At 64.7% G+C, this 54878-nt stretch carries 57 protein-coding genes (2 of these 57 running past the window's edge); 27 read left to right on the forward strand and 30 right to left on the reverse strand.

Translation table 11 applies throughout. The annotated features are described in order from the left end of the window. Positions 1–789, reverse strand: partial view of a cytochrome c oxidase subunit II gene (coxB, locus tag ACTJI5_RS15895; protein WP_440860990.1) — the 5' portion only. 324 nt of this gene lie to the left of the window's left edge; only the first 789 of its 1113 coding nucleotides appear in the window; the start codon lies at positions 787–789; its stop codon lies beyond the left edge, outside the window. A gap of 232 nt (positions 790–1021) precedes the next feature. Here coxB and pyrE point away from each other — a divergent pair, with 232 nt between their 5' ends. The 5 genes from pyrE to ACTJI5_RS15920 all read left to right on the forward strand — a co-directional run bounded on the left by pyrE (position 1022) and on the right by ACTJI5_RS15920 (position 4856). After that, positions 1022–1609: an orotate phosphoribosyltransferase gene (gene pyrE / locus ACTJI5_RS15900; RefSeq protein ID WP_310252974.1), complete on the forward strand. Its 588-nt coding sequence runs from the start codon at positions 1022–1024 to the stop codon at positions 1607–1609. Then, positions 1606–2349: a pyridoxine 5'-phosphate synthase gene (locus ACTJI5_RS15905; RefSeq protein WP_058538177.1), complete on the forward strand. Its 744-nt coding sequence runs from the start codon at positions 1606–1608 to the stop codon at positions 2347–2349. Before pyrE ends, ACTJI5_RS15905 begins: the two co-directional genes overlap by 4 nt. A gap of 121 nt (positions 2350–2470) precedes the next feature. Next, entirely contained in the window at positions 2471–2872 is a 402-nt protein-coding gene (gene acpS / locus ACTJI5_RS15910) for a holo-ACP synthase (protein ID WP_058538178.1), read from the forward strand. A gap of 7 nt (positions 2873–2879) precedes the next feature. Continuing rightward, entirely contained in the window at positions 2880–3716 is an 837-nt protein-coding gene (lepB, locus tag ACTJI5_RS15915; RefSeq protein ID WP_440860991.1) for a signal peptidase I, read from the forward strand. A gap of 18 nt (positions 3717–3734) precedes the next feature. Then, complete coding sequence (locus ACTJI5_RS15920) at positions 3735–4856, forward strand: AI-2E family transporter (protein ID WP_440860992.1); 1122 nt, start codon at positions 3735–3737, stop codon at positions 4854–4856. 38 nt (positions 4857–4894) lie between these two features. Here the strand turns inward: ACTJI5_RS15920 and ACTJI5_RS15925 are convergent, their stop codons facing one another. Then, the gene (locus ACTJI5_RS15925) at positions 4895–5449 is read right to left on the reverse strand and encodes an FKBP-type peptidyl-prolyl cis-trans isomerase (RefSeq protein ID WP_440860993.1); all 555 of its coding nucleotides are present in this window, start codon (positions 5447–5449) and stop codon (positions 4895–4897) included. Positions 5450–5816: 367 nt separating this feature from the next. Further along, positions 5817–6023 (reverse strand): 30S ribosomal protein S21, encoded by a 207-nt coding sequence (rpsU, locus tag ACTJI5_RS15930; RefSeq protein ID WP_037510267.1) that lies wholly within the window; start codon positions 6021–6023, stop codon positions 5817–5819. Positions 6024–6301: 278 nt separating this feature from the next. Between rpsU and ACTJI5_RS15935 the strand changes: the two genes are divergently transcribed. The 4 genes from ACTJI5_RS15935 (at position 6302) to ACTJI5_RS15950 (ending at position 10188) form a co-directional block, all read left to right on the forward strand. Then, positions 6302–7066 (forward strand): class II aldolase/adducin family protein, encoded by a 765-nt coding sequence (locus tag ACTJI5_RS15935; protein ID WP_440860994.1) that lies wholly within the window; start codon positions 6302–6304, stop codon positions 7064–7066. A gap of 27 nt (positions 7067–7093) precedes the next feature. Further along, positions 7094–7639 (forward strand): (2Fe-2S)-binding protein, encoded by a 546-nt coding sequence (locus tag ACTJI5_RS15940; protein ID WP_440860995.1) that lies wholly within the window; start codon positions 7094–7096, stop codon positions 7637–7639. 133 nt (positions 7640–7772) lie between these two features. Continuing rightward, positions 7773–8798 carry an RcnB family protein gene (locus ACTJI5_RS15945; protein ID WP_440860996.1) on the forward strand — a complete coding sequence of 342 codons (1026 nt, stop codon included), beginning with the start codon at positions 7773–7775 and terminating at the stop codon, positions 8796–8798. Positions 8799–8916: 118 nt separating this feature from the next. Next, a complete protein-coding gene (locus tag ACTJI5_RS15950; protein WP_440860997.1) occupies positions 8917–10188 on the forward strand; it encodes an amidohydrolase family protein in 1272 nt (423 codons plus the stop codon). A gap of 9 nt (positions 10189–10197) precedes the next feature. Here ACTJI5_RS15950 and ACTJI5_RS15955 read toward each other — a convergent pair whose 3' ends face one another. After that, the gene (locus ACTJI5_RS15955; RefSeq protein ID WP_440860998.1) at positions 10198–12795 is read right to left on the reverse strand and encodes an EAL domain-containing protein; all 2598 of its coding nucleotides are present in this window, start codon (positions 12793–12795) and stop codon (positions 10198–10200) included. A gap of 190 nt (positions 12796–12985) precedes the next feature. Between ACTJI5_RS15955 and ACTJI5_RS15960 the strand changes: the two genes are divergently transcribed. Beyond that, the gene (locus tag ACTJI5_RS15960; protein WP_440860999.1) at positions 12986–14017 is read left to right on the forward strand and encodes a fatty acid desaturase family protein; all 1032 of its coding nucleotides are present in this window, start codon (positions 12986–12988) and stop codon (positions 14015–14017) included. Here ACTJI5_RS15960 and ACTJI5_RS15965 read toward each other — a convergent pair whose 3' ends face one another. The 5 genes from ACTJI5_RS15965 to ACTJI5_RS15985 form a co-directional block, all read right to left on the reverse strand. Next, positions 14018–14509 carry an asparaginase domain-containing protein gene (locus ACTJI5_RS15965; protein ID WP_440861000.1) on the reverse strand — a complete coding sequence of 164 codons (492 nt, stop codon included), beginning with the start codon at positions 14507–14509 and terminating at the stop codon, positions 14018–14020. Next, positions 14506–15000, reverse strand: coding sequence for a DUF3291 domain-containing protein (locus tag ACTJI5_RS15970; RefSeq protein ID WP_440861001.1), 495 nt, complete (start codon positions 14998–15000; stop codon positions 14506–14508). The genes ACTJI5_RS15965 and ACTJI5_RS15970 overlap by 4 nt, the downstream gene beginning before the upstream one ends. Before the next feature lie 105 nt (positions 15001–15105). Further along, entirely contained in the window at positions 15106–16707 is a 1602-nt protein-coding gene (locus ACTJI5_RS15975; protein WP_440861002.1) for a lysine--tRNA ligase, read from the reverse strand. Between the two features lie 468 nt (positions 16708–17175). Further along, a complete protein-coding gene (locus ACTJI5_RS15980) occupies positions 17176–17712 on the reverse strand; it encodes a DUF4199 domain-containing protein (RefSeq protein WP_440861003.1) in 537 nt (178 codons plus the stop codon). Between the two features lie 99 nt (positions 17713–17811). Next, positions 17812–18222: a helix-turn-helix domain-containing protein gene (locus ACTJI5_RS15985; protein WP_440861004.1), complete on the reverse strand. Its 411-nt coding sequence runs from the start codon at positions 18220–18222 to the stop codon at positions 17812–17814. Positions 18223–18322: 100 nt separating this feature from the next. On the opposite strand from ACTJI5_RS15985, the gene ACTJI5_RS15990 reads away from it, so the two are divergent. From ACTJI5_RS15990 to ACTJI5_RS16000, 3 genes are all read left to right on the forward strand, one after another. Continuing rightward, entirely contained in the window at positions 18323–18691 is a 369-nt protein-coding gene (locus ACTJI5_RS15990; protein WP_058538192.1) for a PilZ domain-containing protein, read from the forward strand. A gap of 143 nt (positions 18692–18834) precedes the next feature. Beyond that, entirely contained in the window at positions 18835–21570 is a 2736-nt protein-coding gene (locus ACTJI5_RS15995) for an ATP-dependent DNA helicase (RefSeq protein WP_440861005.1), read from the forward strand. Positions 21571–21626: 56 nt separating this feature from the next. Further along, positions 21627–22178: a SixA phosphatase family protein gene (locus ACTJI5_RS16000; protein WP_058538194.1), complete on the forward strand. Its 552-nt coding sequence runs from the start codon at positions 21627–21629 to the stop codon at positions 22176–22178. Positions 22179–22181: 3 nt separating this feature from the next. On the opposite strand, the gene ACTJI5_RS16005 is transcribed toward ACTJI5_RS16000, so the two are convergent. The 5 genes from ACTJI5_RS16005 to rpmF all read right to left on the reverse strand — a co-directional run bounded on the left by ACTJI5_RS16005 (position 22182) and on the right by rpmF (position 25239). After that, entirely contained in the window at positions 22182–22565 is a 384-nt protein-coding gene (locus ACTJI5_RS16005; RefSeq protein WP_440861006.1) for a MerR family transcriptional regulator, read from the reverse strand. Between the two features lie 29 nt (positions 22566–22594). After that, complete coding sequence (locus ACTJI5_RS16010; RefSeq protein WP_037516152.1) at positions 22595–22888, reverse strand: integration host factor subunit alpha; 294 nt, start codon at positions 22886–22888, stop codon at positions 22595–22597. A gap of 152 nt (positions 22889–23040) precedes the next feature. Then, entirely contained in the window at positions 23041–24006 is a 966-nt protein-coding gene (locus tag ACTJI5_RS16015; RefSeq protein ID WP_440861007.1) for a beta-ketoacyl-ACP synthase III, read from the reverse strand. Further along, positions 24003–25037 carry a phosphate acyltransferase PlsX gene (plsX, locus tag ACTJI5_RS16020; protein ID WP_440861008.1) on the reverse strand — a complete coding sequence of 345 codons (1035 nt, stop codon included), beginning with the start codon at positions 25035–25037 and terminating at the stop codon, positions 24003–24005. The genes ACTJI5_RS16015 and plsX overlap by 4 nt, the downstream gene beginning before the upstream one ends. Before the next feature lie 22 nt (positions 25038–25059). Continuing rightward, a complete protein-coding gene (gene rpmF / locus ACTJI5_RS16025; RefSeq protein ID WP_011541714.1) occupies positions 25060–25239 on the reverse strand; it encodes a 50S ribosomal protein L32 in 180 nt (59 codons plus the stop codon). Between the two features lie 317 nt (positions 25240–25556). Between rpmF and ACTJI5_RS16030 the strand changes: the two genes are divergently transcribed. Next, positions 25557–25997, forward strand: a complete 441-nt coding sequence (locus tag ACTJI5_RS16030) for an MAPEG family protein (protein WP_197411449.1) — start codon at positions 25557–25559, stop codon at positions 25995–25997. Between the two features lie 102 nt (positions 25998–26099). Here ACTJI5_RS16030 and ACTJI5_RS16035 read toward each other — a convergent pair whose 3' ends face one another. The 4 genes from ACTJI5_RS16035 to ygfZ all read right to left on the reverse strand — a co-directional run bounded on the left by ACTJI5_RS16035 (position 26100) and on the right by ygfZ (position 28941). Beyond that, positions 26100–26771 (reverse strand): MBL fold metallo-hydrolase, encoded by a 672-nt coding sequence (locus ACTJI5_RS16035; protein ID WP_058539974.1) that lies wholly within the window; start codon positions 26769–26771, stop codon positions 26100–26102. A gap of 223 nt (positions 26772–26994) precedes the next feature. After that, positions 26995–27561 (reverse strand): retropepsin-like aspartic protease family protein, encoded by a 567-nt coding sequence (locus tag ACTJI5_RS16040; protein WP_058539973.1) that lies wholly within the window; start codon positions 27559–27561, stop codon positions 26995–26997. A 34-nt stretch (positions 27562–27595) separates the two neighbouring features. Continuing rightward, positions 27596–28183, reverse strand: coding sequence for a hypothetical protein (locus tag ACTJI5_RS16045; protein WP_440861009.1), 588 nt, complete (start codon positions 28181–28183; stop codon positions 27596–27598). 32 nt (positions 28184–28215) lie between these two features. Next, positions 28216–28941: a CAF17-like 4Fe-4S cluster assembly/insertion protein YgfZ gene (gene ygfZ / locus ACTJI5_RS16050; RefSeq protein ID WP_440861010.1), complete on the reverse strand. Its 726-nt coding sequence runs from the start codon at positions 28939–28941 to the stop codon at positions 28216–28218. A 57-nt stretch (positions 28942–28998) separates the two neighbouring features. Between ygfZ and pyrC the strand changes: the two genes are divergently transcribed. Continuing rightward, positions 28999–30024: a dihydroorotase gene (gene pyrC / locus ACTJI5_RS16055; RefSeq protein ID WP_440861011.1), complete on the forward strand. Its 1026-nt coding sequence runs from the start codon at positions 28999–29001 to the stop codon at positions 30022–30024. Here pyrC and rarD read toward each other — a convergent pair. Together rarD and ACTJI5_RS16065 are read right to left on the reverse strand one after the other, a co-directional pair. Then, positions 30021–30938 (reverse strand): EamA family transporter RarD, encoded by a 918-nt coding sequence (rarD, locus tag ACTJI5_RS16060; protein ID WP_058539969.1) that lies wholly within the window; start codon positions 30936–30938, stop codon positions 30021–30023. The genes pyrC and rarD overlap by 4 nt on opposite strands. A gap of 20 nt (positions 30939–30958) precedes the next feature. After that, positions 30959–31180, reverse strand: coding sequence for a membrane protein (locus ACTJI5_RS16065; RefSeq protein ID WP_037516131.1), 222 nt, complete (start codon positions 31178–31180; stop codon positions 30959–30961). A gap of 182 nt (positions 31181–31362) precedes the next feature. Here ACTJI5_RS16065 and ACTJI5_RS16070 point away from each other — a divergent pair, with 182 nt between their 5' ends. The 3 genes from ACTJI5_RS16070 (at position 31363) to ACTJI5_RS16080 (ending at position 33622) form a co-directional block, all read left to right on the forward strand. Further along, positions 31363–31758 (forward strand): glycine zipper 2TM domain-containing protein, encoded by a 396-nt coding sequence (locus ACTJI5_RS16070; protein WP_058539968.1) that lies wholly within the window; start codon positions 31363–31365, stop codon positions 31756–31758. Positions 31759–32184: 426 nt separating this feature from the next. Continuing rightward, on the forward strand, positions 32185–32742 hold the full coding sequence (locus ACTJI5_RS16075; protein ID WP_440861012.1) for a GNAT family N-acetyltransferase: 558 nt from the start codon (positions 32185–32187) through the stop codon (positions 32740–32742). A gap of 130 nt (positions 32743–32872) precedes the next feature. Continuing rightward, positions 32873–33622, forward strand: a complete 750-nt coding sequence (locus tag ACTJI5_RS16080; protein ID WP_440861013.1) for a hypothetical protein — start codon at positions 32873–32875, stop codon at positions 33620–33622. A gap of 207 nt (positions 33623–33829) precedes the next feature. Here ACTJI5_RS16080 and ACTJI5_RS16085 read toward each other — a convergent pair whose 3' ends face one another. After that, positions 33830–34012 carry a CsbD family protein gene (locus ACTJI5_RS16085; RefSeq protein WP_037516121.1) on the reverse strand — a complete coding sequence of 61 codons (183 nt, stop codon included), beginning with the start codon at positions 34010–34012 and terminating at the stop codon, positions 33830–33832. Positions 34013–34211: 199 nt separating this feature from the next. Here ACTJI5_RS16085 and ACTJI5_RS16090 point away from each other — a divergent pair, with 199 nt between their 5' ends. Continuing rightward, complete coding sequence (locus ACTJI5_RS16090) at positions 34212–34949, forward strand: pentapeptide repeat-containing protein (protein WP_440861014.1); 738 nt, start codon at positions 34212–34214, stop codon at positions 34947–34949. 5 nt (positions 34950–34954) lie between these two features. Here the strand turns inward: ACTJI5_RS16090 and ACTJI5_RS16095 are convergent, their stop codons facing one another. Genes ACTJI5_RS16095 through thiS form a run of 3 tightly spaced genes read right to left on the reverse strand, consistent with a single transcriptional unit; the run spans position 34955 to position 36284 of the window. Continuing rightward, positions 34955–35731, reverse strand: a complete 777-nt coding sequence (locus ACTJI5_RS16095; RefSeq protein ID WP_440861015.1) for a thiazole synthase — start codon at positions 35729–35731, stop codon at positions 34955–34957. 2 nt (positions 35732–35733) lie between these two features. Next, positions 35734–36084 (reverse strand): VOC family protein, encoded by a 351-nt coding sequence (locus ACTJI5_RS16100; protein WP_440861016.1) that lies wholly within the window; start codon positions 36082–36084, stop codon positions 35734–35736. Beyond that, entirely contained in the window at positions 36084–36284 is a 201-nt protein-coding gene (gene thiS / locus ACTJI5_RS16105; RefSeq protein ID WP_440861017.1) for a sulfur carrier protein ThiS, read from the reverse strand. Before thiS ends, ACTJI5_RS16100 begins: the two co-directional genes overlap by 1 nt. Positions 36285–36365: 81 nt before the next feature. Between thiS and ACTJI5_RS16110 the strand changes: the two genes are divergently transcribed. The 4 genes from ACTJI5_RS16110 to ACTJI5_RS16125 all read left to right on the forward strand — a co-directional run bounded on the left by ACTJI5_RS16110 (position 36366) and on the right by ACTJI5_RS16125 (position 40175). After that, positions 36366–36818, forward strand: coding sequence for a type II 3-dehydroquinate dehydratase (locus ACTJI5_RS16110; RefSeq protein WP_440861018.1), 453 nt, complete (start codon positions 36366–36368; stop codon positions 36816–36818). 70 nt (positions 36819–36888) lie between these two features. Then, entirely contained in the window at positions 36889–37368 is a 480-nt protein-coding gene (gene accB, locus ACTJI5_RS16115; protein ID WP_056373910.1) for an acetyl-CoA carboxylase biotin carboxyl carrier protein, read from the forward strand. Between the two features lie 8 nt (positions 37369–37376). Further along, complete coding sequence (gene accC / locus ACTJI5_RS16120; protein WP_058539962.1) at positions 37377–38738, forward strand: acetyl-CoA carboxylase biotin carboxylase subunit; 1362 nt, start codon at positions 37377–37379, stop codon at positions 38736–38738. Positions 38739–38810: 72 nt separating this feature from the next. Then, positions 38811–40175 carry a L,D-transpeptidase family protein gene (locus tag ACTJI5_RS16125; RefSeq protein WP_440861019.1) on the forward strand — a complete coding sequence of 455 codons (1365 nt, stop codon included), beginning with the start codon at positions 38811–38813 and terminating at the stop codon, positions 40173–40175. A 32-nt stretch (positions 40176–40207) separates the two neighbouring features. Here ACTJI5_RS16125 and ACTJI5_RS16130 read toward each other — a convergent pair whose 3' ends face one another. Beyond that, positions 40208–40975 (reverse strand): AraC family transcriptional regulator, encoded by a 768-nt coding sequence (locus ACTJI5_RS16130; RefSeq protein ID WP_310252898.1) that lies wholly within the window; start codon positions 40973–40975, stop codon positions 40208–40210. 93 nt (positions 40976–41068) lie between these two features. On the opposite strand from ACTJI5_RS16130, the gene ACTJI5_RS16135 reads away from it, so the two are divergent. Beyond that, on the forward strand, positions 41069–42313 hold the full coding sequence (locus ACTJI5_RS16135) for an MFS transporter (RefSeq protein WP_440861020.1): 1245 nt from the start codon (positions 41069–41071) through the stop codon (positions 42311–42313). Positions 42314–42362: 49 nt separating this feature from the next. Here ACTJI5_RS16135 and ACTJI5_RS16140 read toward each other — a convergent pair whose 3' ends face one another. Further along, a complete protein-coding gene (locus ACTJI5_RS16140; RefSeq protein ID WP_440861021.1) occupies positions 42363–43052 on the reverse strand; it encodes a murein L,D-transpeptidase catalytic domain family protein in 690 nt (229 codons plus the stop codon). Positions 43053–43278: 226 nt separating this feature from the next. On the opposite strand from ACTJI5_RS16140, the gene arsC reads away from it, so the two are divergent. Continuing rightward, positions 43279–43623, forward strand: a complete 345-nt coding sequence (gene arsC / locus ACTJI5_RS16145; protein ID WP_440861022.1) for an arsenate reductase (glutaredoxin) — start codon at positions 43279–43281, stop codon at positions 43621–43623. Positions 43624–43788: 165 nt separating this feature from the next. Here the strand turns inward: arsC and recF are convergent, their stop codons facing one another. After that, a complete protein-coding gene (gene recF, locus ACTJI5_RS16150; protein WP_440861023.1) occupies positions 43789–44898 on the reverse strand; it encodes a DNA replication/repair protein RecF in 1110 nt (369 codons plus the stop codon). A 242-nt stretch (positions 44899–45140) separates the two neighbouring features. Here recF and ACTJI5_RS16155 point away from each other — a divergent pair, with 242 nt between their 5' ends. Both ACTJI5_RS16155 and ACTJI5_RS16160 read left to right on the forward strand, forming a co-directional pair. Further along, positions 45141–45269: a hypothetical protein gene (locus ACTJI5_RS16155; RefSeq protein WP_269433267.1), complete on the forward strand. Its 129-nt coding sequence runs from the start codon at positions 45141–45143 to the stop codon at positions 45267–45269. 57 nt (positions 45270–45326) lie between these two features. Then, a complete protein-coding gene (locus ACTJI5_RS16160; protein WP_039580111.1) occupies positions 45327–45506 on the forward strand; it encodes a PspC domain-containing protein in 180 nt (59 codons plus the stop codon). Positions 45507–45850: 344 nt separating this feature from the next. On the opposite strand, the gene rpoC is transcribed toward ACTJI5_RS16160, so the two are convergent. From rpoC to ACTJI5_RS16175, 3 genes are all read right to left on the reverse strand, one after another. Then, a complete protein-coding gene (gene rpoC, locus ACTJI5_RS16165) occupies positions 45851–50134 on the reverse strand; it encodes a DNA-directed RNA polymerase subunit beta' (RefSeq protein WP_058539958.1) in 4284 nt (1427 codons plus the stop codon). A gap of 55 nt (positions 50135–50189) precedes the next feature. Beyond that, the gene (gene rpoB / locus ACTJI5_RS16170; protein ID WP_440861024.1) at positions 50190–54368 is read right to left on the reverse strand and encodes a DNA-directed RNA polymerase subunit beta; all 4179 of its coding nucleotides are present in this window, start codon (positions 54366–54368) and stop codon (positions 50190–50192) included. 385 nt (positions 54369–54753) lie between these two features. Continuing rightward, positions 54754–54878: the 3' end of a DUF4197 domain-containing protein gene (locus tag ACTJI5_RS16175; RefSeq protein WP_440861025.1), read on the reverse strand. 544 nt of this gene lie beyond the right edge of the window; 125 of the gene's 669 nt are visible here — the last part of the coding sequence; the start codon falls outside the window, past its right edge; it ends in the stop codon at positions 54754–54756.

A 54878-nucleotide genomic window follows, 5' to 3' on the forward strand; every position in this document is an offset into this window, starting at 1 on the left:
GACCGCGTCCATCTTGGTCCAGAAGGCCGGGACCGCGAAGCTGTGGATCACGTCGGCGCCGGTGATGATCAGCTTCACCTGACGGCCGACGGGAACGACCATGCGGTTGTCGACGGCGAGGTGATAGGGCTCGCCCGCGGCCTTCGCCTTGTCTTCGGGCAGGATCTTCGAGACATATTCGCCGATGCCCTGGTCGGGATAGGCATAGCCCCAATACCATTGGTAACCCGTGACCTTGATCGTCAGCGCCTCCTTTTTCGGCGGCTCATATTGCGCCGCGAGCAGGCGGATCGACGGCACCGCGATCACCGCGAGGATCAGCACCGGAATGGCGGTCCAGATGATTTCGATGAAGGTGTTGTGCGTCGTCTTCGACGGCACCGGGTTCGCCTTGGCGCGGAACCGGAACATCACCCAGAGCAGGAGGCCGAGGACGATCAGCGTGATCACCGTGATGACGGGCAGCAGGATCACATGGTTGAACCAGTAAGCCTGTTCGCCGATCGGGCTGACCTGCGGCTGGAAATCGATGCCCGCGTCGACCGGCTGGCCAACCCCGGGGGTCGGCTTCATCGGAACGTAGGTCGCATCGCCAGCCGGAGCCGCGGCGGTCGTCGCGACCGGTGCCGCTGCCGGAGCGGCCGCATCGGTGACGACCGGAGCCGGATTCGCCACAGCCGTTGCGGCGGGTGCTTCGGCCGGAGCCGTCGCGGGTGCCTGCGCATGGCCGGCGCCCACCGCGCCCAGCGACAAAGCTGCCGCAATTACAAGGGTTTTCAAGCTCTTCATAAGGATAGTGCCGCCCGTTGCCTGTTGTTCTTATTGATGCCCCACCCCCTTTGCGGCAGCCGCCGGACACGCGTCGCGGCAGCCGGCAAGGGGCTGAATCTCGCGGGCGCTATAGACCCGCTTGCCGCTTGCCTCAAGCATCTCTAACACTATTTTGCGGCTGGATAATCTTCGCCGCCAAAACCCGGTCGCCCATCATGAGCGACGCACAGGACAAAAGAACAACTCCTCCATGACCGATGATGAAATCCTGGCCGAATTCCGCGCCGCCGACGCCCTGCTCCAGGGCCATTTCCTGCTCTCCTCGGGCCGCCACAGCGAATATTACCTGCAGTGCGCGCGCGTATTGATGGACACCGAACGCGCCGGACGGCTCGCCGTCGCGCTTGCCGCGAAGCTGCCGCGCGACCTGAAACAGGCGATCGATATCGTCGTCTCGCCCGCGATGGGCGGGGTGATCATCGGGCATGAAATGGGCCGCGCGCTTGGCAAGCCCGCGATTTTCGTCGAGCGACCGACGGGCACCTTCGAACTGCGCCGCGGCTTTACGATCGACCCCGGCGCCAAGGTGCTGATGGTCGAGGATGTCGTGACCACCGGCCTGTCGTCGCGCGAGGCAATGGAGGCGGTGCGCGCCGCGGGCGGCGAAGTCATCGCCGAGGCCGCGCTCGTCGACCGCTCGGCGGGCAATGTCGAACTCGGCGTGCCCTTCTACCCGCTCGTCGCGATCAATTTCCCGACCTATGCGGAGGATGAATTGCCCGAAACGCTGGCAGGAACCGAAGCGGTGAAGCCCGGCAGCCGGAGCAAGGCGGCTTGAACGGCGGCGCGCCCTCCCGCCTGCGGCTCGGCGTCAACATCGACCATGTCGCGACGATCCGCAACGCGCGTGGGGGCGAGCATCCCGACCCGGTGCGCGCGGCCGAAATCGTCGCGGCGGTCGGTGGCGACGGGATCACCGCGCATCTGCGCGAAGACCGCCGCCATATCCGCGACGACGACCTCGCGCGCATCCAGGCCGCGACCGACCTGCCGCTGAACCTCGAAATGGCGGCGACCGACGAGATGCTCGAGATCGCGCTGCGCCACATGCCACACGCGGCATGCATCGTTCCCGAAAAGCGCGAGGAGCGCACGACCGAGGGCGGGCTCGACGCGGCGGGGCAGCATAACCACCTCGCGCCAATCGTCTCGCGGCTGAACGATGCGGGCATCCGCGTCAGCCTGTTCATCGAGCCCGACGCGCGGCAGATCGAGGCGGCGATGCGCCTCCGCGCGCCCGTCGTCGAATTCCACACCGGCCGCTACGCGCATGTCGAGGGCGAAGAACGCGCCGTCGAACTCCGCCGCCTCGCAGACGCCGCCGCGCTCGCGTGGAAGAATGGCATCGAGCCGCATGCGGGACACGGCCTTACATACGAGAATGTCGTTCCCGTCGCCGCGATCCCGCAACTCGCCGAGCTCAACATCGGCCATTATCTGATCGGCGAAGCGATCTTTACCGGGCTCGAGGACGCGGTGCGCCGCATGCGCGCGCTGATGGACGAGGCGCGCGGGTGAGCGCGCGCCCTCCCCGTCGCCCCCGCGAAGGCGGGGGCCGCTGTCGGCCTGTCACGGTAGCGCAGCTTAAAACCGACAGCGGCCCCCGCCTTCGCGGGGGTGACGGCCTGCTGGGGCCATCATGATCATCGGCCTCGGTTCCGACCTCTGCAATATAGAGCGCATCCAGAACTCGCTCGACCGCTTTGGCGAGCGCTTCGAAAATCGCGTTTTCACCGAAATCGAGCGCGCCAAGGCGGCGCGGCGCCCCTTCACCCGCGCCGGCACCTATGCCAAGCGCTTCGCCGCGAAGGAGGCTTTTTCGAAAGCCGTCGGCACGGGGTTCAAGCGCGGCGTGTTCATGAAGGACATCGGCGTCGTCAACGCACCCTCGGGCGCCCCGACGCTGGCGCTGACCGGCGGCGCCGCCGAACGGCTCGCGCAGATGATTCCCCCCGGCCACAGCGCGCATATCCATTTGACACTGACCGACGACCATCCGTGGGCGCAGGCTTTCGTCATCATCGAAGCAATCAAGGACTGACATCAATATGGCGAAGGACAAGACGAAGGATGACGGGAGTTGGGGCAAGCTGATCCGCGACGTCGTGGTGATATTGCTGCTCGTGCTCGGCATCCACAGCTGCGTCGCCAAGCCTTTCTATATCCCCTCCGATTCGATGATGCCGGTGCTGCGCAACGGCGACCGGCTGATCGTCAGCAAATATCCTTATGGCTGGTCCTATTCGTCGGTCAGCTTTCACCTTGCGCCCAAAGTCGCGGGCCGGCTGTTCGGCAAGCTGCCCGAGCGCGGCGACATCGTCGTGCTCGAACATCCGGTGACGCGCATCGACTATATCAAACGCGTCATCGGGCTGCCCGGCGACACGATTAAACTCCGCAACGGCGAACTCAGCATCAACGGCAAACCGGTGAAGCGCGAGGTCCAGCCGATGTTGTCGATCCCCGTCGATCCGAACCTGCCCGGCCCCGACAGCAGCCTGTTCCGCTTCGTGAACCGCGATGCGGAAGGCAAGGAAGTGCTCGAACTGCCGATCGTCCGCGAAACGCTGCCCGGCGGCGCGACCTTCGACACGATCGACATGGGTCCCGGCTACACGACCGACGATTATGGCCCGGTCACCGTACCCGCCGATCATGTCTTCCTGATGGGCGACAACCGCGACGGCAGCGCCGACAGCCGCGTCGGCACGAACCAGAAAGGCCTCGGCGGCCCCGTCCCCTTCGACGCGATCGCCGGACGCGCCGAGATCGTCAGCTTTTCGACCGACGGAACCGCCGAGTGGTATAACCCATTGAGCTGGTTTAATGCCTTGCGATCGGGGCGCGCGGGAACCGACTTGCGCCCCGAGCGTCAGGGCAGCTAACAGAACAGGGAACACGAGATGGCGGCGACAAGGAAGACAACCGGAACGCACGCCGCCAGCGCCGCCGCGAAGGCCGACGCGCACAGGGAAGCCCCCGGCCCTACCGAGATCCGCAGCCAGCTCGTCCGCACCGAGCTGTTGAAGGCCGGCGTCTGGATCGGCCTCGCGCTGCTCATCGGTCTATGCATCGTCCTGATCCAGCCGATCCTGCTGATCTTTGCCGGCATCGTGATGGCGTCGATGCTCGACGGCGGAACGCGCCTGCTCGGCCGCGTGCTGCCGATCGCGCGCGGCTGGCGGCTGCTCATCGTCTGCCTCTCGCTCGTCGCCTTCCTTGTCTGGACCATCATGTTTGCGGGCTCGCAGATCGCCGATCAGGCGGCGACATTGCAAACCGTCGTGATGGCGCAGATCGAACGCATCGCCGCCTGGGCGAGCAATCATGGCATGGGCAATTTCCAGCTCGATACCAAGACGATCACCGACAATCTCGCCGGCACCTTCGGCCGCGTCACCGCCGCGGTCGGTACGGTTCTCGGCGGGCTGACCAGCCTGATCATGATCCTCGTGCTCGGCATCTTTATCGCGATCGAGCCGCGGCTTTACGAGCGCGGCGTCGCGTGGATGCTGCCGATGAAGAGCCGCGAGAATTTCTACATCACCACCGCACGCATGGGCTTCACGCTGCGCCGCCTGATGGCAGGGCGCCTGCTCGGCATGCTCGTCGAGGGCATCGGCACCTGGCTCGCCTGCATGGCGGTCGGCATTCCGATGGCGGCCCTGATGGGCCTGCTCACCGGTTTGCTGGCGTTCATCCCCAATATCGGCGCGATCGTGTCGGGCGTGCTGCTCGTCCTCGTCGGCTTCTCGGCGGGCACCGACACCGGCCTGTGGGCGATCGCCATCTATTTCGTCGTCCAGACGGTCGACGGTTATCTGATCGTCCCGATGGTCGCCAAGAAGACCGTCGACCTTGCCCCCGCGCTCGTGCTCGGCGCGCAGATATTGTTCGGCGCGCTGCTCGGCCTGATGGGACTGTTCCTCGCCGACCCGATCATTGCGATGATCAAGGTCGCGCTGGAACGCGAGGCCGAACGCAATGCCGACGGCGCCAAAACGACAACGGCGGCGGGCACCTGAGCCCGCCGCCGTTTCTATTTCGTCGAGACCGTCGCTTGTTACTGCGGCGGCATGCCCGGGGGCGGACCGGCCGGACCGCCGGGAGCGCCACCGGGGCCGCCCTGCATCATCTGTTGCTGCTGCATCATCTGCTGCTGTTGCTGCATCTGCTGCTGCATCGCGCGAACCTCGGCCTCCGAACGGAAGTCGAGCAGCGTGACGGCGAAGTGCAGCGTGCTGCCAGCCGGGATCGGACCGACCGCGCGGTCGCCATAGCCGAGCTGCGCGGGGATGGTGATCTTGTACTCGCCGCCCTTTTTCATGCGCGTCAGCGCCTCCGAAAAGCCGGGAACGACCTGCGCGACCTGCATCGGCGCCTGTTCGTTCGCGTCGAAGACGGTGCCGTCGTCGAGCTTGCCTTCATATTTGACCAGCACGACGTCGGCCTTGGTCGGGCTCGGCCCGGTGCCTTCCTTCACGACCTCGAATCCGATGCGCGGGGTCATGTGCCAGGCAAAGGCCGCGCCGGCGACCAACAGCGCGGCGAGGCCAAACCACATCAGCCACAGGCCGCCCTTGCTCACCGGGCGCAGTGGAACCGTCGTTACGCTCATCTTGCAGTCCTTTACCTGCCCCGTTTTCCGGGGGCGAAATGTCGGGCATGCCTATAGGCGGAGCGGCGCGGAACGGTCCAGAGGCAATTACGCGAGGTCGCGATATACGCCAATGTTGGCTTTGGGATGGAGGCTGCCATCGCTTCACTTTCTTTCGTCACCCCGGACATGATCCGGGATCCCGCTTTTTTCGAGGCACCGGCTGGCTTCGACCTCAAGCTGGCCCCCGGATCAAGTCCGGGGTGACGATGATGGATAGTCACGTCCGGTCGCAAACCAGCAACAGACTCTCCAAACCAACGAAAAAGGGCGCCGCGTTGCCGCGGCGCCCTTTGTTCACGATCAGGATCCCGAACGGGAGACGGTCTTACTTGATACCGTCGCGCTCCATCCGCTTGCGCTCCATCTTGCGGGCGCGGCGGACAGCGGCGGCGTGCTCACGCGCGCGCTTTTCGCTGGGCTTCTCGTAATGACGGCGCAGCTTCATTTCGCGATACACGCCCTCACGCTGCAGCTTCTTCTTGAGCGCGCGAAGGGCCTGGTCGACATTATTGTCGCGAACGATGATCTGCATACGCCGTGTCGTCTCCGGTTCGTCCAACGATCAACGGCTACCGGCCATCCGGTCCGCCATAAATCGCCGATATAAGGGCAATAAAAGAAGCGCCGCGAACCCGCGACGTTCCGATGGCTGGGCCACTAAAAGGATTCGCGGCAAAATGCAAGCCCTTGCGCGGTAAACCGCGGCTGCCCCGCTATCGAACCGCGCTGCCCGCTCGCGGGATTGTGCCGCGCCCCATCCTTATGGCATAGGTAGCAGGACGAAACTAACATCATAATGAGGGACAGGCCATGGCGACCCAGCTCAAGCGCAACAGCAAATATAGCGAAGCCGAATGGACGGCGCGGCAGGAGCTTGCCGCCTGCTATCGCATCTTCGCGATGATGGGCTGGGACGAGATGATCTTCAACCATATCACGGTGAAGGTGCCCGACGAGGAAGGCGCCTTCCTGATCAACCCCTATGGCCTGCATTTCAGCGAAGTGACGGCGTCGAACCTGATCAAGATCGACATCGACGGCAATAAGGTCGACGAGGATAATCCCTGGCACGTCAACAAGGCGGGCTTCGTCCAGCACAGCCTGTTCCACCGCGTCCTGCCCGATGCGCATGCGATCATCCACACGCACACCACCGCGACGGTCGCGGTCTGCGCGCTCGAAGGCGGGCTGCAGCCCGTGAACTTCTACGCCTGCAATTTCGCGGGCCAACTCGCCTATCATGATTTCGAGGGCGTTACGGTCCGCGAGGAAGAGGGCGAGCGCCTCGTCCAGAACCTCGGCGACAAGCGCATCCTGATGCTCAAGAACCACGGCCCCGTCGTGATGGGCAAGACGCTGAGCGAAGCCTTCATCAAATATTGGGCGCTCCAGCGCGCGTGCGAGATCCAGATGGCGACGATGAGCATGGGCCAGCCGATCACCGTTCCGCAGGAGGTGATCGCGGTCCACCAGCGCGACCTGTTCATGGCCTCGATCCCCGGGCAGGCGGGCAAGGCCGAATTCGACGCGATGGTGCGCAAGGTCGACAAGATCGACACGAGCTGGCGTGACTAATCCGGCGGTTGCGCTAACAGGAACCGCATGACGCGATTCTCGGTCAACGACCGCCCGGTCGAATATCGCATGGAACCCGAAACGCCCCTGCTGTGGGCGCTGCGCGACGCGTCGAACCTGACCGGCACCAAATATGGCTGCGGCACCGGCGAGTGCGGTGCCTGCACCGTCGACATCGACGGCGAGGCGATTCGCAGCTGCATGGTCACCATTGCAGAGTGCGAAGGCCGCTTCGTCACGACGATCGAGGGTCTCGCGCGCGACCGCAGCCATGCGGTGCAGCAGGCGTGGGTCGCCGAACAGGTGCCCCAATGCGGTTTCTGCCAGTCGGGGATGATCATGGCGGCCGCCGCGCTGCTGCGATCGAACAGCAATCCGAGCGATGCCGAGATCGACGCGGCGATGACCAATATCTGCCGCTGCGGCACCTATCCGCGCATCCGCACCGCGATCCGCCTCGCGGGACGCGTGATCCGCGGCGAGGAACGCATCGCCGCCGCCCCGCCGCCGGGAATCCGCCCCGAGGACGCGGCGCGCGCCGTTCCCGCGCTGCGCTTCCCGCCGGGCAGCTGAACGGCTTTGTTCATCTAGCTGAACCGCAGGCAACAGCGCGGTCAGCCATCGATCATCTTGCTAAGAGTAAGAATCGATTCATCATCCCGGCTGGCGTCTCCAGCACACGGGACATGAGTTGGAGAATGGCGAGATGAAAAAGATGTTCGGAGGGTTGCTGATCGCTGCAACGATCCTGACGCCCATCGCCCCCGCGGCCGCACAGGCATCGGGCGAGCGGGTGCAGATCGCGCAGCGTGACGACCGTGGACCGCGCGGCCCCGAAGTGCGCCGCGGCAATCGGGGTGGCGAAGCGCGACCCGAGCGCCAGCAGCAGCGTAGCGAAATGCGCCAGCAGTGGCAGCAGCAGCAGCAGCGCGGCAACGATCAGCAGCGACAGGCTCAGCGCGAGCAGTGGCGACAGCAGCGTGGCAACGACCAGCAGCGACAAGCCCAGCGCGAACAGTGGCAGCAGCAGCGCGGTAACGACCAGCAGCGACAGGCTCAGCGCGAGCAGTGGCGGCAGCAGCGTGGCAACGACCAGCAGCGACAAGCTCAGCGCGAGCAGTGGCAGCAGCGTCAGGCAGAACAGCGCCAGCGCGGCATCTATGACCGCAACCGCGACGGCCGCACCGACCGCCAGTGGGACCGCAATCGCGACGGCCAGGTCGACCGTCAGTGGGATCGTAACCGTAATGGCCAGGTCGACCGCCGCTACGACCGCAATCGCAATGGCGATCTCGATCGCCGCTGGGATCGCAACGACAACAACCGCGTCGACCGCCGCTGGGACAATAACCGCAACGGCTATGTCGACCGGCGCTATCGCGACGGCCGCAACGATCGCTGGGACCGGGGCGACCGCAACAATCGGTGGAACCGCGACTGGCGGAGCGACCGCCGCTACGACTGGCGCAGCTATCGCGAGCGGAACCGCAGCTATTACCGCATGCCGCGCTATTACAACCCGTATCGCGGTTATGGCTACACGCGGTTCAGTATCGGTTTCTCGCTGAACTCGCTCTTCTACAGCTCGCGCTACTGGATCAACGATCCGGGCTATTACCGCCTGCCGCCCGCATATGGAGGCACGCGCTGGATCCGCTATTATAATGACGCGCTTCTGGTCGACACCTACTCGGGCGAAGTGATCGACGTGATCTACGATTTCTTCTGGTAATATTCCTTTCGGTTATCAGATGACAAACTGAGGGGTCGGTTCGCCGGCCCCTCTTTTTATGCGCTTGCCCTCCCCCGCCCGCCGCGCCACGGTGGCGCGATCAGACAGGGGAGACTTCATGCGTAAATTGGGAATGGTCGCAGCAGCGACGCTCGCGCTGCTGGGTACGACGGCGTACGCGAAAACCACGATCGTCTATGCGGGACGCGTCATCACCGACGCCGGCAAGCCCGCGCAAGGCCCGTCGACCGTCACCATCACCGACGACCGCATCACGTCGATCGTCCCCGGACGCACCGAAGCCCCGGCCGGCGCCGAAATCGTCGACCTTGGCGACAAGACTTTGCTGCCCGGCCTCGTCGACCTCCACGTCCACCTGACCGGCGATCCGGGCGAGGATTATCGCGCCGCGACGGTCGACCCCGACGAATGGGGCGTCGTCGTCGGCGCCAAAAACGCGGCGATCACGCTCCGCGCGGGCTTCACCACCGTCCGCGAGGCGGGTTCGGCGCAATATACCGCCTATGCGCTCCGCCGCGGCACGACAAACGGCTTTATCGAAGGCCCGCGCATCGTCGCCGCCGGCCCGGCGCTGTCGATCATCGGCGGGCATGGCGACGTCACCGGTTTCCGCGAGGACGTCCACGACGTGCTCGACCAGGGCTACACCTGCACCGGCGCGCTCGAATGCGCCGAAAAGGTCCGCAAGGCATCGCGCGCGGGCGCCGACGTCATCAAGATCACCGCGACCGGCGGCGTGCTGTCGCAGCAGGGGCGCGGGCTCGAAGGCCATTTCACCAGCCCCGAATTGCAGAGCATCGCCGACACCGCGCACTCGCTGGGCCTCAAGGTGATGGCGCATGCGCATGGTGCGGGCGGGATCACCGCCTCGGCCGCGGCGGGCATCGACAGCATCGAGCATGGCACCTTCGCCGACGACGCGACGCTGAAGGTCATGAAGGCCAAGGGCACCTATCTCGTCCCGACGCTGATGGCGTTCGAGGGCATCCGCGAGCGGCTCGGCAAGGGCATCTATACCCCGACCGTCGAGAACAAGGTGCGCATGACGCTGAACGACGTCGGCAAGGCGGTGACGCGTGCGAAGGCGCTCGGCGTCCCGGTCGCCTTCGGCACCGACGCCGGCGTGTTCGAGCATGGCCGCAACGGACAGGAGTTCGCGCTGCTCGTCAAACACGGCCTCACCCCGCGCGAGGCACTGGCGAGCGCAACGACGGTTGCGGCGAAACTGCTGTCGCTCGAAAACGAGATCGGCCGCATCGCGCCGGGCATGTCGGCCGACATGATCGCGGTCAGCGGCGACCCGCTGACCGACGTCACCGTGCTGGAAAAGGTCGATTGGGTGATGGCGCGCGGCCGGATCGCCGATTGATCGCGGCTGTCACGCGGCGCGGCGGATTCGTCCCCGCGCCGGCGTGACCGTCTTCGGACCGGTCAGCCCGTCGATCTCGACAGCCTCGGCAAATTTCACGCCGACGCGGTTGCCCGCCGACCAGCGCGCCTCTGCATCGAAGGTCTGGTCGGCGCCGAATTCGAGCGTCAGCACCGTCCCGGGCGGCACATTCCATAGCCCCTCGATCAGCGCCCCGCGCGACGATATGTTGCGGACAATCCCCTCATAGCGATACCCCCCGCTGCCGACCTGGATCGTGCGAAAGGTCGTCAGCCGCGCCTCGCGCGCGCTCTTATACCCCTTCGCCTCGGCGCGCCCGCCGCCCTCGCGAAGCAGCGCCAGCACCTCGACCAGATCCATCGGACGCCCATAGATATAACCCTGGACATGGCTGCACCCGAGCCCGCGGATCAGCGCGAGGTCGTCGTGCGTCTCGACCCCTTCGGCGGTCGTTTCCATGTCGAGCGCGGTCGCCAGCCCGACGATCGACGAAATGATCGCGGCGTTCATGCTGCTGGGATCGGCGGCGCCTAGCACGAAGCTCTGGTCGATCTTGATCTTGTCGAACGGCGCCTTCTTCAGATAGCCGAGCGCCGAATAGCCGGTGCCGAAATCGTCGAGCGCCAGTCGCACCCCGGTGCGTTTCAATTTCTGGAACATCGCGAGATTCTCGGGACTCTCGTCGAGGAAGACGCCCTCGGTGATCTCGAGTTCGAGTTGTTCGGGACGGATGCCCGCCGCCGACACCGCGCTCATGATCGTCGCCGGCAGCTTTTCATTGGCGAACTGGCGCGGCGAGACATTGACCGCAACGCGGTATTCGGGGCCGAGGTGCGCGATCGTCGCGCAGGCGGTGCGAATGATCCACTCGCCGATCGGCACGATCAGGTTCGATTCTTCGGCGATGGGTATGAATTTCGACGGGCTGATCAGGCCGTCGGTCGCATGATGCCAGCGGATCAGCGCCTCGAACCCGGTGATCCGCTCGCTCTCGACGTCGACGATCGGTTGATAAAGAAGCCTGAGCTCGTCCTTTGCCAGCGCGTCGCGCAGCGCATCTTCGATCGCCTTGCGCTCGCTTGCCTGGTTGTGCATCGCGTCGGCATAGAAACGATAGACGCCGCGCCCCGCATCCTTCGCGGCATAAAGCGCAAGGTCGGCGTTGCGGACGAGCGCCGACGCCGGCACCCCCTGCCCGTCCGATACCGCGATGCCGAGCGACGACCCGATACGCACCTGCTCACCCTCAATCGAAAAGGGCTTGGCGAGGCTGAGGATGATCGCATTGGCGATGCCGGCGAGCTTTTCGGGCTGGCTTAGCTGCGGCACGACGATCTGGAATTCGTCGCCGCCCAGCCGCCCGACCTGCCCCTTGTCGCCGACGATCTGCGTCAGACGCCCCGCGACCTGCTGCAGCAACTGGTCGCCCACGGGATGCCCCAGCGTGTCGTTGACCGCCTTGAAGCGGTCGAGATCCATCAGCAGCAGCGCGCAGGGCTGCGGCTGCCCGCTATGGCTCTTGAGCGCACGTTCGAGGAGGTCGGTGATGTGGCGGCGGTTCGCGAGGCCCGTGAGCGTGTCGTAGCGCGCGAGCTGGTTGATCTCGCGCTCGGACCTCTTCTTGTCGGTCAGGTCGGTGCCGCTGCCGCGGAACCCCTGAAAATTGCCGAGTTCGTTGCTAATCGGCTGGCCCGAAATCGACCACCAGCGCTCCTCGCCCGGCACCGCGGCCTGTACCGTCAGCTCCTTGAACGGGGTGCGCGACGACAGGCTGAACCCCAGCGTCCGCTCTTCGCTCTCGTCGTTGCCGATCCGCTTGCGGATGATGTCGGTAAAGGGATGGCCGAGCAGGTCGGCGAGCGGCCGGTCGAGCCGCGCCGCGACGGTCGGCGAAATATAGACGAGCTGGCCATAGCGATCGGTTTCCCAGAACCAGCCGCGTCCCGCGCGCTCGAAATCACGCATCAGGTTCAGCGCGCGCTGCTGGTCGCTGACGCCCTGCCGCGCGGCGCGCGTCGCGCGGCGCTGATGCCGGACATCCTCGCGCATCATGACGATCAGCAGGCCAAGGAAGATGAAACCTGCGACCGCGAACGGCCACGAGGCGACGCCGATCGCCCCGCCCAGTGCGGTCGCACCCGCGAAAGCGAAAAAGGCGGGACGAACCACCGCGACCGCCGACGCCGCGACGAGCAGCGAGCCGATGTGGATCGCGGTAAAGGCATCGAAATGGCGGCTGCCGTCGGGAACGGCGATCGCATCGAACATCGCGGCGGCGTTGAGCAAGGTGCCAAGCGCGATCAGCGCCATGCACAGCATCGCCATCAGTCGCACGCGGCTGTGTGCGATCGGGCGCGGTTTGCGCATCGCCTGCCCGATCACCGTCAGCGCTACATCGCATGGCAAGCCGGCCGCCATCACCAGCCAGTGCGAAGGGTGATCGAGGAAGCCCGCAAGGCCCGGCAGAAAGGCGAAGGTCAGGAATGCAAGGACGCGGCCGATCAGCACATAATGCCACAGCTTCGCCACGCGCATCAGATGCATGACGAATTCGGGTGAATCGAACAGCGATTCGCCCGCTGGCAAATCGCCGCCTCCCGGCCGGATGATGTTACGCCGAACCCCCAATGTTCCGAACTTCCCCGCTTTTCTGGTCGCCGCGACCAGTGGCCAAAAAGAGGTTTCCAAATCCTTACCGCAAGCTCACGATTTCCGCCGATATTGTGCCAAAACGGAAGGGGTTACGTTTCGGTTCGCAACTTGTTATAGATCGGCCATGCCTGCCGTCCGCCTGTTCCCGCCCGACCGCTTTTTCGACCGCGCCGAATGGTCGGTGGTCACGCGCGCATCGTCATGGCGCGGCATCTGGCTGGTCGCGCACGCGTGGATCGTCAGCATCGCGCTCGTCGGCCTTGCCGCCTGGTCGCAGAACCCGGTGGCGTGGCTGCTGGCGGTCATCTTTGTCGGTGGACGCCAGCTCGGGCTTGCGATCCTGATGCACGACGCGGCGCATGGCGCGCTGCATCCGAACCGGAAAATCAACAATTTCCTTGGCCAATGGTTGACGGGCGCGGCGGTCGGATCGGACCTGATCGCCTATCGCACCTATCATCTGCAGCACCATAAATTCACCCAGCAGCCCGAAGACCCCGACTTGTCGCTGTCAAAGCCATTCCCCACCACGCGCGCGAGCCTTTGGCGCAAGGTGCTGCGCGACCTGACCGGCCAGACCTTCTTCAAGCAGCGTATGGCGCAATTCGGATTCGCCTTCGTCGGCCTGAAAGCGATTCTGCGCGGCGAACAGGGCCAGAAAAGCGGTGCGAGCACCAAGGCCGGGACGCCGTTCAACAAGCAGTCCGACGACGGCATGACGTCACCGACGATCGACGTCGCGGGGGCGATGGCGGTCGCCCGCGCGGTCGGACGTTTCCTGATCGTGCAGGCGGTGCTGCTCGCGGCGTCGCTCGCGCTCTATGGCTGGACGCCGTACCTGCTGTGGCTCGCGGGGTTGGCGACGACGTTCCAGCTGTACCTGCGCGTCCGCAACATCGCCGAACATGCCTGCACGACGACCGGCAGCGACGACCCCTTCACCCATGCGCGCACCACCCGCGCGGGCTGGCTGGCGCGCGCGACGGTTGCTCCATATTGGGTGAATTATCACGCCGAGCATCACCTGTTCATGGGCGTGCCCTGCTATCGACTGCCCGATGTGCATGCCGCGCTCGGCCGCGCGGGACGGCACGAATCGATGACGATCGCGCCGAATTATGCCGCGGTGCTGCGGCAAGTCACCGCCCGCGGCTGATCAGCCTTCCTGAACGAACCTTGCGCCGGCGCGGTCCTTGACGGTCTTTTCGGGGTCGAAGATCATCCCGTTCATCGCGACATAGACCCCGGGCGGCAGCGTCTGCGCCGCCGCGAGCGCGAAGCCGACGTTGAATTCGGCGTCGCTCGCGCGCACCGACGCGGGCTGCATCGCCCCCGTCATCACGATCGTCTTGCCTTCGATCCCTGCGAGCACGCGCCCCGTGACGACCATCGTGTCGGTGCCGTGCGTGACGAGGATGCGCGATGCGTCGCTCGCCGCGACCGCGGCGCGGATCGCCTCGCGGTCGGCATCGTCGAGTTCGAGGCTGTCTTTGCGCATCAACTGCGTGACGCGGTGCGGGACGTGGACGTTGTTTTCGCGCAGCATGTCGGGGATCGCCGCGGGGCCGATCTGGAACTCGCTCAAGGCATCGAAATAGACTTTGTCGATCGTCCCGCCGGTCGTGAAGATATCGATCACGTCGCTCATGCACATTCGTCCTGGATCGGCAGCGCCGGGGTGCCGTCGGGCGCGGCGAAGGGCTGCTTGAAGGTAAAAGCCTCGGCCGTCGGCCCGTTCGCGTCGAGCATCGCGATCCGCGCCATGCCTTCAGCGACCGTCGGGCGATGCCCCACGGGAACCCACCAAAGCGCCTGATAGACCGCCATATGGTCGAACCACTCCTTGCGGCGCTTCATCACCGTCAGATGATCGGGGGTGCGATAGACATAGGCCGCGAGCGCGTCGATGTCGCGCCACACCGACATGTTCGCGATCAGGTGCGGATCGTCGGTCACCGGCACGTCGGTGGCGTTGTTGCCCTCACCGGTGAGCCGCCAGACGAAGCCGTCAGCCGCCTCGGCGACGGCGTTCACATGGTCGAGCGCGTCCATGAAATCGCGGTTCGCGACATGCTCAGGCGGCAGGCGGAAACGGCCGATGTTGATCTGCGCGAGTTGGAAAGCAGGCTCTACAGGCATGAAACCACTCCCTAATTCCCGCTCGTGTCGAGCGAAGTCGAGACACCCCGTCGGCATCGAGCAAGACCAAGAGGCATCTCGACCTCGCTCGATGCGAACGGAATTTTATGCAAGCGCTTCCGCGATCAGCCGCCGCGTGTTGTCGATGCCGAACAGCGCGATGAAGCTGCCCATCCGCGGCCCGGCACTCGACCCGAGCAGCGTCTCGTAAAGCGCTTTGAACCAATCGCGCAGGTTTTCAAAGCCATAGGCCTCGTTCTTGCCGATCTCGTAGACGATGTTCTGGATGTCGTCGGCACCGGCATCGGCCGGCAGCGCCGCGAGCTTGTCGTCGAGTTCCTTCAGCGCCGCGCCCTCTCCGCCCACCGGCTTGCGGCGATTGAGCGTCGGCGCGACATAGTCGCGGTTATACGCCATCGCATTGTCGATCAGCCGGTCGAGCTCGGGATAGGTCGCCGCATTCGCGCCCTCGACATATTGGCCGAGGTAGCACCAGATCTGATCCTTCGACGCGTCGGCGCCCATCACCCCGACGAGGTTGAGGAGCAGGCCGAAGGTCACCGGCAGTTCGGCTGCGGGAATTTGCTCGCCGCGTGCGACATGGACGTGGTGCACCGGATTGCCGAGCCGCTTGTCGGGCTCCTGCGCCGGATAGCTGCCGCGCATCTGCAGATATTCGTCGACCGCCTTCGGGATCACGCCGATGTGGAGCTGCTTTGCCGCCTTGGGCTCGCGATAGGCGAAGAAAGCGAGGCTTTCCTCGCTGCCATAGTCGAGCCACTGCTCGAGGCTGAGGCCATTGCCCTTCGACTTCGAAATCTTCTCGCCCTTTTCGTCGAGGAACATTTCGTAGATCAGCCCCTCGGGCTTGCGCCCGCCGAGCGCCTTGGCGATCTTGCCCGACTGGACGCCGCTGTCGGTCAGGTCCTTGCCGTACATTTCGTAATCGACGCCAAGCGCGACCCAGCGCATCGCCCAGTCGACCTTCCACTGCAGCTTCGCGCCGCCGCCGAGGATCGAGTGGGTGATCGTCTCGCCCTCATCCTCGAACGACACGAGGCCGGCATCGGCATCGACGACGGTCACCGGCACCTGCAGCACGATCCCCGACTTGGGGCTGACCGGCAGGATCGGCGAATAGGTCGCGGCACGCTCGGCGCGCAGCGTCGGCAGCATGATGTCGAGAATGTCCTGATTGTGACGGAGGACATTTCGCAGCGCGTCGTCGAATGCGCCCGACTGGTAGCGCTCGGTCGAGCTCACGAACTCATATTCGAAGCCGAAACGGTCGAGAAACTCGCGCAGCATCGCATTGTTATGATGCGCAAAACTTTCATACTTGCCGAACGGATCGGGGATCGCGGTCAGCGGCTTGCCGAGATATTCGCGCAGCATGTCGCCGTTCGGCACATTGTCGGGAACCTTGCGGAGTCCGTCCAGATCGTCGCTGAACGCGACCAGCCGCGTCGGCGCGCCGCCGGTCAACGCCTCATAGGCCCGGCGGACCATCGTCGTGCGCAGCACTTCGTTGAAGGTGCCGATATGCGGCAGCCCCGAGGGACCATAGCCGGTCTCAAAAAGGATCGCCTCGCCCCCGGGCTTGCCATCGGGATAGCGTTTGACGATCTTGCGCGCTTCCTCGAACGGCCAGGCCTTGGACGTTTGCGCGGGCTCGCGCAGCGACGGGTGAAGGTGCAAGTCAGTCATAGCTGCGCCCCATAGCGACAAGAAGCGCCGATGGAAAGGAGCACGGAAAACTGCGCAACTTCACGCTGGAATCGTTTTTTTCGGACAGGTCGCACCTTTGCTTCGTCACCCCGGACTTGATCCGGGGTCCAGCGACGGCCGACACCCCAATGGAATCCCGGATCAAGTCCGGGGTGACGATGACAGGAGACGGCCACCCTCGCCGAAAGGTCGGAAAACTGCGTAACTTCACTCCGGAATCGCGTTTCGCTCGCGTATCGACATGCCTTAGAGCGACAAAAGATACCGACGAGCGCGGCGCTTTTGTCTCCCCTTCGACTGCCCGCCTGCGGCAAGCGCTCAGGACAGTCTTTGTCGCTTTAAGGAGAGAGGCGGCGGTCGGTAGCATCCGAGAGGATCAAGCATGCCGGTGCAATGTAGGAAAGCCGATATATCGGCCGATACCGCCCGATGCCGCCGCGTCTCAATTCAGCCCCGCGGTTGCAGCGCCGGCATGAAGCTGCTCTTGCGCAGCAGCGCCGCCGACACGAGCGACACGAGGAGCGCAACCGGGAATATCTCGGTCAGCGTCAGCGCCATGCGGAACAGCGGGTTCTTATACTGCTCCGCCATCGCCCCCATCTCGGCCGAAAACGCCGCGATCTCGGCCGCCGGTTTGCCGGCCGCACGCATATCCTCGACGCTCCGGGCGATATAATCGGTCATGAAGGTTCCGCCGGTCTGCCACATGTAAAGCTCCCAGCCGAGAACATAGAACAGCGCCGCAACAAGCCCGATACCGAGACCAACGCCAAGCGCCTTCCAGAAGCCGATCACCCCGCCCAGATTGACGTCGCGATAGCGTTTCACACCGATAAACACGAACAGCAACGCAACCAGCATCGACAGATAGCCGGCGACCATGCCCATCGTGCCATGGTCGGCGACGAAGGTGATGCTGATAAACATGCCGATGATGACGATGACGCCCGCGATGGCGCCGTAAACCGCAATGATCCTGCCCATGATCCTGTCTCCCCATCTGATGAATGCCATGCGCGATGGACCGGAACAACGGGTGAAATCTATCGCCCAAATGGGTGATTTGGCAGCATTAGGCCGATTTTACGGCAGGATGTCGAGCGTCCGCGCTTTCTGCACCGCCTGCGTGCGGCTGGCGACCGCCAGCTTTTCATAAACGCGCGCAACATGTGTCTTCACCGTGTTGGGCGAGATATCGAGCTGGCGCGCGATCACCTTGTTGGCGTGCCCCGCCGCCAGCATTTCCAGCACCTCGCATTCGCGCACGCTGAGCCCCAGCGCCGCGATCGCCGCATCGTTACGCACAAAAGCCTGCCGCGGCCGCGCCGTCAGCCGGTTGCCGGCCCATATGCCGAGCGCAATGCAAAGGACGGCGATGATCGCGATATAAAATTCGGTCGACCAGCGATGTACGACATGTTTGTAGTTCAGCCATTCGAGCAGGAATGCCGCGGCGGCGAGACCGATGCCATAAAGGATGATCGGACGGACCATGATCCGCGTAGACCATTGTCGGCGATCGCTTGCAACATTGTCCCGGCACGAGCCAACATCGTTACCGGAAAATTTACCATGCGGGCGTAGCGTCCCGGACATGGACAATTTTCGCACCCCCGCCGCCCGCGGCCACAAGCGCACCGCCGTTTCGATAGACGTCACCGTCAATGGCGTGCTCAACTTCGTCGACGGCCGGATCACCGACCTGTCCGAAGGCGGCGCGCGCATCGACGGGGCGAGCATGCCCGCGCGCTCGCGCTGCGAAATTCACTATGGCGGACAGGTGACCTATGCGGTCGTCATGTGGTCCGAGCATGACCGCATGGGCGTGCGCTTCCCCTACGAACTGACGCACGGGCCGCTCTACAACGCGCTGAAGCTCGCCCGAAACGCGGCGATGGTCGAGCCCGCGCAGATTTTCCACAGCAATCGGCCGGCCGTGTTCGGGCGTCGCGGACTGAGCTGAGCGTTCCTCCCTTTTCGTCATCCCCGCGAAGGCGGGGATCCCGCTGACCGCGCACCGAAAAAAAGCGGGATTCCCGCCTTCGCGGGAATGACGAAGAAGAAGTCGACCTTGCCGCGTTCGCCTTTTGTCCCTAGCGTGGGGCGATGGCTCCCGACCCGCTTTCCCTGCCCGCGATCCATGCGAGCCATATCGGCATCTGGATCGCCGATACGCACGGCCGCGTCCAGCGCGTCGGGCGCGGCGAAGCGATCGCCGCGGTCGCGGCCACCCCGCACCTGCTGCTCAATGCGACGCTGACCGGCGACCGGCTGGGCTATCCCGAATTGTCCGGCCTCGACCTGCTCGAACTCTTCGCTTTCCTCTATCCCGCGCGCTTCGCCGTGCCGACCCCGGCGGGGATCTCCGCCGCGATCGGCCTGACGCCGCCGAAAGGCGAAGAGGATATCGCGGCTTTCCTGCCGAAAGCGGCCGCGGCGATGCTCGGCAGCATCGAGAATCCCGACTGGCCCGAGCGCGAAGGCGCGTGGCACGGCGTCCAGGCCTTGTCACGCCAGCGCTGGTCGTGGTCGCCGCTCGTCCAGCCGCGCCTGTCGCAGCCCGACGCGAACGAACGCTGGCTGTTCGCGCGCCTGCCCGAATGGGAGGAGCAGCCGCCGCGCGGCGCGCCGCGACAGGTGACGATCAACGAAGACGATGTGTCGGCGCGGCTCGACCGGCTGACCGGCGACGGCGCCGAGCGACGGCCGGGGCAGCAGGATTATGCGCGCGCAACGGCGTCGATCTTTGCCCCGCGCGAACGCAAGGATGCGCCGCAGATGCTCGTTGCCGAGGCCGGAACGGGCATCGGCAAGACATTGGGCTATCTCGCCCCCGCGAAACAATGGATCGACCAGTCGGCGGGCGCCGTCTGCATCTCGACCTTCACCAAGGCGCTGCAACGCCAATTGTCGCGCGAGACCGAACGCCTCTACCCCGACGCCGCGACGCACCGCGAAAAAGTCGTGGTGCGCAAGGGGCGCGAAAATTACCTTTGTCTGCTCAATCTCGAGGACGCGTTGCAGGGCGGTTTTTCGGGGCGCGCCGCGATCCTCGCGCAGCTTGTCGCGCGCTGGGCCGCCTATACGCGCGACGGCGACATGGTCGGCGGCGACCTGCCCGGCTGGCTCCCCGCCCTGTTCCGCCGCAACGGCACGACCGCGCTCACCGACCGGCGCGGCGAGTGCATCTATGCGGGCTGTCCGCATTTCCGCAAATGCTTCATCGAACATTCGGCGCGCGCGGCGACGCAGGCCGAGATCGTCATCGCCAACCATGCGCTGACGATGGTGCAGGCGGCGCGCCCGCGCGACGGCGGCGCCCCCGCGACGCGGCTGATCTTCGACGAGGGGCATCATCTGTGGGACGCCGCCGATTCGATGTTCGCCGCGGCGCTGACGGGACAGGAAGCGGTCGAGATCCGCCGCTGGGTGCTGGGTCCCGAGGGCAAGTCGCGTGGGCGGCGGCGCGGGCTCGCCGCACGCCTCGCGGATGTTGCAAGCTATGACGAGGCGGGCGACCGCGCGATCCAGGCGGCGATCGCCGCCGCCGCCGAACTGCCTGGCGACGGCTGGCTCGGCCGCTTGTCCGAGAATGACCCGTGGGGCGCGATCGAGCGGCTGCTCGTCGCGGTGCGCGGACAGGTTTATGCGCGCGCGGTCGACACGCGCACCGCCGACGCGGGCTACGGCCTCGAAACCGAGCTCGCCGATCCCGATTCCGACCTGGTGAGCGCAGCCGCGAGCGCCAGCGACGCAATCGAGGCGCTGCTGCGCCCGCTGATGGCGCTCGGCAAAAGGCTGGAGGTGTTGATCGAGGATCCGCCCGACTGGCTCGACGGACAAGCCCGGGCAAGGATCGATGGCGCGCGCCACAGCCTTGGTACGCGGATCGACACGTTAGGCGGCTGGCTTTCGTTGCTCGGGCGCGTCGGTGGGCCCGCCGATCCCGATTTCGTCGACTGGCTCGCGGTCGACCGCTACGATGGGCGCGAGTTCGACTGCGGGCTGCACCGCCACTGGCTCGACCCTGCAAAACCCATCGCCGACGTCGTGTACCGCCCGGCGCAGGGCGTGCTCGTCACCTCGGCGACGCTGCGCAACGGTGGCCACGGGCGCGGCGGCTGGACCGATGCCGATATCCGCACCGGCGCGCGCCATATGGACGGCGGGGTCCAGCATTTCGCGGTCCCCAGCCCGTTCGATTATGCGCGCCAGTCGGAGGTGCTGATCGTCACCGACATCGCGCGCGGAGATCTTCCCGCGCTCGCGGGCGCGTACAGCCGGCTGATCGAGGCGGCGGGCGGCGGCGCTTTGGGGCTGTTCAGCGCGATCCGGCGGCTGCGTATCGTCCATTCGCGCATCGCCGACCGGCTGGCGCGCGCCGGGCTGCCGCTGTTCGCGCAGCACGTCGATCCGCTCGACACCGGGACGCTCGTCGACATCTTCCGCGCCGATCCGCATGCATCGCTGCTCGGCACCGATGCCCTGCGCGACGGGGTCGACGTTCCCGGCGATTCGCTGCGGCTCGTCGTGATGGAGGGGGTGCCGTGGCCGCGTCCGACGATCCTCCACGCGGCAAGGCGCGCGGCGCAGGGCGGCAGCGCCTATGACGACATGGTCATCCGCGCGCGCATCGGGCAGGCGTTCGGGCGGCTGATCCGCCGCGCCGACGATTTCGGGCAGTTCGTGATGCTCTCACCCAGCTTTCCCTCGCGCCTGCTCAGCGCCTTTCCCGAGGGCACCCCGATCCGCCGCCTGCCGCTCGACGAAGCGGTCAACCATGTCGCCGCGGCGAATGTGGAAAGGCGAAAAAGCGCCTTTCCAGCCTTTTCACCGTCATAAGTTTCCGGCACAAGGCCCGCGAACGAGGGCATGGCGCAACGGCGCGGGGAGCGATTTTGAAGACTTTGACTATCCTGCGCCATGCCAAATCGGGTTGGGACGTGCAGGTCGAGCGCGATTTCGACCGCCCGATCAACAAACGCGGGGCGCGCGGCGCCGAACTGATCGGCCAGTGGCTCAAGCGCCAGAAGCTGCCCATCGACCGCATCATCGCCTCGCCCGCGGTGCGCGTGACCGAAACGCTCGACATCTTCCAGCCCGCCGCCGACCTCGACGGGCTTGAGCCGCATTGGGACCGGCGCATCTATCTCGCGTCGGCCGCGACGCTGATCGACGTGATCCGCGACACCGGCAAGGATTCGGAGCATCTGCTGATTTCGGGGCATAACCCGGGGCTAGAAGACCTGATCCTGATGCTCGTTCCCGAATCGGCGGGCGACGAATTGCGCGCGAAGGTCGAGGAAAAGCTGCCGACCTCGGCGCTCGCGCGGCTCGAACTCGACATCGGCAACTGGCACGATCTCGATACGAACAGCGCGCGGTTTGTGGGCTTCATTCGCCCGCGCGATCTCGACCCGGCGCTCGCGCCGGCGATGGATAACGACTAAGGCTTAGCCGAGCGCCGCGGCGAGCCGCTGGCGGAGCGCGACCAGCGCCTCGACCGGAATTCCCTTCACCACGCGCATCGGCGCGGTGCTGTCGAGCACCTCGCGGGTCAATGGCGCACGCGCCGTGGGCGCTGCGCCCGGCTCGGACAGCGCCTTGCGCGCGCCCTCGACGGTGAAGCCCTGGACATGCAGCAGATGATGGATGCGCTCGGCGAGCGCGACGTCCTCGGCGCGGTAGTAGCGGCGGCGGCCCGACCGCTGGAGCGGTTTGAGCTGCGGGAAACGCGTTTCCCAATAACGCAGGACATGCGTCGGAACGCCGATGCGCACCGCCAGTTCGCCGATGGCGAGCATGGCGCCGGTCGCCTTGCCGCCATCGTCGGTCATCTCAAAACCCGACATGGGTCAGGTGCGGTCTATTTGCCGGCAACGCGGGCTCGCATCGTCTGGCTGGCGCGAAAGGTCATCACGCGCCGTGGCAGGATCGGCACTTCGATGCCGGTCTTGGGATTGCGGCCGATCCGCTGCGCCTTGTCGCGCAGGACGAAGGTGCCGAAACCCGAGATTTTCACATTCTGACCGACCGCGAGCGCATCGGACATATGATCGAGAATCGATTCGACGATTGCGGCCGATTCATTGCGCGACAGCCCGATCTGCTGGTTGATCCGCGTCGCAATGTCGGCCCGCGTAAGAGTCCCTGCGGTCATGTTGATCCCTTCCCCCTCTGAAGCGAAAATGCACGATGGGTTCCCTGACAGCCCCCACCGTCACGAGTCCCTGTTCGCATATGTAACAAATGCGAATTAATCCGCCAAACTGAAACGGATGGAGCGAGAAGTTGACGCGCCGGAGCGAAGCGTCAGACGCGCAAAACCGCAGCGCCCCAGGTGAAGCCGCCGCCCATCGCCTCGAGCACCACCAGGTCGCCGCGCTTGATGCGTCCGTCGCGCACCGCGAGGTCGAGCGCGAGCGGCACCGACGCTGCCGATGTATTGGCGTGCTGGTCGACGGTCAGCACGACGCGTTCGGGCGGCAAACCCAGCTTTTTCGCGGTTGCGTCGATGATCCGCTTGTTCGCCTGATGCGGCACGACCCAGTCGATCGACGTGGCCGACAGGCCAACATCGGCCATCACTTCGCCCAGCACCGAGGCGAGATTGGTGACGGCGTGGCGAAAGACTTCGCGGCCCTGCATCCGGACGTGGCCGACGGTGCCCGTCGTCGACGGACCGCCGTCGACATAGAGCATATCTGCGTATTTTCCCTCGGCGTGGAGGCGCGTCGCGAGGATGCCCTGATCGTCGTCGACGTCCTTCGCCGACAGCACGACGGCGCCCGCGCCGTCGCCAAAGAGGACGCACGTCGTGCGATCTTCCCAGTCGAGGATGCGGCTGAAGGTTTCCGAACCGATCACCAGCGCATGCTTCGCCGCGCCGGTGCGCAGCATCGAGTCGGCGACCGACACGGCATAAAGGAAGCCCGAGCAGACCGCCGCGACGTCGAAGGCGATGCAATCGGGGATGCCGAGCAGCGCCTGCACCTTGGTGGCGCTGGCGGGGAATGTATTGTCGGGGGTCGCGGTGGCGACGATGATCAGGCCGATGTCGGCGGGCTCGAGCCCCGCAGCCGCCAGCGCCTGCTTCGCCGCATCGGCGCCGAGCGTTGCCGTCGTCTCGTCGGGTTCGGCGATGTGGCGGAAACGGATGCCGGTGCGTTCGACGATCCATTCGTCGCTGGTGTCGACGCGCGCCGCAAGCTCGGCGTTCGAGACCCGCGTGCGCGGCAAGGCCGAGCCGGTGCCGGCCAATATGGCGCGGAGCGTCATGCTGCGGCTCCGCTACGGAAATTCGCGAGATCCTCGGTCACCTGACGCGTGATATCCTTCTCGATCAGCTCGGCGCAGAGGTGGACGCAGTTCGCCACCCCCTTCGCATCGGCGCTGCCATGGCTTTTGAGCACCACGCCGTTGAGGCCCAAAAACACCGCGCCATTGTGGTTGTTGGGATCGAGATGATGCTTGAGCAGCTCGGTCGCCGGGCGCGAGATCAGGAAGCCGATCTTCGAGCGCGTCGAGCTGGTGAAGGCGCGGCGCAGCAGGTCGGTCACGAAACGCGCCGTCCCCTCGATCGTTTTCAGCGCGATATTCCCCGAAAAACCGTCATGCACGATCACATCGACATCGCCGCGCGACAATTTGTCGCCCTCGATAAAGCCCGCGAACTCCATCGGCAGCCCTTTGGCAGCGCGGAGCATCGCGGCAGCATCGCGAATCTCGTCGGTGCCCTTCAGCTCCTCGGTGCCGATGTTCAAAAGCGCGACGCGCGGGCGCTCGAGCCCCATGGCAGTGCGCGCATAGGCAGCGCCCATGACCGCGAATTGCGTCAGGTTGGTCGGGTCGCATTCGGTGTTGGCGCCGAGGTCGAGCATCACGACGTCATTGTCGCCGAGCGTCGGCAGCAACGCCGCGAGCGCCGGCCGGTCGATCCCCGGCATCGTGCGCAGCGCGAGTTTCGCCATCGCCATGAGCGCGCCGGTGTTACCCGCCGACACAGCGCCACCAGCATCGCCGCGCTTTACCGCGTCGATTGCGAGCCCCATCGAGGTGCTTTTCGCCTTGCGCAGCGCCTGGCTCGGCTTGTCCGAACCCGACACCACGCCATCGGTGTGGATGATATCCGACGCCGCGCGCAGATTGGGGTGGTTTTCAAGCGCCGCCTTGATCTGCACCTCGTCGCCGACGAGGATGAAGCGGAGGCCATCGTGCTTGTGGCGCGCCATCGCGGCGCCGGCGAGCATCATGCGCACGCCGACGTCACCGCCCATCGCATCGATTGCGATTCGCGGTGTCAGTGCCATTTAATGCCCTCCGGCTTGATTTTTACGCGCCGACCGACACCACTTCACGGCCATTATAGTGGCCGCAGGCGTTGCAAAGATTGTGCGGGCGCTTCAGCTCGCCACAATTGGGGCATTCCTGAAAGGCTTCAACCTTCAGGCTGTCGTGGCTGCGACGCATGCCGCGCTTCGAGGGCGAGGTTTTTCGCTTGGGAACGGCCATGATATTTCCTGCATTCTTAAATAGTGTGTCACGAATCGGCTACCCGGATTTGTCACCGCCGTCGCCGGAAATGACTGGCCCGCCCGCCACGCCGAAGCCCGCTCCTGCCGATGTTCGACAGGGAAAAACTTCCGCCGGAGGGTGCCTCAACGCCATATGGTGTCGGGTGCCGGATCGGGCGGGGCTATAGCGTTTTTGCCCGCAAAGGCAAGCCCATTGCGTCCATCCCCGTACAGGCTTGCCGCCCCGGTCGGGGGATGTCACACCCTGCCCGCTGCCGGCAAGCGAAACGCACCGGTCCATAAGGGGGAAACCAGATGATAATCTTGCCGATCAGCCTGACGATCGCCGCCGGGGCGGCGCTGCTCAACCTGTGGCTTGCGGTGCGCGTCGGCCGCGTCCGCACAAAGGAAAAGGTCTTCATCGGCGACGGCGGCAACGAGCCCCTGACGCGGCGCATGCGCGCGCACAGCAATTTCGTCGAAAACACGGCGTTCGTGCTGATCCTGCTCGCATTGGTCGAGCTGGGCCTCGGCTCATCGCTCTGGCTGTGGGGCGTTGGCGCGCTCTATCTTGTCGGGCGCATCCTCCACGCGATCGGCATGGACGGGATGATGTGGGGCCGGATGGTCGGCACGATCATCACCATGCTGACCCAGCTCGGCCTGGCGATCGGCGCGCTCGCGGTCGTCTATCTGACGCCGACGAGTATCACGACGACCGAGATCGAGGAAACAGTGGTCGCGGCGCCGGAGTGACCTTCTCCCCTCCCGCTTGCGGGAGGGGTCGGGGGAGGGCTTGTCGCTAGCTGAGGGCCGAAACATGCCCTCCCCTAGCCCCTCCCGCAAGCGGGAGGGGAATTAACCCGCCGTTCCTAACGCCATATCGCTCACGAACGGATTGGTACGCCGTTCGTGCGCGAAATTGCTGTGCGCGCCGTGTCCGGGCAGGAAGGTCGTGTCGCCGCCGAGCGGCCACAATTTCTGCGTGATCGAATCGAGCAATTGCTGGTGATTGCCGCGCGGAAAGTCGGTGCGTCCGATCGATCCCTGAAAAATCACGTCGCCGACGATCGCGAGCTTCGACGGCGCGTGGTGGAAGACGACATGGCCCGGCGTGTGCCCCGGGCAATGGATGACGTCGATGGTCAGATTACCGACGGTCACCGTGTCGCCGTCGACCAGCCAGCGATCGGGCTCGAACGATTCGCCGACCATGCCGAAGCGCGCGCCATCCTCGGCGAAAGCATCGATCCAGAAACGGTCGTCCTCGTGCGGCCCCTCGATCGGCACCCCGAGCTCCTTCGCGAGCATCCCCGCCTGTCCGCAATGATCCATATGCCCGTGGGTGACGAGGATCTTCTCGACCTCGACCCCGGTCTGCCGGACAGCGTCCTTGAGCTTGTCGAGGTCGCCGCCGGGATCGACGAAGGCCGCCTTGTTGGTCGCGGTACACCACAGGAGGGTGCAATTCTGCTGGAAAGCGGTGACGGGCACGATCGCCGCGCGCATCGGAGGATTGGGAGCGTTCATGGCGGCCGATGTGGGGAAATACGGCGGAAATGGCAAGCGTGGGGGCGAGCATCGCTACCCGATCGACGCGCAACACATCCTATCTCGTCATCCCGGACTTGATCCGGGATCCCGCTTTTTGAGGCATCAACTGGCTTTGATTTCAAGCGGGACCCCGGATCGAGTCCGGGGTGACGAAGGAAAATAAGCGGTGGCAGGCCCCCGCGTCAAAGCCGACGTCCGATCAGCGCAGCGTCATCGTGTCGCCTTCGACGTTCACCGCGGCGAGTTTCGAGAGGAAACTCTGGCCGAGCAGCGATACGCCCATGTCGGCGTCGATGACCGCCGCCTGCACGCCGCGCACCTCGATCCCCTCGACCTCGACACTGTCGAGCGTGACCATCCGCATCGGCACGACGCCGCCCGCGGTGTTCGCGCTACCGCCGACCGGAAGATCGTCGACGTTGATCCCGATCGCCTCGGCATCACTGCGGGTCAGCGCGACAATCGACGCGCCGCTGTCGACGAGCATGCGAATGTTCCGCCCGTCGATCTCGGTATCGGCATAGAAATGCGAATCGCCTGATCGAGCGAGCAACACCTCGCTCGGCCGGCCCGAATGGCCACTGGCTTCGGCGGCGGCCAAGGACCGGTCCTTGCGAACTTTATGCGTCGTCCAATTGTCGTGATTGCCCGAAATGGCATTCGACGTTTCGACCGCGTCATTGGATGAGGACCGGCTGGCGACGCCCGCCAAGCCGACCGAAACCGCCGCGATCACCGCAGCCAGACCGAGAAAGCGCCCCAACATGAGGCGCTTTTGGCAGAAGAGGGTTCGAGATTGGTTAAGCGGGCTCGCGCCGTTCGATAAATGCGCGCCACGTCGGTGTCTCGCCGCGAATGCTGTAGGCAATCCGCGCGCAGGCATAGGAGCGACCTGGCCGATTGTCGGCCTCGACCGCGGTCGCCGGCCACGGCCCTGGGCCGTTTCCGCCCGCCGACCAGCACACCAGCGCCTCGGCCTCCTGGCCTTTCTCGATCGCGGCGCGTTCGTCGGCGCTGAGCGACGCAGGCGCACTCCAGCCGAGGATCGCGCGATGGGTAACGCCCTTCGCGAGGAGCGCAGGCAGGAACGGGCTGTTCGGGTCGCCGAGCAAATTCCTGACGCGCTCGCGATCCGCGGTGGACAGCCATTGCCCGCCGAGCAGCGGCACCCATTGTGCCTCATCGCGCGAACGGAGCGCGGTCGCGAGCTGATCCGCGGCGGCCGCGAAGCGCGGCGTCCAGGCCGAGTCCGCTGCCAGCGGCGCGAGTTTGGAGGAGGGCTGCGCCGCCTCGGGCTCGTTCGGCAGCAAGGATGTCGGCGCCGCAACGACGGGAGCCGAGAGGGCGAAAGCGGCGGCGAGCGCCGACGAAATCAGCATAGCGCGCATGCCCGGCAGTCTAGCAGCAAAGGCTGCATCTGTCATGAACCGGCGGCGAGCCCCTCGCGGAGCCACGCGGGTGCGGCGGCGGCTTCGATATTCTCGGTCCGCCGGTGCTCGACCGACCAGCCGAGGTCGGGATAGGCGATGACCTGCCGCTTTTCGTCGGCCTCGGCGATCGGGACAACGACCAGCCGCCGGTTGACCTTTTGCCGCCAGTTCATCCGCGCGGTGTTTTCCTGTCCGACATAGCAGCCCTTGGTGAAGCTGACGCCATTGAGGTCGATGGCATTGCATTCGAGCCACAAGGTCGTGCCGTCACCCAGTTCGGCGCGTCCTTCGGTGACGCCGAGCGCGAGCCGGTGCGCACGCCACGCCGCGTCGGCGCCCTCGCCTTCACCGGCCGGGGCCAGCCAGCGCTGGCCGAGTTCGGGAAGGCGCGGGTCGACGACGCCCAGATCGCCCGCAGGTGCCCAATGGACCGCCAGATCGGCCTCGATCGCAATCGTGATCGCACGGCGCAGGCGATAGAGCGTCAGGCGCTTCGTCAGCGCCTCGGCCGCCTCGCGCTCGCAATCGATCAGCACGTCGCCTTCGTCGCCCCAGATCAGGAAATCGAACAGCGCCTTGCCCTGCGCGGTCAGCAGCGCCGCCCACACCGGCAGATTGCCCGAAGTATCGTTGGTCACCAGCCCTTGCAGGAAGCCGCGGACGTCCTCCCCCGACAGACGGATGAGGGCGCGGTCGTTGAGGGTGGTATTGGTCATGGCGATAATCTAGGGACGCCCCAGCCAAAACCAACCCACAAGTTGACGAGCCCGACCATGACCGACCGCCTGACGATCCGCCGCCCCGACGACTGGCACGTCCATCTGCGCGATGGCGCGATGCTCGATCATGTCGCGCAATATACTGCGCGCCAGTTCGCGCGCGCGATCATCATGCCGAACCTGTCGCCGCCGGTCACGACCGCCGAGGAAGGCGCGGCGTATCGCGACCGGATCAACGCCGCGGTGCCCGCCGGGCTCGACTTCGCCCCGCTGATCGTCGCCTATCTCACCGATCACAGCAGCCCCGACGAAATGGCGCGCGGTCATGCCGAGGGCATCTTCACCGCCGCGAAACTCTATCCCGCGCACGCCACCACCGGCAGCGCGCATGGCGTCACCGATGTCGCGAAGATCATGCCCGTGCTCGAACGGATGGCCGAAATCGGCATGCCGCTGCTCATCCACGGCGAGGTCACCGATCATGAGGTCGACATTTTCGACCGCGAGGCGGTGTTCATCGAGCGCACGCTGAAGGGGCTCGTCCGCGACCTGCCGGGCCTGAAAATCGTGTTCGAACATATTACGACGTCGGAAGCGGTCGATTTTGTGACGGCCGCCTCCGCCAATGTCGCGGCGACGATCACGCCGCAGCATCTCCACATCAACCGCAACGCGATGCTCGTCGGCGGCATCCGCCCGCACGCCTATTGCCTGCCCGTCGCCAAGCGCGAGCAGCACCGGCTCGCCGTCCGCGCCGCCGCGGTATCGGGCTCGCCGAAATTCTTCCTCGGCACCGACAGCGCGCCGCATGCGGTGCACACGAAGGAAGCCGCGTGCGGCTGCGCCGGCATCTTCAACGCCCCCTACGCGCTCGAATCCTATATCCAGGTGTTCGACGAGGAAGGCGCGCTGGACAAGTTCGAGGGCTTCGCCAGCGAACATGGCCCGAACTTCTATGGCCTGCCGCTCAACACCGGCACGGTAACGCTCGAACGCGGCGAGACGGTCGTTCCCGAGCGCGTCGGCGAGGTCGTTCCGTTCCATGCCGGCGAGACATTGGGCTGGCGGCTCGCCTCCTAAGCCGCCGGCATCATCCGGTCGGCGCGCATCTTGCGCCACATGTCGAAGCTGAACACCGCGATGCTGACCCAGATCAGCAGGAAGCAGGCTAGCTGCGCGGGCTTCAACGGTTCGTGGAAGACGAAGAGGCTGAGCAGGAAGGCGATGCTCGGCGCCAGATACTGGACGAAGCCGAGCGCGGCATAGCTCATCCGCCGCGCCGCGGTCGCGAACAGCAGGAGCGGCACCGCGGTGACGACCCCGCCCGCGGCGAGCAGCCAGCTGATCCCCGCTTCCGATCCGAAACCGCGGCCGTCGCCGAGCCAGATATAATAGGCCGCACCGGCGACGGAGAGCGGCAACAGCAAGGTCGTCTCGATTGCGAGGCCCGGCAGCGAGCCAACGGGCACGATCTTGCGGATCAGGCCATAGGTGCCGAAACTGAACGCCAGGGTCAGGCTGATCCACAGCGTGTCGAGCGCGCCCGCGAGCAGGATCGCGACGCCGATCCCGGCGATGACCACGGCAAGCGCCTGAAGCCGCGAGAGCCTCTCACCGAGGAAGATCATGCCGAGCATCACATTGACGAGCGGATTGAGATAATAGCCGAGACTGGCCGCGAGCACGTGGTCGGTGAAGATCGAATAGATATAGACGAGCCAGTTGAGCGCGATCAGCACCGAACTGACGAGCAGCATCCGCAGCACGCGCCAATCGCGAAGCGCCGCGAGATATTCGCCGATCTGGCGGCGGAAGACCATGATCAGGAAACAGAGCGGCAGCGACCAGACGATGCGCTGCGCCAGCACTTCGACCGGCGGAACGCTCGACAGGAGTTTGAAGAAGAGCGGAACGAAGCCCCAGATCAGATAGGCGCTGATCGCAAAGGGCAAGCCGCCCTGATTGCTCCCCGCGGGGGCCGCTGGCTGGTTCATGATCGGCTAGTCCGGCTGGATCAGATGATGCCGCCGCCGAGCATCAGGCGGATGACGCCGATGACGATGACGACGATGTTCAGGTTGCGCCCGCTCGTCTTGTCCGACATAGCGCCGAGCGCAAGACCGACGACGGCGAAGGGTATGATCACCCAGTTCGCCCAGCCGAGCAGCGGGATGAACGCAAAAACGGCCAAAACCAAGGCGATAGCGCCAATGACGAGCGATCCGATATTGAGCATGCCGGGATTGTTGCATGCCGCCGCCGATGCGGCAAGAGCCTTTCGGTTCGTCGATGGAAGCGCTCGGTTCGTCTTGTTGCCTTGGGTTCATGCAACGGCTTTGCAGCCCGGCTCGTTTTCCCATCGAAGCGCCCGGTCCTGTACAAGCGGGACGAGGCGCCGAGACCAGGAAAGGACTTTTTATGCGTAATTTCACCAAGGGCATGATGGGCGCTTTTGCTGCCGCCAGCGTCGCCCTGACCGCGCCTGCTTATGCGGGTATCGCGGCTCCGGCGAAGGCCGAAGGCTTCCATCAGCTCGACCAGTCGTCGAACTTCTATCGCAAGAAGGATCGCCGCTATTATGCCCGCGACGAGCGCGTCAATAACAACACCCGCGTGTGGCGCGATCGCGACGGCCGTTATCGCTGTAAGAAGGATAATGGCACCACCGGTCTGTTGATCGGCGGCGCGGTCGGCGGCCTCGCCGGTCACGAAATCGCCGGCGGCGGCGACAAGCTGCTCGGCACCGTTCTGGGTGCTGCCGGTGGCGCTCTGCTTGGCCGCGAGATCGACAAGTCGAAATATCGCTGCCGCTAGGGGCAAAACGCCAACCGTCTCGAGCGTGAGTTTGGACCCCTCCGCTCACGCACGCTGATGGCGAGGACGCCGGCTTCACCGCCGGCGTCCTCAAGCGTATCCCTTGCCCAAAGCCTCCTCTTGCCGCAGAAGTGTCGGCCAATTGCTGCGGGAGAATGAGGGTCAGAACCCTTTCATTGCGCGTTCGAGGTTTGAAGCGATTTTGTTCAGGGCCAGGAAGCGAGACGCAGGCATATGATCATATTCCAAGGCTCGCTGACGCAGCCATGGACAAAATCGATCAAATCCCGCAGGGACGCCGAAATGGCTTCGATCTCGGGCCCGCGCGGCCTTGCGGGTAGCGATGCTACCCGCTTCACCCGCCCGAACCCGATATCTTTGCCATTTCGACGCCTCGAACGTGCAATGAAAGGGTTCTGACCCGCTATGTTGAATGGCCCCCTGCTCGTCACCGAGCGGCTGATCCTGCGTCCGCCCGCGACCGAGGATTTCGACGGCTTTGCCGAAATGTGCGCCGAAGAAGACACGATGCGCTTCATCGGCGGCACCTGCCCGCGCTCGCAGGCGTGGCGCATGTGGTGTACGCTTGCAGGTGCCTGGCATATCCGTGGCTTTTCGATGTTCTCGGTGATCGAGCGCGCGACGGGCGAATGGGTCGGACGCCTCGGCCCGTGGGAGCCCGACGGCTGGCCCGCGCCCGAGATCGGTTACGGTGTGCGCGCCAAATTCGCCGGCAAGGGCTATGCGCTCGAAGGCAGCGTCGCGGCCTGCGATTTCGCGATTGAATTCCTGAAATGGCCCGAGCTGATGCACAGCATCGACCCCGCGAACACGCGCTCGCAGGCGCTCGCGAAACGGCTCGGCGCGACGAACAGCGGCCCGACCCGCCTGCCCCCGCCGTTTCAGGATGCGCCGGTCGATGCATGGACCCAAAGCGCCGACGCATGGCGCGTCAAGCGCAAGGAATTTCTGCCCGGAGCGTGAGCGAAAGCGCAAAAGCGTCTCGCTCCGAGACAGTTTTCCCCAAACAAAGCCTTGCCCGTTAACGCATTTTATTTGGGCCTTTTTGACCAGAATAGGGCATTCCCGGCAATGGATTAAGGGAGTGTTAGCGATGATGTTGCGCGGAAAATGGCTGGTTACCGGCTTGCTGATGGCGGCGGCACCGCTCGCCGGGTGCCGGGACAATCCCAACGCCAAGGCCGACCTCGCCCCGCTCGACGACGGGCTGACCAACGCCGACCCGGCGATCAAGGGTTCGCTCGAAGACAAGATCATGGTCGACCCGAAGCTTGCGGGCCAATCGAACAAAAATGCCGTGGGTCCGGGTAACCGTCCCATCGACGGCGGTGTTCCCGGCGTCGCGGGCGGCAAGGCCGCGACCGTTGCGGAAGCCAGTGCGGCCCTTGCAGCGGGCAAGTTGCTCTCTGCACCGAAAGCTCTACCGTTCGAGGCCGGATGCGACGGCTGCGAAGCCAAGCAGCGCCCCGTGACGATTGGCGCGCTCGCGCGCGACCAGCAAAAGGGCGGCTGCGACGCCAAGCTGACCTACAGCAACGCCTGGGCCGATCGCCTTCCCGCCGCGTTCAAAGTCTATCCGCGCGCGACGCTGCGCGAAGCCGCGGGCATCGCCGGCGGCAAGTGCAACATCCGCGTCGTCAATTTCCAGACCGCGGCGTCGATGCAGGCGGTGCTCGACTATTATCACACGATGGCGATCCGCGCCGGTTACACCAGCGACCATCGGATCAATGGCAACGAGCATATGCTCGGCGGCACGAAGGGCGATCTCGCCTATGTGCTGATGATGCGCCGCGACGGCGCGATGACCGACGTCGATCTGGTGGCGTCGGGAGGGAAGTAAATTGATCCTCCCTGTGCCGAAGGCATGGGGAGGTGGCAGCGCGAAGCGCTGACGGAGGGGCCATGGCGCGACGTCGCGGCCCCTCCACCCTTCGCTTCGCGAACGCTCCCCCTCCCCATCGCTTCGCGACAGGGAGGATATAGAAAAAGACCCCGGGGAGAGGGATACCCCGGGGCCTTTTTCATTGCTTGCGTGACGCGCAAGTGGTCAGATCTTGTCGCCGAGCGCGCCTTGGACCTTGCCCTTCAGATTCTGGGCTTCGCCCTTGCGCTCCTGCGCTTCGCCTTCGGCGCGAAGGCGCTCGTTGTCGGTCGCCTTGCCGGCCGCCTGCTTCGCATTGCCGGCGGCTTCGTTGGCGATGCCTTTCGCCTTTTCGGTGAATTCACCCACGGGGTTTCTCCTTGGTTTTCAGAGGCGGGAGGGGCTCGCCTCTTGCCACACCAACGGATCGCGGCAACGTTTGTTCCGGGTACGAGGCAAAGCGTTCGAGGCAAGGGACAGTCGGTCGGTCGGCATAATTGTTCTTGATACGTTCCACGCCATTGCGTACTGCATCGGCCCGCGCGATGGCTGAGAGGAAAAGATGGCGGTGAAACTCGAACCCGGCTGCATGATCGAAGACGCTGATCTTTCGGGCGTCGACTTTGCCGAAGTCGATCTGGCCGGCGCGACGCTGACGAAATGCGTGCTGCGCGACGTGCAGTTTACGGGAACCTGCCTGCAGGATGCTCGCTTGGCCCAGGTCCGCCTGATCCGATGCCGCTTCGCGAATGTCGATCTGCGCGATGCGATTTTCGAGGATTGTTCCTTCATCGACGACGCAGGCCACGTCGGCGCGCAATTCGCCTTCTCGCGTCTCGATCAATCGCGTTTCAGGCGCTGCGACCTTTCCTTTGCCAAGATCGATCGTTCGACGCTGTTCGGGGTCGAATTCGATGGCTGCAATATGCGCGGCGCCGAGTTTCACAAGGCCGATTTCAGCCGAACCTTCGGTCGCAAACTCGTCAAGACAACAGCCAGTTTTCGCGGTTGCAACCTCGAGTTCGCCGACCTGAACGGCGTCCGGATGCCCGATTGCGAGCTTTCGAACTCGAATTTTCGCGAAGCGGTCCTGTTCGATTCCGACCTTGAAGGCGCTGACCTGCGCGGAAGCGATCTTGTCCTCGCGCTCACCGCCGGCGCCAAATTCGCGCGCGCCGACCTTCGCGGCGCGGATGTCGCCGACCTGAACCTCAGGGAACTCGCGACGCTCGAAGGCATGATCGTGTCAGCGGGCCAGCAGCCGCATCTGCTGGCAGCCATGGGCCTCGAAGTCTATCCGGACTGAAGGGCTTAGATGAGCCCCGCCAGCGGGCTCGACGGATCGGCGTAGCGCCGAACGCCCATGCGCCCCGCGAGATAGGAATCGCGTCCCGCCTCGACCGCCAGCTTCATCGCGCGCGCCATACGGATCGGGTCTTTCGCTTCAGCAATCGCGGTGTTCATCAGCACGCCGTCGCAGCCGAGTTCCATCGCCACCGCGGCGTCGCTCGCCGTCCCGACCCCCGCATCGACGAGCACCGGCACCGAGGCGCCTTCGACGATCAGGCGGATCGTGACGCGATTCTGGATGCCGAGGCCCGAGCCGATCGGCGCGCCCAAAGGCATCACCGCGACCGCGCCTGCGTCTTCCAATTGCTTCGCGGCGATCGGATCGTCGACGCAATAGACCATCGGCAGGAAGCCTTCCTTAGCGAGCACTTCGGTCGCCTCCAGCGTCTCGCGCATGTTCGGATAGAGCGTCTTCGCCTCGCCGAGCACCTCGAGCTTCACCAGATCCCAGCCGCCGGCCTCGCGCGCCAGCCGCAAGGTGCGGATCGCGTCGTCGGCGTTGAAGCAGCCCGCGGTGTTGGGAAGATAGGTGATCTTTTTGGGATCGATAAAGTCGGTGAGCATCGGCGCCGTCGGGTCAGAGACATTGACGCGCCGCACCGCGACGGTGACGATTTCCGCGCCCGACGCCGCGACCGCCGCGGCATTCTGCTCGAAATCCTTATATTTTCCGGTGCCGACGATCAGGCGCGATGTGAAAGTCCGGCCGGCGACGGTCCAACTGTCGATCTTGTCCACATTTAATCCTTATTCTGTACCACATTCGCGATGTCGCCGAGCGGATCGCGAACGAAAAACCGGCGGACGCCCCACGGCTCGTCGCGCAGGGCGTAGACTATCTCGTGCCCTGCCGCGACGGCCCGCGCATGCACAGCATCGACATCGTCGACACCGACCGAATAGGCGGGACGCAGCCCCGATGGATCCCCGGTCAGGATGCTGATCTGCGCCATCGGCTGGGTGCCCGAGCGATAGATGGTGATGAAATCCATCGCCATCGCGGTTTCCAGCCCCAGCACATCGTTGAAAAAGCCTTCGCCGGCCCGCGCGTCGCCGGCATAGCGGTTGGGTATGATCCGTGCGACCGGCATCAACCGCCCCCCACGAAATGCACGATTTCGAGCGCATCGCCCTCGGCGAGCGCGACCTCGGCGAGCGTCGAGCGCGGCACGATCTCGCGGTTGCGCTCGACCGCGACCTTCTTCACGTCGAGGCCGAGCGAGGCGACGAGGTCGGCGATGCTGCCTTCGCGCACCTGCCGTCGTTCGCCGTTGAGGATGACCGAGATCACTGGGGAATCCGCCTTGCTTTGCCTTTTGCCGAGCAGCCCATATAGGGGGAGCGCGCCTCCTCGCAACCGAAAGCCAAACCCTTGACCAACGAGCGTACCGACAAGCCGACCGTCTTTGTCTTCTCCGGCCCCAACCTCAACCTGCTCGGCACCCGCGAGCCCGAGATTTACGGGAACGACACGCTGAACGACATCCACGCGCGGCTCGAGGCGCAGGCGGACGAGCTGGGGCTGCGCGTCGAATGCCGCCAGACGAACCATGAGGGTGTGCTGATCGACTGGCTGCACGAAGCCTATATCGCGGGCGCCAAGGCGGTGCTGCTCAACGCCGGCGGCTATACGCACACCTCGATCGCGATCCACGACGCGATCCGGTCGATCAAGGTGCCGGTGATCGAGGTCCATCTGTCGGACCCGATGACGCGCGAGGAATTCCGGCACATCAGCTATGTCGGCATGGCCGCGGTGGCGCATTTTGCCGGGCATGGCGCGAACAGCTATACGCTGGCGCTGGACGCCGCCGCCCGTCTCTGACAATAGGGCGCATCAAAAACGGGGTCAGAGCGCCGCATCCAACGGCGCCGCAACAACAGGAAATATTCTCATGGGTGACCATAAAGACAATGGCATCAACGTCGATCCGGCCTACGTCCGCGCGCTCGCCGAGCTGCTCGACGACACCGGATTGTCCGAAATCGAAGTCGAGGACGGCGAGCGCAAAATCCGCGTCGCGCGCACGCTGAACGCCGCGCCCGTCGCTTACGCTCCCGCCGCCGCGCCGGTTGCCGCAGCCGCCCCGGCCACCGCCGCAGCGCCCGCTGCTGCCGCGGCTCCGGCCGCCGACAGCTTCGCCGACGCCGTCAAATCGCCGATGGTCGGCACCGTCTATCTCTCGCCCGAACCCGGCGCACCGAATTTCGCCGCGATCGGTTCGGCGGTAAAGGCCGGCGACACGGTCCTCATCGTCGAGGCGATGAAGGTGATGAACCCGATCACCGCGCCGGCGTCGGGCACGCTGAAGGCCGTGCATGTCGAGAACAGCCAGCCGGTCGAATTCGACCAGCCGCTGTTCACCATCGGCTGATCAAAAAAATGGCCATCGAAAAGCTCCTGATCGCCAACCGCGGCGAGATCGCGCTGCGCATCCATCGCGCGTGCCATGAAATGGGCATCAAGACCGTCGCGGTCCATTCGACCGCCGACGCCGACGCGATGCACGTCCGCCTTGCCGACGAAGCGGTGTGCATCGGTCCGCCCGCAGCGAAGGACAGCTATCTCAACATCCCCGCGATCATCTCGGCCGCCGAAATCACCGGCGCCGACGCGATCCACCCGGGCTATGGCTTCCTGTCCGAAAACGAGCGTTTCGCCGAAATCATCGAAGCGCATGACATGATCTTCGTCGGGCCGAAGCCCGAGCATATCCGCACGATGGGCGACAAGGTCGAAGCGAAGCGCACTGCGGTCGCGCTCGGCCTGCCGGTCGTTCCGGGCTCGCCGGGCGCGGTTACCTATGGCGAAGAATGCCGGAAAATGGCCGAGGAAATCGGCTATCCGGTGCTGATCAAGGCCGCATCGGGCGGCGGCGGCAGGGGCATGAAGGTCGTCCCCGACGCTGACAGCCTCGAAAGCCTGATGGGTCAGGCGTCGAGCGAAGCGGCGGCAGCGTTCGGCGATCCGACCGTTTACATGGAAAAATATCTCGGCAACCCGCGCCACATCGAATTCCAGGTGTTCGGTGACGGCCGGGGGACTGCGATCCATCTTGGCGAGCGCGACTGCTCGCTCCAGCGCCGCCACCAGAAAGTGCTCGAAGAAGCCCCGTCGCCGATCATCTCGGCCGAGGAACGCGCGCGCATGGGCAAGGTGTGCGCCGACGCGATGGCGGCGATGCACTATCGCGGCGCCGGCACGATCGAATTCCTATGGGAAAATGGCGAGTTCTTCTTCATCGAGATGAACACGCGCATCCAGGTCGAGCATCCAGTGACCGAAATGATCACTGGTTTCGACCTCGTCCGCGAACAGATTCGGATCGCGGGCGGATCGGACCTGTCGGTGAAACAGGAAGACCTGGAATTCCGCGGCCATTCGATGGAATGCCGCATCAATGCCGAGGACCCGCGCACCTTCCTGCCCTCGCCGGGCAAGGTTACCAATTACCACGCCGCGGGCGGCATGCATGTACGCGTCGATAGCGGGCTTTATGCCGGCTATTCGATCCCGCCCTATTACGACAGCATGATCGGCAAGCTGATCGTTTACGGCCGCACGCGCGAAAGCTGCATGATGCGGATGCGCCGCGCGCTCGAGGAAATGGTGATCGCGGGGGTCAAGACGAACATCCCGCTGCATCAGGCGCTGCTCGCCGACCCCGACGTCATCCACGGCGACTATACGATCAAGTGGCTCGAGGAATGGCTGGCAAAGCAGGATGAGGCGGCGAAAGCCTGACATCTATTCTTGCGACGGAGTGTGCGGCAGCTCACTTTAACTGCGGATGCTTTTTGGCTATGGGCTTTAACCATGGTCAAAAACTCCCCCTTTTCGGCGCGTCCAGCTGCGGCGCTTCTTCTTCCGCTGAGCCTGCTCGCGGTGCCCGCTTTCGCGCAGCCGGGGGTCAAGGAGGATTCGGTGATCCTCCAGCCCGACAAGGTGCAGGACGACGCCCCCGTGGTCGAAACCGCGGCCGAAGCGAATTTGCCGAGCTGGTCGAAGCAGAATGCCGAGGCGCTGCTGGTATCGATCGAGGGCATCGGCGCCGAAGGGCTGTTCGCGAAGGATTATAGCCCCGATGCGCTCGCCGCCGCGATCATGAGCGGCGATCAGGCGCGGCTCGACAAGACCGCGACCGATACCTTCCTGCTGCTCGCGACGCACCTGCGCGACGGGCGGACGCCCAATGCGGCGCGCAAGCAGTGGTTCATGGTCGACAGCGATGGCGACAGCGAGCCCCTGCTGTCGCTGCTCGCCGCGGCGCTCGGTGCGGGAACCGTCAGCGAGACGCTCGCGACGCTCGACCCCGTGCATCCCGATTTCGCGGCGCTCAAGGCGTCGCTCAAAAAAGCGAAGACAACCGCCGACGCCAATGCGATCCGCGTCAACATGGAACGCTGGCGCTGGATGCCGCGCGCGCTCGGCGAACGTTATGTCGTCAGCAACGTCCCCGAATATCTGACGCGCGTCGTCCATGGCGGCACGATCATCGCGACGCACAAGGCCGTCGTAGGCAAGTCGGCGACCCCGACGCCGCAGCTCAACCCGATGGCGACGGGCATCATCGTCAACCCGACGTGGACGCTGCCGCGCAGCATCATCAACGAAGGCATCGGCGCCACGATCGCGCGCAACCCGGCAGCGGCGCGCGCGCAGGGCTATACCTGGACGGGCAGCGGCAAGACGCTGTCGGTCGTGCAAAAGGCCGGCGCGAACAACGCGCTGGGCGTGATGAAGATGGAGATGCTCAACCCGCACGCCATCTATCTGCACGACACGCCGTCGAAGGGCGCGTTTGCCGCCGCGGCGCGTGCGTTCAGCCATGGCTGCATCCGTACCGAGCGCGCCCTGCACTTCTCGGGCCTGATGGCAGTGATGTTCGCCGGGAAAAGCCCCGAAGAATTCGGCGAGGCGATCGCCAGCGGTGCGACGACGCGCTTCGGGTTCGAGAACCCCTTCCCCGTCTATGTCGCCTATTGGACCGTCATTCCCGACGGCAAGGGCGGCACCAAGAAGCTCGCCGATATCTATGGCCGCGACGCGCCCGTCGTGGCGAGCTTTTCCCAGCCCGGCCGCCCGACCGCGACGATCATCGCGCCGACGCCGCCCCCCGTGGTCCCGACGGTGACGACGACCGCGCGTGTCACGACGCCGGGGACCAGCGGCATTTATTGAGCAAGAACACTTAGGCGACGGCTCCGAATATATCACGGCAAGCGGTAGCGGCTCGGCGGAACGCCGAGCACGCGCTTGAACATTGTGGAAAAATTGCCCGGACCATCATAGCCGAGATCATAGGCAATCGACGTCACCGGCTCCCCCGCCGCCAGTTTCGGAAGGGCAACCGACAGGCATGCCTGCTGGCGCCATTCGGCAAAGCTCATCGCCGTCTCGCGCCGGAAGAGCCGGGTGAAGCTGCGGCGGTTCATTCCCATGGCATCGGCCCATTCATCGATCGTCGCAGCCGCGTTCGGCCGCTCGAGGAAGGCGTGGCATCGCCTTGCGAGCGCGGGATGCGACGGAAAGGGAACCGCCAGCGGGATCGGCGGCGCCGCGTCGATTTCCGCCATCAGCAGATGCATGACCAGCCCGTCGCGCCCGGCGACATCATATTCGGGCGTCACATGCGCGGCGGCGGACAGCAGGTGGCGAAGCAAGGGCGACACGCCGACGACCTGACACTGGAACCCCCGCCCGGCACATTCTCCGGGTTCGACGAGAACGCTGCGCGTCTGCACCGCCCCCACCATGCGCACCGAATGCGGCGTGCCGCCGGGGATCCAGACCGCACGTTCGGGCGGCGCCACCCAGGCGCCCGAGGGTGTGCTGACCGCCATCACGCCGCTCGCGGCATAGAGAAACTGGCTGCGGCGGTGCCGATGCTCGGCCAGCTCGAACGAGTCCGGATAATCGTGGCCGATCGCAATGACCGGCCGGGCCACATGATCATTCTCGTCGGGATAAAATTGCATCATGTCCCACTCGCAGAAATGATTGGCTCATACAAGCAAGCGGGAAATAAACACCCTTGCTAGAGGCGCGCTTCCCGAAAAGCGAAAGACCCGATCGTGACCGATTCCGCCGCCAGCCTGCCCGCCTCCCCCGATATGCTCCCGCCCGCCGCGCCGCGTCAGGACGGCCCCAAGCTCGTCGTGCAGATCGTCGGCGCCGTCGCTTTCGCGCATCTTCTGAACGACCTGATCCAGGCCGTGCTTCCGGCGATCTACCCGATGCTCAAGGAAAAATATCATCTGAGCTTCGGCCAGATCGGCTGGATCGCTCTGATCTATCAGGTCACCGCCTCGCTGCTGCAACCATGGGTCGGGCTCTATACCGACAAGCGTCCGCTGCCCTATCTGTTGCCGCTGGGCATGATCGTCACGCTCGCCGGCGTCGGCGGCCTCGCGATGGCGGACAGCTATTCGGCGCTGATCCTCGCCTCCGCCGTCATCGGCGTCGGGTCGGCGACCTTCCATCCGGAGGCATCGCGCGTCGCGCGAATGGCGTCGGGCGGCCGCTTCGGCACCGCCCAGTCGGCGTTTCAGGTTGGCGGAAACACGGGTTCCGCCCTCGGCCCCATCGTCGCGTCGGCGATCATCCTCCCGTTCGGACAGACCGCTGTCGGCTGGCTCGCCTTCGTCGCCGTCGCGGCGATCTGGGTGCTCTTCGGCGTCACGCGCTGGAGAGTGCAGCAGAGCCGGACGCAGGCCAGCGCCCCCGCCGCCGTCCATGCCTCGCCGTACAGCCGCGGCGAAATCATTCGCGCGCTTTCGGCAATCGGCATCCTGATGTTCGCGAAGTTCATCTACATCGGCGCCTTCACCAACTATTTCACCTTCTACCTCATCGAACGCTTCGAGCTGACCGCGCGCGAGTCCCAATTCTATCTCTTCTGCTTCCTCGCCGCGATCGCGGTCGGGACCTTCGCCGGCGGACCGGTGGGCGATCGCATCGGCCGGAAAGCCGTGATCTGGGCGTCCTTCCTCGGCGTCGCGCCCTTTGCGATGATCCTGCCGCACGCCAATCTTTTCTGGACGGCGATCTTCGCCATTTCGATCGGCCTGATCATGTCGTCGGCGTTCGCCGCGCTGGTGGTCTATGCACAGGAACTCGTCCCGGGCCGCGTCGGGCTGGTGTCGGGGTTGATGTTCGGCCTGATGTTCGGGATCAGCGGGATCGGCGCGGCCGGGCTCGGCCAGCTTGCCGACCTTTATGGCATCGTCTGGGTGTATAAATTTTGCGCCTATCTGCCCCTGCTGGGCCTCGCGACAATCCTGCTACCGCGCTCCGACGAGCATCGACGAACCATCTGAATAGAGGTTCGTCGAATGCGCGCATCGCCGGGGTGGCTGGTGGAAGCGCTTAGTCCGCCGTCTTTGGCAGTGGCCCGCTGATCGAGCTCGCGCGCCGCAGATTCTCCATGCCCGGAAGCGGGTCGGAGGGCGGCAGTTCGAACGGCCTGGGCATCGGCGGCGGCACGCTCAGCCGGTCGGCGAACAGCAAGCGCCCCGGCCCGAGCTTGTAGAGGATCATCGGCAGCAGCTCTTCGCCGAACACGAAGCAGCCTTCGCTGCGCCCCAGCTTGCCCTGCGTCGCGATCAATGCCGGATCGGCGTACCAGGCGCCGTGCACGACGATCGCGCGCTGGTCGGCCGAATAATTGTCGGGCTCGAGTCCCGCTAGCCGCATCGACGATCCGTTGGCGCCCCAATAATAGTCGCTGGTGCGATACGCGCCGCGCGAGGTCGCGAGCGAGCCCATGCGGTTCGAGAAATTTTTGAGCCAGCCGTCGTGCTGCGGGTCCGATCCGCGGCCGTGCGTCACGGGGAACATGTCGACCTTGCCCGCGACCATATCGACCAGCGCAAAGCGCGGGCGCGACGACGGCAGGCCGAAATCGACGACGCCGACGCGGTCGCTCTGCGGGATATTGCGTCCCTGCATCCCGAGCTGCTTCTTCGCCACGGCGAGATAATCGACCGGCGGCGGCAAAGGCGCCACCGGCTGCTGAATCCAGCCCGGGAGTTGTGCGCGTGCGGGCACGGCGGCCATCGCCCCCGCCCCAGCCATCGCTGCCAACATCGCCCGTCGATCGATCAATTCATTCACTTGCAACCCAACCCCGCATTGGCCGCCTTTTACGGTCCTTCGACTTTGCATAAGTCGTGTGTTGGCCGCGAAAGGCAAGCTGATGGTTCCCCTTCATGCGGGAAGATGTGCCATATATGCCATGAATAGCGAGTTTACGCTGCTGTAAGGCTGCGTTAGGACACGCGCCATGAACGCGACCATCTGGCACAACCCCGCTTGCGGCACCTCGCGCAAGACGCTGGCGATTCTTCAGGAAACGCCCGGCGTCGCGCTGACGGTCGTCGAATATCTGAAAAACCCGTACAGCGCGGACAAGCTGCGCCAGCTGTTCAAGGACGCCGGGCTGACCGCGCGCGACGCGCTGCGCCTGCGCGGCACCGATGCCGAGGAACGCGGATTGAAGAATGCAAGCGACGACGCGATCATCGCCGCGATGGCCGCCAACCCCGCTTATGTCGAGCGCCCGATCGTCGAAACCGATAAGGGTGTGCGCCTGTGCCGCCCGCAGGATTTGGTGCTCGAGATTCTTTGAATCAGTCGACTTCTATGGGGTGGTGAGTTGCCATCCCCATTTTCGTCATCCCCGCGAAAGCGGGGACCCAGTGCATCCGTCGGCTGGCCGAGCCCTGGGTTCCCGCTTTCGCGGGAATGACGAGGTATTAGAAGCGCGGCGTCGATTATGGTCATGGGCCAATAGCTAGGCCGCCGCGATCCGCCCGCCCGCGATCCGGAAGCGCGTCACCGGCCCCGGCATGTCGTCGAACAGCGCCGCCTCGGTCCCAGTCAGCCACGCCTGCCCGCCCTGCCCCGCCAGCCGCTCGTAGAGCGCGCCGCGGCGCAGCGGGTCGAGGTGCGCGGCGACCTCGTCGAGCAGCAGCACGGGCCTTTGAGCACGCGCGCGCGCGACGCTGTCGCTATGCGCGAGGACGAGCGAGAGCAACATCGCCTTTTGCTCGCCGGTCGAACAGCGCGCCGCGGCGCGGCCGGTCGCGGCGTGGACGGCGGAGAGATCGTCACGGTGCGGTCCGGCGGTCGCGCGCCCCGCGGCGGTGTCGATGCGGCGGCGGGATGCGAAGAGCGATTTGAGCGCCTCGACGTCGTGCGGCGCCGCCCGCGCGGCACCTTCGCTGTCGACCAGTGTCAATAGCGGGCGCGCGAAGGGTGCGTCGGGCTGGCCCGCGAGTTCGGCCGATAGCCCCGCGAGCATATTCTGCCGCGCCGCATCCATCGCCGCGCCATGTTCGGCGAGCTGCGCTTCGAGGCTCGTCAGCCATTGCTGGTCGGCTTGGCCCGGATCGGCGAGCAGTTTGCCCCGTGCACGGAGCGCCGCCTCATAACGATTGCTGTGCTGCGCGTGCCGCGGGTCGAGCGCGAGTACGAGGCGGTCGAGGAAGCGCCGCCGGTTGCCCGCGGTCTCGACGAACAGCCGGTCCATCGCGGGGGTCAGCCACAGGACCGCCAGCCAGTCGCCGAGCGCGGTCGCGGCGGCGGTCGCGCCATTGATGCGTACGATCCGCCGCCCGGGCTGCGCGGCCTCGATCCCGGTTCCCAACGCCACCGGCGCGAGCTCGGCACCCGCCTGAACCTCGGCGAAGACGGCAAAGCCGCCGCCCGCGCCGTCGCGCACCATATCGGACAACGCCGCACGACGGAGGCCGCGGCCGGGCGCGAGCAGCGAGATCGCTTCCAATATGTTGGTCTTGCCCGCGCCATTGTCGCCGTGCAGCGCGACAAGCCCCGGGGCGGCCGCCATGTCCGCGCCGGCATGATTGCGAAAATCGGTCAGCGAAAGGCGGGTCAGCGTCATCTGCCTGTCCGCCTACCCCAGCCCCCCGCGCGATTCCAGTCCGACGCCGCGCATAGTTCCGTTGAATATTTTCCGACGAGCGGGAATTTTCACCACCTTGGCGCATTTTTCGCGACGAAATAATCTGTCGCAAACCCAAAAACCCCACTTAACCGCCAATGAATGAAATTGGCACGGTCCCTGCAATAGTGTCGACATCCACCGGATGGCCCGGAATGGAAGGTTCAAGGAAGGAAAATATCATGGCCCATTTCAATGTCGACTCGTTCAAGAGCTACGCGATCGCCGCCGTTGCCTCGCTTTACTGCTCGATGATGTTCCTCGCCGCTGTCGGCCCGAACGCTGTGCACTTCGGCGGACTGGTCGCCTGACCAGTCCCCTAACCCGCCAATAACGCCGGCCCGAAGGCCGGGATCGAAAGGAAAGAAATGAAACAGGGTTTTCGCAAGAATCGTCGCGACGGGATGATTTTCGGTGTGTGCGCCGGGATGTCAGACCAGTTCGGCATCGACGTCTTGTGGACGCGCGTCGGCTTTGTCGCCCTGACGCTTTTGGGCTTCGGCCTGCCTCTGCTGCTGTACCTCGCCGTCGCGATCCTCGCGCCCTAGGACAGCCAAGGGCCGGACGCCTTAAGGGCGCAGTCGCACCGGCCCGCATATTCCCAGGACCAAGGGCTCACCGGCCACCCCGGTGGGCCCTTTTCTATTTGTCGGCTAGCGACCAATTGCAGACTCCAACACTCGCGTCACCCCGGACTTGATCCGGGGTCCCGCTTGATGTCGCAGTCTGCCGACGCCTTTTAAAAGCGGGATCCCGGATCAAGTCCGGGATGACGAAGGGTAAGGATCCCACCGTCCGCTCTCGGCTCCAAAGCCGCCAAAGAAAAAGCCCCGCCGGATCGCTCCGGCGGGGCTTGTCTTTTCAGGCTGTTACCCGGGAACGGGGGTCAGGCTTACGCCTCCTCGTCCTTGATCAGGTAATCGCCGGCATCGGCATCGCTGCCGTGGGTCTCGCCTTCGACGACACCCAGCGGATCGTCACCGATCGCAGCTTCCGGGCCCTGCGCCAGTTCGGCGGCATGCTCTTCGGCAGCGGTCGCAGGCGCAATCAGATGCTCCTGGTTCGCGGCGCGCATGGAGGCGCGCAGCGCGGCATCCTTGCTCGACGCGGTGACGCGAACGCGGTTCATGGCAGCGCCGGTGCCCGCCGGGATGAGGCGGCCGACGATGACGTTTTCCTTGAGGCCCTGCAGCGAGTCGATCTTGCCCTGCACCGAAGCCTCGGTGAGAACGCGCGTCGTCTCCTGGAAGGATGCCGCCGAAACGAAGCTGCGCGTCTGCAGCGACGCTTTGGTGATGCCGAGAAGGACCGGACGGCCCTCCGCAGGCACGCCATTCTTCGGCAGCTTGGCGTTATATTCCATCATCTCCAGATAATCGAGCTGTTCGCCCGGCAGCAACGTGGTGTCGCCGCCCGCCGTGATCTCGACCTTCTGCAGCATCTGGCGAACGATCACCTCGATGTGCTTGTCGTTGATCTTCACGCCCTGCAGTCGATAGACTTCCTGGATTTCCGCGACGAGATATTCGGCGAGTGCTTCCACGCCCATGACGTCGAGGATGTCGTGCGGGTTCGGCGAACCGCTGATCAGTGCGTCGCCGCGCTTGACCTGGTCGCCTTCCTGCACTTCGAGGACCTTCGACTTGGGAATGAGGTACTCGATCGAATCGCCTTCTTCCGGAACGATCGCGATCTTGCGCTTCGCCTTGTAATCCTTGACGAATTCAATGCGGCCGCTGATCTTCGCGATAACGCTGTTGTCCTTCGGAATGCGCGCTTCGAACAGCTCGGCAACACGCGGCAGACCGCCGGTGATGTCGCGCGTCTTCGACGCTTCGCGGCTGACACGCGCCAGAACGTCGCCCGCCTGCACTTCCTGACCGTCCTCGACCGACAACATCGTGCCGACTGCGAGCAGGTAGCGTGCCGCTTCGCCCGACTGGTCGTCGAGCAAGGTCAGGCGCGGCTGAAGGTCTTCCTTCTTGGCGCGGCCCGCCGAGCGATATTCGATCACGACGCGCTGGGCGATGCCCGTCGCTTCGTCGACCTGTTCGATCAGGGTCTTGGTATCTTCCAGATCCTGATACTTCACGACGCCCTGCTTTTCGGTGATGAGCGGCATGGTGAACGGATCCCATTCGGCAATCCGGTCGCCCTTCTTCACCTTCTCACCGTCCTTGTGCATGATCTGTGCACCATAGGGCAGCTTGTGCGTCGCGCGTTCGCGGCCTTCGGCGTCGATGATCGCGATTTCGCCCGAACGCGACAGCGCCAGACGGCGGCCGCGCTGGTCGACGATCGTCGCCATGTCACGATATTCGATCGTACCATCCGAAATCGCTTCGGCGTTCGACTGCTCGTTGACCTGCGCCGCACCACCGATGTGGAACGTACGCATCGTCAGCTGCGTGCCCGGCTCACCGATCGACTGCGCGGCGATAACGCCGACAGCTTCACCGATGTTGACCGGCGTTCCGCGCGCGAGGTCGCGGCCATAGCATTTTCCGCAAACACCCAGCACCGCTTCGCAGACCAGCGGCGAACGGATCTTGACCGACTGGACTTCGGCGTCCTCGATCCGCTGCGTCGTCGGTTCGTCGAGCAAGGTGCCCACCGGAGCGATGACATTGCCGTCCTTGTCGACGACGTCTTCGAGCGTGGTACGGCCGAGGATGCGTTCGCCCAGCGAGGCGATCGTCGAACCGCCCTGGATGATCGCACGCATTTCCATGCCGCGTTCGGTGCCGCAATCTTCCTCGATCACGACGCAGTCCTGCGACACGTCGACCAGACGGCGGGTCAGGTAACCCGAGTTTGCCGTCTTGAGCGCCGTATCGGCCAGGCCCTTACGCGCACCGTGGGTCGAGTTGAAATACTCGAGAACGGTCAGGCCTTCCTTGAAGTTCGAGATGATCGGCGTTTCGATGATCTCGCCCGACGGCTTGGCCATCAGGCCGCGCATGCCGGCGAGCTGCTTCATCTGGGCCTGCGAACCACGAGCACCCGAGTGCGCCATCATATAGATGGAGTTGATCGGGGCCAGACGGCCGGTCTTCGGATCCTTCGGCTCGGCGCGGATTTCGTCCATCATCGCGTTCGCGACCTTGTCGCCGCACTGCGACCAGGCGTCGATCGCCTTGTTGTACTTTTCCTGCTGCGTGATCAGGCCGTCCTGATACTGCTGCTCGAAATCCTTCACCAACGCACGGGTTTCGTTGACCATGCCTTCCTTCGACTCCGGGATGATCATGTCATCCTTGCCGAAGGAAATGCCCGCCTTGAACGCGTTGCGGAAGCCCAGCGCCATGATGGCGTCGGCGAACAACACGGTCTCTTTCTGGCCGGTGTGACGATAGACCTGATCGATCACGTCGCCGATTTCCTTCTTGGTCAGAAGGCGGTTGACGACGTCGAAGGGCACAGTGTGCGACTTCGGCAGGCATTCACCGATCAGCATGCGGCCCGGCGTGGTCTCAAAGCGCTTGAGATACTCATTGCCCTGCTCGTCGGTCTGCGGGACGCGGCTGATCACCTTCGTGTGCAGCGTGACCGCGCCGGTGAACAGCGCCTGATGCACTTCGGCCATGTCGGCGAGCAGCATGCCCTCGCCCGGTTCGCCTTCGCGCTCCATCGAGAGATAATAGAGACCCAGCACCATGTCCTGCGACGGAACGATGATCGGCTTGCCGTTCGCGGGGCTGAGGATGTTGTTCGTCGACATCATCAGCACGCGCGCTTCGAGCTGCGCTTCCAGCGACAGCGGCACGTGGACCGCCATCTGGTCACCGTCGAAGTCGGCGTTGAACGCGGCGCAGACCAGCGGGTGAAGCTGGATCGCCTTGCCTTCGATCAGCACGGGCTCGAACGCCTGGATGCCGAGGCGGTGAAGCGTCGGCGCGCGGTTCAGGAGGACCGGGTGCTCGCGAATGACTTCGTCGAGGATGTCCCAGACTTCCTTGCGTTCCTTTTCGACCCACTTCTTCGCCTGCTTCAGGGTCATCGACAGACCCTTGGCGTCGAGGCGCGCGTAGATGAACGGCTTGAACAGTTCGAGCGCCATCTTCTTCGGCAGGCCGCACTGGTGCAGCTTGAGTTCGGGACCGGTCACGATGACCGAACGGCCCGAATAGTCGACGCGCTTGCCGAGAAGGTTCTGACGGAAGCGGCCCTGCTTGCCCTTCAGCATGTCGGACAGCGACTTCAGCGGACGCTTGTTCGCGCCCGTGATCGTACGGCCGCGGCGGCCGTTGTCGAACAATGCGTCGACGGCTTCCTGCAGCATGCGCTTTTCGTTGCGGACGATGATGTCCGGCGCGCGCAGCTCCATCAGGCGCTTCAGGCGGTTGTTGCGGTTGATCACGCGGCGATACAGGTCGTTGAGATCCGACGTCGCGAAGCGGCCGCCGTCGAGCGGCACCAGCGGGCGCAGTTCGGGCGGGATCACCGGCACGACTTCGAGGATCATCCACTCGGGACGGTTGCCCGATTCGATGAACGATTCCACGACCTTGAGGCGCTTGATGATCTTCTTGGGCTTGAGCTCCGACTTCGTCGTCGCCAGATCTTCCATCAGATCGGTGCGTTCCTGCTCCAGATCGAGATTTTCGAGGAGCACGCGGATCGCCTCGGCGCCGATGCCGGCCGAGAAAGCGTCTTCGCCATATTCGTCCTGCGCGTCGAGCAGTTCGTCTTCGGTCAGAAGCTGGAACTTCTCGAGCGGGGTCAGGCCGGGCTCAAGAACGATATAGGCTTCGAAATAGAGGACGCGCTCGAGCTGCTTCAGCTGCATGTCGAGCAACAGGCCGATGCGCGACGGCAGCGACTTCAGGAACCAGATGTGCGCGACGGGCGCGGCGAGCTCGATGTGGCCCATGCGCTCGCGGCGGACCTTGGTCACCGTGACTTCGACACCGCATTTTTCGCAGACGATGCCCTTGTATTTCATGCGCTTATACTTGCCGCACAGGCATTCATAATCCTTGATCGGGCCAAAGATGCGCGCACAGAACAGGCCGTCACGCTCGGGCTTGAACGTGCGGTAGTTGATGGTTTCGGGCTTCTTGATTTCGCCGAACGACCACGAGCGGATGCGCTCGGGGCTCGCGATGCCGATCTTGATCATGTCGAAGGTTTCGGGCTTCGCGACCGGGTTCATGAAGTTGGTAAGCTGGTTCATATTCTAAGCTCCACTCTTCCCCCCTCGCCGTAGGCGAAGGGGGTGAGGAAAATCATTATTCGGCGGCTTCGGGAAGGGCATCCGGGAGATTGTCGGGATCTTCTTCCGCATAGGAAGACAGTTCGACATTGAGGCCCAGCGAGCGCATTTCCTTGACGAGCACGTTGAAGCTTTCGGGAATGCCAGCCTCGAAGGTGTCGTCGCCCTTGACGATCGCTTCGTAGACTTTGGTGCGGCCGATCACGTCATCGGACTTCACCGTCAGCATTTCCTGAAGCGTGTACGCCGCGCCATAAGCCTGCAGCGCCCACACTTCCATTTCACCGAAGCGCTGGCCACCGAACTGCGCCTTACCGCCCAGCGGCTGCTGGGTGACAAGCGAGTACGGCCCGATCGAACGCGCGTGAATCTTGTCGTCGACGAGGTGATGCAGCTTCAGGATATACATATATCCCACCGTCACCTTGCGGTCGAACCGGTCGCCGGTGCGGCCGTCGTACAGATCGACCTGACCCGACCGGTCGAGACCGGCGCGTTCCAGCATCGCCGACACGTCGCCTTCGCGCGCACCGTCGAACACCGGGGTCGCGAAGGGCACGCCCACCGAAAGATTCGAGGCAAGATCGACGACCTCTTCCGAGGTACGCGCCTTGATCTCGTCCGCATATTCATCGCCATAAGCGTGAAGCAGCGCTTCGCGCACCGCCTCGGGCGGGGCTCCCGCCTCGGGGTCGGGGTTCGCCATGCGCCAATCCTCGAGCGCCGCGGTGATCGTGCGACCGAAGCCGCGCGATGCCCAACCGAGGTGCGTTTCGAGAATCTGCCCGACGTTCATGCGCGACGGCACGCCCAGCGGGTTGAGCACGAAATCGACGTGCGTCCCGTCTTCGAGGAACGGCATGTCCTCGATCGGCAGGATGCGGCTGATGATGCCCTTGTTCCCGTGACGGCCGGCCATCTTGTCGCCCGACTGCAGCTTGCGCTTCACCGCGACGAAGACCTTGACCATCTTGAGCACGCCCGGGGCGAGTTCGTCGCCGCGCTGCAGCTTTTCGACGCGATCTTCATACTTCGCGCTGATCCGCTTGATCGCGTCGTCATACTGCGCCTTGATCGCTTCGAGGGCGGCCTGGGCATTGTCTTCGACAACGGCCAGCTTCCACCAGTCGGCGCGGTCGAGGTCGACGAGCATCTCTTCGGTGACGACGTCGCCCTTCTTCAGACCCTTCGGCACCGCGCTGGTCGCCTGACCGATGAGCAGTTCCTTGAGGCTCGAGAAGGTCGCACGATTGAGGATCGCGCGTTCGTCGTCGGCATCCTGCTTCAGGCGCTCGATCTCTTCGCGTTCGATCGCGATCGCGCGCTCGTCCTTGTCGATACCGTGACGGTTGAAGACGCGGACTTCGACGACAGTGCCCGACACGCCCGGCGGCAGGCGGAGCGAGGTGTCGCGCACGTCGCTGGCCTTTTCACCGAAGATCGCGCGCAGCAGCTTTTCTTCCGGCGTCATCGGCGATTCACCCTTGGGGGTGATCTTGCCGGCCAGAATGTCGCCCGGGCCGACTTCGGCACCGATGTAGACGATGCCCGCTTCGTCGAGGTTGCGAAGTGCTTCCTCGCCGACGTTCGGGATGTCGCGCGTGATGTCTTCCGGCCCAAGGCGCGTGTCGCGTGCGGTGACTTCGAATTCCTCGATGTGGATCGAGGTGAAGACGTCGTCCTTCACGATGCGTTCGCTGATGAGGATACTATCCTCGTAGTTGTAGCCATTCCACGGCATGAACGCGACGAGCACATTCTTGCCGAGCGCCAGTTCGCCAAGCTCGGTCGACGGACCGTCGGCGATGATGTCGCCCGCGCGGACGATCTCGCCCACCTTCACCAGCGGACGCTGGTTGATGCAGGTGTTCTGGTTCGAACGCTGGAACTTCTGGAGGCGATAGATGTCGACGCCGGACTTGCCGGGTTCGACCATGTCGGTCGCACGGATAACGATACGCGTCGCATCGACCTGGTCGATCACGCCGCCGCGGCGTGCCGCGATGGCTGCGCCCGAGTCACGCGCAACGGTTTCTTCCATACCGGTGCCGACGACCGGAGCCTCGGCCCGGATCAGCGGCACAGCCTGACGCTGCATGTTCGAGCCCATGAGCGCGCGGTTGGCGTCATCGTTTTCGAGGAACGGGATGAGCGATGCCGCGACCGAAACGAGCTGCTTCGGCGACACGTCCATCAGCGTGATCTGATCGCGCGGAGCCATCAGGAATTCGCCGGCTTCACGCGCCGAGATCAGCTCGTCGATAAAGCTGCCGTCGGGGTTGAGATCGGCGTTCGCCTGCGCAACCGTGTGCTTCTGCTCTTCCATCGCCGAGAGGTAAACGACGTCGGTCGTGACCTTGCCGTCGATGATCTTGCGGTACGGGGTTTCGATAAAGCCGTACTTGTTGACGCGCGCAAAGGTTGCGAGCGAGTTGATCAGACCGATGTTCGGGCCTTCGGGCGTTTCGATCGGACAGATACGGCCATAGTGCGTCGGGTGAACGTCGCGGACTTCGAAGCCCGCGCGTTCGCGCGTCAGACCGCCGGGCCCGAGCGCCGACACGCGGCGCTTGTGCGTCACTTCGGACAGCGGGTTGGTCTGGTCCATGAACTGCGAGAGCTGCGACGAGCCGAAGAATTCGCGAACTGCGGCGACAGCCGGCTTCGCGTTGATCAGGTCGTTCGGCATCACGGTCGACACGTCGACCGAGCTCATGCGCTCCTTCACCGCGCGCTCCATGCGGAGCAGGCCGACGCGATACTGGTTTTCGAGCAGTTCGCCGACCGAACGGACACGACGGTTACCGAGGTTGTCGATATCGTCGATTTCGCCCTTGCCGTCCTTCAGGTTCACCAGCTCCTTGACGACGGCGAGGATGTCGTCGCTGCGCAGCGTGGTGACCGTGTCTTCGGCCTCGAGGCCAAGGCGCATGTTGAGCTTGACGCGGCCCACGGCCGACAGGTCGTAACGCTCGGGGTCGAAGAACAGGCCGCCGAACAAGGCTTCCGCGGTTTCGCGCGTCGGCGGTTCGCCGGGGCGCATGACGCGATAGATGTCCGAAAGCGCCTGGTCGCGATCTTCGGCCTTGTCGGCCTTCAGCGTGTTGCGGATCCAGGGACCGGTGTTGTTGTGGTCGATGTCGAGCAGGACGAGCTTGTCGATGCCCGCGGCGTCGATCTTCTCGAGATTCTCGGCACTCACTTCGTCGCCGGCCTCGATGTAGATCTCGCCGGTCGACTCATTGATGAGGTCATAGGCCGAATAGCGGCCGAAGATTTCCTCGGTCGGGATCAGCAGCGTGTCGAGACCGTCCTTCGCGGCCTTGTTGGCAAGGCGCGGGCTGATCTTGTGGCCGGCGGCAAAGACGACTTCGCCGGTCTTGGCGTCGACGACATCGAACGCGGGCTTCGCACCGCGCCAGTTTTCGACCATGAACGGCACGCGCCAGCCATTCTCGGCACGCTCGAAGACGAGGCGGTCGTAGAAATGGTTGAGGATTTCCTCGCCCGACATGCCCAGCGCGTACAAGAGGCTGGTGACCGGCAGCTTGCGCTTGCGGTCGATACGGACGTTGACGATGTCCTTGGCGTCGAATTCGAAGTCGAGCCACGAACCGCGATACGGGATCACGCGCGCGGCGAACAGGAACTTGCCCGACGAGTGGGTCTTGCCGCGGTCATGGTCGAAGAGCACACCCGGCGAACGGTGCATCTGCGACACGATGACGCGCTCGGTGCCATTGACGAAGAAGGTGCCGTTCTCGGTCATGAGCGGCATGTCGCCCATGTAGACGTCCTGCTCCTTGATATCGAGGACCGAACGGGTGTCGGTTTCGCTGTCGACCTCAAAGACGATCAGACGCAGCGTGACCTTCATCGGCGCCGCATAGGTGATGCCGCGCTGACGGCATTCCTCGACGTCGTACTTCGGCGCTTCAAGTTCGTAATGGACGAAGTCGAGCTCGGCGGTGCCGGCGAAATCGCGGATCGGGAAAACGCTGCGCAGCGTCTTTTCGAGGCCCGAAACATAGCCGACCGAGGGGTCGGACCGCAGGAACTGCTCATAGGATTCGCGCTGAACCTCGATGAGGTTGGGCATCTCCACCGCTTCGTGGATGTTGCCGAACAGCTTACGGATTCGCTTGCTTGCGGTTGCTTCGAGGGCCTTGCCCACCGACTTCGCCTTGGTCGCCATAAGTGATTATCTCGCCTTACAAAAAATCAGGTCGCGAGCGCACCGACGCGAAAAAAGCCGCAGGCAACCGTCACCGGTTTACCGCAGCTTTTCAACGCTGTCGAAATCCCCGCCGCCCTATCCGTACAGCCCGCTGCGCAAAGTCAGGCTCTATCTCGGACGGTTGGGTATGACGGCCATATAGGATTTGGGGCGCGCGGTGTCAACGGGAGCGCGGCGAAGTAATGTCGTGAACGACGGCTTTAGGGTGGGAGGCTGCCATCTCCTCCCTTCGTCATCCCGGACTTGATCCGGGATCCACCGCAGCGTTGAAGTCATGGACCCCGGATCAAGTCCGGGGTGACGATGACGGAGAGGTCAGCCTTCGATCGTTAGCCGTCGTCGCCTAAAACACCCCCTTCAACAACGCCGCCGGGTTCCTGCGCAGCGCAGCCTCTTCGCCCGCCATATAATGGAAGATGCCTTTGAGTGCCTGTTCGGTCACCGACCGCGTCAGCCCGTCGCGCGTCA

This window comes from Sphingopyxis sp. 22461 (assembly GCF_052044915.1).
GTDB lineage: Bacteria > Pseudomonadota > Alphaproteobacteria > Sphingomonadales > Sphingomonadaceae > Sphingopyxis.

What these genes read in the sequence shown, in the direction of transcription:
- pyrE (WP_310252974.1), top strand. Translation starts at nt 1,022, where the DNA reads ATGACCGATGATGAAATCCTGGCCGAATTCCGCGCCGCCGACGCCCTG.
- acpS (WP_058538178.1), top strand. Translation starts at nt 2,471, where the DNA reads ATGATCATCGGCCTCGGTTCCGACCTCTGCAATATAGAGCGCATCCAG.
- lepB (WP_440860991.1), top strand. Translation starts at nt 2,880, where the DNA reads ATGGCGAAGGACAAGACGAAGGATGACGGGAGTTGGGGCAAGCTGATC.
- ACTJI5_RS15920 (WP_440860992.1), top strand. Translation starts at nt 3,735, where the DNA reads ATGGCGGCGACAAGGAAGACAACCGGAACGCACGCCGCCAGCGCCGCC.
- ACTJI5_RS15925 (WP_440860993.1), bottom strand. Translation starts at nt 5,449, where the DNA reads ATGAGCGTAACGACGGTTCCACTGCGCCCGGTGAGCAAGGGCGGCCTG.
- rpsU (WP_037510267.1), bottom strand. Translation starts at nt 6,023, where the DNA reads ATGCAGATCATCGTTCGCGACAATAATGTCGACCAGGCCCTTCGCGCG.
- ACTJI5_RS15935 (WP_440860994.1), top strand. Translation starts at nt 6,302, where the DNA reads ATGGCGACCCAGCTCAAGCGCAACAGCAAATATAGCGAAGCCGAATGG.
- ACTJI5_RS15940 (WP_440860995.1), top strand. Translation starts at nt 7,094, where the DNA reads ATGACGCGATTCTCGGTCAACGACCGCCCGGTCGAATATCGCATGGAA.
- ACTJI5_RS15945 (WP_440860996.1), top strand. Translation starts at nt 7,773, where the DNA reads ATGAAAAAGATGTTCGGAGGGTTGCTGATCGCTGCAACGATCCTGACG.
- ACTJI5_RS15950 (WP_440860997.1), top strand. Translation starts at nt 8,917, where the DNA reads ATGCGTAAATTGGGAATGGTCGCAGCAGCGACGCTCGCGCTGCTGGGT.
- ACTJI5_RS15960 (WP_440860999.1), top strand. Translation starts at nt 12,986, where the DNA reads ATGCCTGCCGTCCGCCTGTTCCCGCCCGACCGCTTTTTCGACCGCGCC.
- ACTJI5_RS15965 (WP_440861000.1), bottom strand. Translation starts at nt 14,509, where the DNA reads ATGAGCGACGTGATCGATATCTTCACGACCGGCGGGACGATCGACAAA.
- ACTJI5_RS15970 (WP_440861001.1), bottom strand. Translation starts at nt 15,000, where the DNA reads ATGCCTGTAGAGCCTGCTTTCCAACTCGCGCAGATCAACATCGGCCGT.
- ACTJI5_RS15975 (WP_440861002.1), bottom strand. Translation starts at nt 16,707, where the DNA reads ATGACTGACTTGCACCTTCACCCGTCGCTGCGCGAGCCCGCGCAAACG.
- ACTJI5_RS15980 (WP_440861003.1), bottom strand. Translation starts at nt 17,712, where the DNA reads ATGGGCAGGATCATTGCGGTTTACGGCGCCATCGCGGGCGTCATCGTC.
- ACTJI5_RS15985 (WP_440861004.1), bottom strand. Translation starts at nt 18,222, where the DNA reads ATGGTCCGTCCGATCATCCTTTATGGCATCGGTCTCGCCGCCGCGGCA.
- ACTJI5_RS15990 (WP_058538192.1), top strand. Translation starts at nt 18,323, where the DNA reads ATGGACAATTTTCGCACCCCCGCCGCCCGCGGCCACAAGCGCACCGCC.
- ACTJI5_RS15995 (WP_440861005.1), top strand. Translation starts at nt 18,835, where the DNA reads ATGGCTCCCGACCCGCTTTCCCTGCCCGCGATCCATGCGAGCCATATC.
- ACTJI5_RS16005 (WP_440861006.1), bottom strand. Translation starts at nt 22,565, where the DNA reads ATGACCGACGATGGCGGCAAGGCGACCGGCGCCATGCTCGCCATCGGC.
- ACTJI5_RS16010 (WP_037516152.1), bottom strand. Translation starts at nt 22,888, where the DNA reads ATGACCGCAGGGACTCTTACGCGGGCCGACATTGCGACGCGGATCAAC.
- ACTJI5_RS16015 (WP_440861007.1), bottom strand. Translation starts at nt 24,006, where the DNA reads ATGACGCTCCGCGCCATATTGGCCGGCACCGGCTCGGCCTTGCCGCGC.
- plsX (WP_440861008.1), bottom strand. Translation starts at nt 25,037, where the DNA reads ATGGCACTGACACCGCGAATCGCAATCGATGCGATGGGCGGTGACGTC.
- rpmF (WP_011541714.1), bottom strand. Translation starts at nt 25,239, where the DNA reads ATGGCCGTTCCCAAGCGAAAAACCTCGCCCTCGAAGCGCGGCATGCGT.
- ACTJI5_RS16030 (WP_197411449.1), top strand. Translation starts at nt 25,557, where the DNA reads ATGATAATCTTGCCGATCAGCCTGACGATCGCCGCCGGGGCGGCGCTG.
- ACTJI5_RS16035 (WP_058539974.1), bottom strand. Translation starts at nt 26,771, where the DNA reads ATGAACGCTCCCAATCCTCCGATGCGCGCGGCGATCGTGCCCGTCACC.
- ACTJI5_RS16040 (WP_058539973.1), bottom strand. Translation starts at nt 27,561, where the DNA reads ATGTTGGGGCGCTTTCTCGGTCTGGCTGCGGTGATCGCGGCGGTTTCG.
- ACTJI5_RS16045 (WP_440861009.1), bottom strand. Translation starts at nt 28,183, where the DNA reads ATGCGCGCTATGCTGATTTCGTCGGCGCTCGCCGCCGCTTTCGCCCTC.
- ygfZ (WP_440861010.1), bottom strand. Translation starts at nt 28,941, where the DNA reads ATGACCAATACCACCCTCAACGACCGCGCCCTCATCCGTCTGTCGGGG.
- pyrC (WP_440861011.1), top strand. Translation starts at nt 28,999, where the DNA reads ATGACCGACCGCCTGACGATCCGCCGCCCCGACGACTGGCACGTCCAT.
- rarD (WP_058539969.1), bottom strand. Translation starts at nt 30,938, where the DNA reads ATGAACCAGCCAGCGGCCCCCGCGGGGAGCAATCAGGGCGGCTTGCCC.
- ACTJI5_RS16065 (WP_037516131.1), bottom strand. Translation starts at nt 31,180, where the DNA reads ATGCTCAATATCGGATCGCTCGTCATTGGCGCTATCGCCTTGGTTTTG.
- ACTJI5_RS16070 (WP_058539968.1), top strand. Translation starts at nt 31,363, where the DNA reads ATGCGTAATTTCACCAAGGGCATGATGGGCGCTTTTGCTGCCGCCAGC.
- ACTJI5_RS16075 (WP_440861012.1), top strand. Translation starts at nt 32,185, where the DNA reads ATGTTGAATGGCCCCCTGCTCGTCACCGAGCGGCTGATCCTGCGTCCG.
- ACTJI5_RS16080 (WP_440861013.1), top strand. Translation starts at nt 32,873, where the DNA reads ATGATGTTGCGCGGAAAATGGCTGGTTACCGGCTTGCTGATGGCGGCG.
- ACTJI5_RS16100 (WP_440861016.1), bottom strand. Translation starts at nt 36,084, where the DNA reads ATGCCGGTCGCACGGATCATACCCAACCGCTATGCCGGCGACGCGCGG.
- accB (WP_056373910.1), top strand. Translation starts at nt 36,889, where the DNA reads ATGGGTGACCATAAAGACAATGGCATCAACGTCGATCCGGCCTACGTC.
- accC (WP_058539962.1), top strand. Translation starts at nt 37,377, where the DNA reads ATGGCCATCGAAAAGCTCCTGATCGCCAACCGCGGCGAGATCGCGCTG.
- ACTJI5_RS16125 (WP_440861019.1), top strand. Translation starts at nt 38,811, where the DNA reads ATGGTCAAAAACTCCCCCTTTTCGGCGCGTCCAGCTGCGGCGCTTCTT.
- ACTJI5_RS16130 (WP_310252898.1), bottom strand. Translation starts at nt 40,975, where the DNA reads ATGATGCAATTTTATCCCGACGAGAATGATCATGTGGCCCGGCCGGTC.
- ACTJI5_RS16140 (WP_440861021.1), bottom strand. Translation starts at nt 43,052, where the DNA reads ATGGCCGCCGTGCCCGCACGCGCACAACTCCCGGGCTGGATTCAGCAG.
- arsC (WP_440861022.1), top strand. Translation starts at nt 43,279, where the DNA reads ATGAACGCGACCATCTGGCACAACCCCGCTTGCGGCACCTCGCGCAAG.
- recF (WP_440861023.1), bottom strand. Translation starts at nt 44,898, where the DNA reads ATGACGCTGACCCGCCTTTCGCTGACCGATTTTCGCAATCATGCCGGC.
- ACTJI5_RS16155 (WP_269433267.1), top strand. Translation starts at nt 45,141, where the DNA reads ATGGCCCATTTCAATGTCGACTCGTTCAAGAGCTACGCGATCGCCGCC.
- ACTJI5_RS16160 (WP_039580111.1), top strand. Translation starts at nt 45,327, where the DNA reads ATGAAACAGGGTTTTCGCAAGAATCGTCGCGACGGGATGATTTTCGGT.
- rpoC (WP_058539958.1), bottom strand. Translation starts at nt 50,134, where the DNA reads ATGAACCAGCTTACCAACTTCATGAACCCGGTCGCGAAGCCCGAAACC.
- rpoB (WP_440861024.1), bottom strand. Translation starts at nt 54,368, where the DNA reads ATGGCGACCAAGGCGAAGTCGGTGGGCAAGGCCCTCGAAGCAACCGCA.